General features: G+C 34.8%; 46 protein-coding genes (2 of these 46 cut by a window edge). 10 read left to right on the forward strand and 36 right to left on the reverse strand.

Annotation, left to right across the window (positions count from 1 at the left end):
- The 9 genes from ABDJ34_RS02790 to ABDJ34_RS02830 form a co-directional block, all read right to left on the reverse strand.
- On the reverse strand, positions 1-1,571 hold the 5' portion of the coding sequence (locus ABDJ34_RS02790) for an ABC transporter ATP-binding protein (protein WP_412701281.1). Its footprint begins 265 nt before the window's first position; only the first 1,571 of its 1,836 coding nucleotides appear in the window; it begins with the start codon at positions 1,569-1,571; its stop codon lies off the left edge, out of view.
- Positions 1,555-3,357: an ABC transporter ATP-binding protein gene (locus ABDJ34_RS02795; RefSeq protein WP_412701282.1), complete on the reverse strand. Its 1,803-nt coding sequence runs from the start codon at positions 3,355-3,357 to the stop codon at positions 1,555-1,557. The genes ABDJ34_RS02790 and ABDJ34_RS02795 overlap by 17 nt, the downstream gene beginning before the upstream one ends.
- 79 nt (positions 3,358-3,436) lie before the next feature.
- A complete protein-coding gene (locus tag ABDJ34_RS02800; RefSeq protein WP_412701283.1) occupies positions 3,437-4,102 on the reverse strand; it encodes a sensor histidine kinase in 666 nt (221 codons plus the stop codon).
- Positions 4,103-4,109: 7 nt separating this feature from the next.
- A complete protein-coding gene (locus ABDJ34_RS02805) occupies positions 4,110-4,805 on the reverse strand; it encodes a LytR/AlgR family response regulator transcription factor (RefSeq protein ID WP_412701284.1) in 696 nt (231 codons plus the stop codon).
- Positions 4,806-4,887: 82 nt separating this feature from the next.
- Positions 4,888-5,751, reverse strand: a complete 864-nt coding sequence (galU, locus tag ABDJ34_RS02810) for a UTP--glucose-1-phosphate uridylyltransferase GalU (protein WP_294685371.1) — start codon at positions 5,749-5,751, stop codon at positions 4,888-4,890.
- Positions 5,752-6,459: 708 nt separating this feature from the next.
- Positions 6,460-9,045 carry an ATP-dependent chaperone ClpB gene (gene clpB, locus ABDJ34_RS02815; protein WP_412701285.1) on the reverse strand — a complete coding sequence of 862 codons (2,586 nt, stop codon included), beginning with the start codon at positions 9,043-9,045 and terminating at the stop codon, positions 6,460-6,462.
- A gap of 18 nt (positions 9,046-9,063) precedes the next feature.
- Positions 9,064-10,008 carry a DnaJ domain-containing protein gene (locus tag ABDJ34_RS02820; protein ID WP_412701286.1) on the reverse strand — a complete coding sequence of 315 codons (945 nt, stop codon included), beginning with the start codon at positions 10,006-10,008 and terminating at the stop codon, positions 9,064-9,066.
- A gap of 148 nt (positions 10,009-10,156) precedes the next feature.
- The gene (locus tag ABDJ34_RS02825) at positions 10,157-10,819 is read right to left on the reverse strand and encodes a nitroreductase family protein (RefSeq protein WP_412701287.1); all 663 of its coding nucleotides are present in this window, start codon (positions 10,817-10,819) and stop codon (positions 10,157-10,159) included.
- Positions 10,820-10,973: 154 nt separating this feature from the next.
- The gene (locus ABDJ34_RS02830) at positions 10,974-11,513 is read right to left on the reverse strand and encodes a sigma-70 family RNA polymerase sigma factor (RefSeq protein ID WP_412701288.1); all 540 of its coding nucleotides are present in this window, start codon (positions 11,511-11,513) and stop codon (positions 10,974-10,976) included.
- Between the two features lie 238 nt (positions 11,514-11,751).
- Here ABDJ34_RS02830 and ABDJ34_RS02835 point away from each other — a divergent pair, with 238 nt between their 5' ends.
- A complete protein-coding gene (locus ABDJ34_RS02835) occupies positions 11,752-12,207 on the forward strand; it encodes a hypothetical protein (RefSeq protein WP_412701289.1) in 456 nt (151 codons plus the stop codon).
- Between the two features lie 110 nt (positions 12,208-12,317).
- On the opposite strand, the gene ABDJ34_RS02840 is transcribed toward ABDJ34_RS02835, so the two are convergent.
- Positions 12,318-14,081: a DUF5633 domain-containing protein gene (locus ABDJ34_RS02840; RefSeq protein ID WP_412701290.1), complete on the reverse strand. Its 1,764-nt coding sequence runs from the start codon at positions 14,079-14,081 to the stop codon at positions 12,318-12,320.
- A gap of 838 nt (positions 14,082-14,919) precedes the next feature.
- On the opposite strand from ABDJ34_RS02840, the gene ABDJ34_RS02845 reads away from it, so the two are divergent.
- The 3 genes from ABDJ34_RS02845 to ABDJ34_RS02855 all read left to right on the forward strand — a co-directional run bounded on the left by ABDJ34_RS02845 (position 14,920) and on the right by ABDJ34_RS02855 (position 16,972).
- Positions 14,920-15,471, forward strand: a complete 552-nt coding sequence (locus tag ABDJ34_RS02845; protein WP_412701291.1) for a hypothetical protein — start codon at positions 14,920-14,922, stop codon at positions 15,469-15,471.
- A 59-nt stretch (positions 15,472-15,530) separates the two neighbouring features.
- On the forward strand, positions 15,531-15,743 hold the full coding sequence (locus ABDJ34_RS02850; RefSeq protein WP_154254768.1) for a hypothetical protein: 213 nt from the start codon (positions 15,531-15,533) through the stop codon (positions 15,741-15,743).
- A gap of 80 nt (positions 15,744-15,823) precedes the next feature.
- Positions 15,824-16,972 (forward strand): MFS transporter, encoded by a 1,149-nt coding sequence (locus ABDJ34_RS02855; RefSeq protein WP_412701292.1) that lies wholly within the window; start codon positions 15,824-15,826, stop codon positions 16,970-16,972.
- A 66-nt stretch (positions 16,973-17,038) separates the two neighbouring features.
- On the opposite strand, the gene ABDJ34_RS02860 is transcribed toward ABDJ34_RS02855, so the two are convergent.
- The 22 genes from ABDJ34_RS02860 to ABDJ34_RS02965 all read right to left on the reverse strand — a co-directional run bounded on the left by ABDJ34_RS02860 (position 17,039) and on the right by ABDJ34_RS02965 (position 40,776).
- Positions 17,039-17,545, reverse strand: a complete 507-nt coding sequence (locus ABDJ34_RS02860; RefSeq protein ID WP_412701293.1) for a M50 family metallopeptidase — start codon at positions 17,543-17,545, stop codon at positions 17,039-17,041.
- A gap of 35 nt (positions 17,546-17,580) precedes the next feature.
- On the reverse strand, positions 17,581-18,051 hold the full coding sequence (locus ABDJ34_RS02865) for a site-2 protease family protein (protein WP_412701294.1): 471 nt from the start codon (positions 18,049-18,051) through the stop codon (positions 17,581-17,583).
- Between the two features lie 802 nt (positions 18,052-18,853).
- Positions 18,854-19,285 carry an ATP-binding protein gene (locus tag ABDJ34_RS02870; protein WP_455906259.1) on the reverse strand — a complete coding sequence of 144 codons (432 nt, stop codon included), beginning with the start codon at positions 19,283-19,285 and terminating at the stop codon, positions 18,854-18,856.
- A 35-nt stretch (positions 19,286-19,320) separates the two neighbouring features.
- On the reverse strand, positions 19,321-20,256 hold the full coding sequence (locus tag ABDJ34_RS02875; RefSeq protein ID WP_412701295.1) for a TIGR01212 family radical SAM protein: 936 nt from the start codon (positions 20,254-20,256) through the stop codon (positions 19,321-19,323).
- Positions 20,249-20,689 carry a peroxiredoxin gene (locus ABDJ34_RS02880; protein ID WP_412701296.1) on the reverse strand — a complete coding sequence of 147 codons (441 nt, stop codon included), beginning with the start codon at positions 20,687-20,689 and terminating at the stop codon, positions 20,249-20,251. The genes ABDJ34_RS02875 and ABDJ34_RS02880 overlap by 8 nt, the downstream gene beginning before the upstream one ends.
- A complete protein-coding gene (locus tag ABDJ34_RS02885; protein WP_412701297.1) occupies positions 20,682-21,518 on the reverse strand; it encodes a Cof-type HAD-IIB family hydrolase in 837 nt (278 codons plus the stop codon). Before ABDJ34_RS02885 ends, ABDJ34_RS02880 begins: the two co-directional genes overlap by 8 nt.
- The gene (locus ABDJ34_RS02890; RefSeq protein ID WP_002836077.1) at positions 21,508-21,831 is read right to left on the reverse strand and encodes a DUF1292 domain-containing protein; all 324 of its coding nucleotides are present in this window, start codon (positions 21,829-21,831) and stop codon (positions 21,508-21,510) included. Before ABDJ34_RS02890 ends, ABDJ34_RS02885 begins: the two co-directional genes overlap by 11 nt.
- Before the next feature lie 14 nt (positions 21,832-21,845).
- Positions 21,846-23,237, reverse strand: a complete 1,392-nt coding sequence (gene pepD, locus ABDJ34_RS02895; RefSeq protein WP_412701298.1) for a beta-Ala-His dipeptidase — start codon at positions 23,235-23,237, stop codon at positions 21,846-21,848.
- A 64-nt stretch (positions 23,238-23,301) separates the two neighbouring features.
- Entirely contained in the window at positions 23,302-24,420 is a 1,119-nt protein-coding gene (locus ABDJ34_RS02900; protein WP_412701299.1) for a HipA domain-containing protein, read from the reverse strand.
- Between the two features lie 53 nt (positions 24,421-24,473).
- Positions 24,474-25,569 (reverse strand): peptide chain release factor 2 gene (gene prfB / locus ABDJ34_RS02905; protein ID WP_412701300.1). Its coding sequence is split into 2 segments (ribosomal slippage): positions 24,474-25,496 and positions 25,498-25,569, totalling 1,095 coding nucleotides; the frame shifts between segments, so codons are not numbered across the junction.
- Positions 25,570-25,650: 81 nt separating this feature from the next.
- Positions 25,651-28,380: a preprotein translocase subunit SecA gene (gene secA / locus ABDJ34_RS02910; RefSeq protein ID WP_412701301.1), complete on the reverse strand. Its 2,730-nt coding sequence runs from the start codon at positions 28,378-28,380 to the stop codon at positions 25,651-25,653.
- Between the two features lie 221 nt (positions 28,381-28,601).
- The gene (gene yjeM, locus ABDJ34_RS02915) at positions 28,602-30,104 is read right to left on the reverse strand and encodes a glutamate/gamma-aminobutyrate family transporter YjeM (protein ID WP_412701302.1); all 1,503 of its coding nucleotides are present in this window, start codon (positions 30,102-30,104) and stop codon (positions 28,602-28,604) included.
- Positions 30,105-30,761: 657 nt separating this feature from the next.
- Positions 30,762-31,472, reverse strand: a complete 711-nt coding sequence (locus ABDJ34_RS02920) for a transaldolase (RefSeq protein WP_094207736.1) — start codon at positions 31,470-31,472, stop codon at positions 30,762-30,764.
- 27 nt (positions 31,473-31,499) lie between these two features.
- On the reverse strand, positions 31,500-32,858 hold the full coding sequence (locus ABDJ34_RS02925; RefSeq protein WP_094206392.1) for a PTS ascorbate transporter subunit IIC: 1,359 nt from the start codon (positions 32,856-32,858) through the stop codon (positions 31,500-31,502).
- A gap of 17 nt (positions 32,859-32,875) precedes the next feature.
- Positions 32,876-33,151, reverse strand: a complete 276-nt coding sequence (locus tag ABDJ34_RS02930) for a PTS sugar transporter subunit IIB (protein ID WP_278731637.1) — start codon at positions 33,149-33,151, stop codon at positions 32,876-32,878.
- Positions 33,144-33,614 carry a PTS sugar transporter subunit IIA gene (locus ABDJ34_RS02935; RefSeq protein ID WP_412701303.1) on the reverse strand — a complete coding sequence of 157 codons (471 nt, stop codon included), beginning with the start codon at positions 33,612-33,614 and terminating at the stop codon, positions 33,144-33,146. The genes ABDJ34_RS02930 and ABDJ34_RS02935 overlap by 8 nt, the downstream gene beginning before the upstream one ends.
- 180 nt (positions 33,615-33,794) lie before the next feature.
- Positions 33,795-33,974: a hypothetical protein gene (locus ABDJ34_RS02940; protein ID WP_412701304.1), complete on the reverse strand. Its 180-nt coding sequence runs from the start codon at positions 33,972-33,974 to the stop codon at positions 33,795-33,797.
- 303 nt (positions 33,975-34,277) lie between these two features.
- Positions 34,278-35,738 (reverse strand): flippase, encoded by a 1,461-nt coding sequence (locus tag ABDJ34_RS02945; RefSeq protein WP_412701305.1) that lies wholly within the window; start codon positions 35,736-35,738, stop codon positions 34,278-34,280.
- Positions 35,739-35,927: 189 nt separating this feature from the next.
- Positions 35,928-37,073, reverse strand: coding sequence for a double-cubane-cluster-containing anaerobic reductase (locus ABDJ34_RS02950; RefSeq protein ID WP_412701306.1), 1,146 nt, complete (start codon positions 37,071-37,073; stop codon positions 35,928-35,930).
- Positions 37,074-37,491: 418 nt separating this feature from the next.
- The gene (locus ABDJ34_RS02955; RefSeq protein ID WP_412701307.1) at positions 37,492-38,928 is read right to left on the reverse strand and encodes a UDP-N-acetylmuramoyl-L-alanyl-D-glutamate--2,6-diaminopimelate ligase; all 1,437 of its coding nucleotides are present in this window, start codon (positions 38,926-38,928) and stop codon (positions 37,492-37,494) included.
- A gap of 107 nt (positions 38,929-39,035) precedes the next feature.
- On the reverse strand, positions 39,036-39,890 hold the full coding sequence (locus ABDJ34_RS02960; protein ID WP_412701308.1) for a preprotein translocase subunit SecD family protein: 855 nt from the start codon (positions 39,888-39,890) through the stop codon (positions 39,036-39,038).
- 19 nt (positions 39,891-39,909) lie between these two features.
- Complete coding sequence (locus tag ABDJ34_RS02965; RefSeq protein ID WP_412701309.1) at positions 39,910-40,776, reverse strand: polyphosphate kinase 2 family protein; 867 nt, start codon at positions 40,774-40,776, stop codon at positions 39,910-39,912.
- A gap of 197 nt (positions 40,777-40,973) precedes the next feature.
- On the opposite strand from ABDJ34_RS02965, the gene ABDJ34_RS02970 reads away from it, so the two are divergent.
- Positions 40,974-41,960, forward strand: a complete 987-nt coding sequence (locus ABDJ34_RS02970) for an LLM class flavin-dependent oxidoreductase (RefSeq protein WP_412701310.1) — start codon at positions 40,974-40,976, stop codon at positions 41,958-41,960.
- 286 nt (positions 41,961-42,246) lie between these two features.
- Here ABDJ34_RS02970 and rbsK read toward each other — a convergent pair whose 3' ends face one another.
- Together rbsK and ABDJ34_RS02980 are read right to left on the reverse strand one after the other, a co-directional pair.
- Positions 42,247-43,125 carry a ribokinase gene (gene rbsK / locus ABDJ34_RS02975; protein WP_412701311.1) on the reverse strand — a complete coding sequence of 293 codons (879 nt, stop codon included), beginning with the start codon at positions 43,123-43,125 and terminating at the stop codon, positions 42,247-42,249.
- 160 nt (positions 43,126-43,285) lie between these two features.
- Entirely contained in the window at positions 43,286-47,566 is a 4,281-nt protein-coding gene (locus tag ABDJ34_RS02980; protein WP_412701312.1) for a leucine-rich repeat protein, read from the reverse strand.
- 304 nt (positions 47,567-47,870) lie between these two features.
- Between ABDJ34_RS02980 and ABDJ34_RS02985 the strand changes: the two genes are divergently transcribed.
- On the forward strand, positions 47,871-48,710 hold the full coding sequence (locus tag ABDJ34_RS02985) for a hypothetical protein (RefSeq protein ID WP_412701313.1): 840 nt from the start codon (positions 47,871-47,873) through the stop codon (positions 48,708-48,710).
- A 118-nt stretch (positions 48,711-48,828) separates the two neighbouring features.
- Here the strand turns inward: ABDJ34_RS02985 and ABDJ34_RS02990 are convergent, their stop codons facing one another.
- Complete coding sequence (locus ABDJ34_RS02990) at positions 48,829-53,739, reverse strand: G5 domain-containing protein (RefSeq protein WP_412701314.1); 4,911 nt, start codon at positions 53,737-53,739, stop codon at positions 48,829-48,831.
- A gap of 312 nt (positions 53,740-54,051) precedes the next feature.
- Between ABDJ34_RS02990 and ABDJ34_RS02995 the strand changes: the two genes are divergently transcribed.
- Both ABDJ34_RS02995 and ABDJ34_RS03000 read left to right on the forward strand, forming a co-directional pair.
- On the forward strand, positions 54,052-54,600 hold the full coding sequence (locus ABDJ34_RS02995) for a hypothetical protein (protein ID WP_412701315.1): 549 nt from the start codon (positions 54,052-54,054) through the stop codon (positions 54,598-54,600).
- A 36-nt stretch (positions 54,601-54,636) separates the two neighbouring features.
- On the forward strand, positions 54,637-55,932 hold the full coding sequence (locus ABDJ34_RS03000; protein ID WP_412701316.1) for a cell wall-binding repeat-containing protein: 1,296 nt from the start codon (positions 54,637-54,639) through the stop codon (positions 55,930-55,932).
- Positions 55,933-56,023: 91 nt separating this feature from the next.
- On the opposite strand, the gene ABDJ34_RS03005 is transcribed toward ABDJ34_RS03000, so the two are convergent.
- On the reverse strand, positions 56,024-56,851 hold the full coding sequence (locus ABDJ34_RS03005) for a hypothetical protein (protein WP_412701317.1): 828 nt from the start codon (positions 56,849-56,851) through the stop codon (positions 56,024-56,026).
- A 166-nt stretch (positions 56,852-57,017) separates the two neighbouring features.
- Between ABDJ34_RS03005 and ABDJ34_RS03010 the strand changes: the two genes are divergently transcribed.
- Positions 57,018-57,665, forward strand: coding sequence for an ATP-binding cassette domain-containing protein (locus ABDJ34_RS03010; RefSeq protein WP_412701318.1), 648 nt, complete (start codon positions 57,018-57,020; stop codon positions 57,663-57,665).
- Positions 57,649-57,671, forward strand: the start of a protein-coding gene (locus ABDJ34_RS03015) for a sugar ABC transporter permease (RefSeq protein WP_412701319.1). It continues 622 nt past the right edge of the window; the window shows 23 of its 645 coding nt (coding positions 1-23); its start codon is at positions 57,649-57,651; its stop codon lies off the right edge, out of view. The genes ABDJ34_RS03010 and ABDJ34_RS03015 overlap by 17 nt, the downstream gene beginning before the upstream one ends.

A 57,671-nucleotide genomic window follows, 5' to 3' on the forward strand; every position in this document is an offset into this window, starting at 1 on the left:
TGGTACAACGCTCTTGCAATGGCGATTTTTTGTTCTTGACCTTTGGAAACGCTGATTCCATTTTCGTCGATATCTTTGTACAGATAAGTTTGGATTCCCTTGTCCCATTTTCGAACATCATCGTACATACCAACATCTTTTAGCGATTGAACTACTTTTTCTTTGTCATAATCCATTCCTGAAGCGATATTTTGCGCCAATGGATATGCGAACAAATTAAAATCTTGGAATACAACTGAGAATATTTTCAAATACTCATCGTATCTGTATTTTTTGATGTTAATTCCATTCAACAAGATTTCCCCTTCAGTAGCATCGTAAAATCTAATCAACAACTTCACAAAAGTAGTCTTGCCACAACCGTTTTGCCCTACAATCGCCAATTTTTTCCCAAGGTCGAATTTCAAATTGATATTTTTCAATACCCAATTGTCCGTTCCAGGATATTTGAAGCTGACATTTTTGAATTCGACTTCGTATTTTTTGTCGGATCTTTTTTCCGTAGTCAAACTTCCATTGTAAAATTCCGATTGTTTGTGCAAATAATCCATCATAAGTTCTGCATACGGAGTGTTTGTCTTGTACATTGTAACTCCTTCCAAGAATTTCGACAAATTGCTCGTAAAATTTATTAAACTTCCCAAATATTGACTAAGCATTCCTATTGAAATAGCTCCCAGTAACGATTTGGATACTACGACAAGATAAATCAACAAAACTTGTAATTTCGAGAAAAATTCGCTGAGTATTTTGTAAGTGACGCCTTCTGTCGACATAATTCTATCGAAAAATCCACCAGGATTAAAAATCCCACATTCATTAACCATATTAGCTGCAATATTATATTGACGATACATTCTCGTATCCAGCATCCTGCTTTTATCTTTCATTCGCCAACAATAAAATGAGAACACTCGATTTCCAAATTTTCCTTGTTCAGCTATTTTGTTCCAAATTTCAAACTGTTTTGCGTTGAATTTCTGTGAAATCCATGATAAAAATACAACCACTACAATCAGTAAAATATTTATCCAGACGCTATTTAGAAACGAAAAACTTTCTGGTGCGTTCCATTTCGTAGCTAAAAATTGATACGACAACACCAAACTACCTATCATCGCCAATAAAGACTCCAATATCATATCGTATGCGTAAAGAACTCTTATAATTCCGAATTCACCGATGTTTATGTTTTGTTCTATATTCGATTTTTCTCCGATAATGTCTGTGTCTTGGGATTGTTTGTAATCTAATTCATTGAATTTTTTGGATAAAATATGAAAAAATATCTCGTATTTCTTGTCCTTGTATGTGTTTTGGATTTTATTCGTCAAAGCAAGAATTATTTGAATGAAAAACACTGACAACAACGCAATTACTGCCCATTTACCTACAAATTGTACAGGCATCTTGTTGACAATTCCATCTATCATTCTAGCAGATGCGTAAATGCTAATTAAAGGGAAAATAGCTGAGAATAAACAGTTAAGAGTGTAGTTGATGATAAGTTTTTTGTAATTTTTCCACAAAACACTCCAAGTATCTTTGAATAATTTAAGATTCTTTTGCATTGTAGTCCTCCCTGTAATATTTCGCTTGGGTGTCGAACAAATACTTGTACGTTCCGCCCTTTTCCATCAATTCCTCGTGAGTTCCACGCTCTTCAATCCCCTTATTTCCAATCAACAAAATGTAATCACAAAATCTCGTCGAAGCCATTCTATGAGAAATAAATACGGACGTGTGGTTTTTCGTTAGTTCATTGTATTTGTTGTACAAGTCCCTTTCTGCCAATGGGTCAAGCGCTGCTGTTGGCTCATCCAATATCAAAAACTTCGAATTCTTGTACAAAGCTCTCGCAAGAAGTAGTTTTTGAGTTTCCCCACCTGATAAAACTGGAGAATCTTGGTAGATGTATTTTTCAATCGTGTTGAATACACCATTTGGAAATCCCTTAACCTTATCGTAAAGTCCTGCTAATTTCAACACCTCTTCCACGCCTTCCACATCATCTGTGGATTTTGATTGAGTTACATTCATGTAAATTGTTTCCGGCAATATCGAATAATCTTGGAATACCGCAGAGAAAATCTCATAATATTTTCTTCTGTTGAGTTCTCTCAAATCAATCCCATTGACAAGCACACGACCTTCTGTTGGATCCAAAAATCCTATCAAAAGTTTGATCAAAGTAGTTTTACCAGAGCCGTTAAGTCCAACAACAGCGACCTTTTCTTGTGGGTTGACTTGGAAGTTCACATTCTTCAATACAAATTCATCACTACCAGGATATTTATATCCTACATTTTCGAATTTTATCGTAATATCCTCATCTGGATTTAATTCGATTCCTCCGTCTTTTTTGAACTTTTCTTCCAAATCCACAAACTCTCTTACAGTTGCAATATCCTTTGCTTCCATAAAAAGCACACTGAGAAAATTGAACAATCTTTGAATATCGTAGCCGAATTTTGTTTGTGCAGAAAAAGCCAACAAAAACATACTTGCATCGATCTTGCCATTTACTGCAAAATTTATCAGATAATAATATGTAATGGAATTTCTCAAAAGGTTGAACACGCAATCCAAGAAATCTGCCATCAACATTTTGTTGCCCATCTTGTTCAAGAAATCATCGTACATTACAAAAACGCTGTCGTAAATATCTTCCAGCCAATTTTCAAGCCCGAACATTCTGATATCTTTTGCGTGTTTGTGGCTACTAACTGAATTAATGTAGTTGAATTCCTTTTCAAACTTAGCCTGAGTTTTTCTGTTATCGTACTTCCATTGTTTAAGTTTTTTTGAATACAGAAAACTAATCAAACTGGCGATAATCGACACCAAAATTATGAAAATAGGAAGTCTTGCAAGTAAAATCAAATACACACTCGTGCTGATTAATAAATACAAAACGTCTTTCATCGTAATCCAGATATGTTCTGTAGCTTTATCATTTCCTTCTAAGTTTACGTTCGCTTTTTCGGATAAATCCAACACATTCTTGTCCAAAGTCATCTCGTAATCCATCGACAAGAATTTATCGATACATTGATTTAACATCAAAGTTCTCACGTAGATTTTTTTCGGCAAGATCCTCAAATCCAACGACTCTTTTGTCGCAGAACATATGAAAATCAAAACCGCAAACACAACAACAGTAAGCATAATTGTTGTGAAATCTTGTGAGTTTTCAACCATTTTGATAATTTGTGGAGTAAAGTACAACTCTAAAATATCAATTCCAGCAGTTGTGATAGCCATAATTATCAGCATGAAAATCAAACTTTTTTGGTTGTTCCACGCAAGATTGAACATAAATTTTATATTATCATTTGTAGAATAATTTTTCTTCATAATTACCTCCCAATAATATATTAACCGAAATACTATCGTATTTACGTTTTAGGGATAAGCATATCAAAAACAGGGATGACTATATCAAAATTTCCGTCGTAAAAGCATTGTCCTCTGAATTTCTGTTGATGTAACCGTCGTATTTGTCAACGATTTCGTCGATACTGATAAGTCCTAGACCTCTGTTTTCGCCCTTTGTCGACTTGAAAATTCTTCCAAACTTCTCCTGTTTTTCGCTACTTGTCTTGTTAGTAAATGAAATGTATAATTTATTTCCCTTCATATCCATATAAATCCTGATAAACCTGTCCTCTTCTGGCAAATTTCTCACCGATTCAATCGCATTGTCGAACAAATTCCCAATAATCGTCGCCAAATCGATATCTTTTATATCCAAAATATTCGAAATCTTGCAGTCGGCAATGCATTTTATATTTTCATTAGTCGCCATAGTTATCTTGGAATTCAAAATAGCATCCGCCATCCTATTTCCCGTCCTAATCACAGGCGCTATTGAATGCAAATTCTCATCCAAATTATCCAAGTAGTTCTTGATAGATTCCATATCATTTTCAGCCACAAAAGAGCGCAAAGTTTGCAAGTGATTTCTGTAATTGTGGCGAAATTTTCTGATATCGCGGTACATATTCTCCACTTCTTGATAATGAGTGTTCAACAGTTGTTGTTGATATTCAAAAATATCTTTTTTAGAAAATAAAATCCTAATTTTACTCAAAAATCTCATATCTCACCTAATAAAACTCAATAATTTTTCTGTTAAGCTCGTTGAACTTCGCATATGACAACAAAAATTTGCTATCATCTTCCAACAAAACATAATCCTTCTTTGTTTCTGCGATTTTTTCAATATTAATAATTTCCGAACGACTCACCTTGAAAAATCTATCATCCAGCATATCCAATAGTTGTGTCAACGTCATCCTAACTCTGTAACTTTTATTTTGTGCGAAAATATCCACGTAATTTTTGTCCGAAATGCAACTGAAGATATCCTTCGATAAAATCTTCGTATTAATCCCGTCGTTCTTTACTATAATGAACTTTTCCTTGTTGTTCATTTGATTAGTCGCCTTGTCCAAAAGTTCGAAAAGTTTCTCCTTTTTTATAGGCTTAATCAAAAAATTCAAAGCATTGACATCATATCCGTATCCGATATATTCTGGATAACCGCTGATGAAAATAATCTGAATATCGGAATTTTTCTCACGAATTCTCTTGGATAATTCAACGCCATTAATTTTTTTCATCTCAACATCCAACAATAAAATATCTATATAATCATTTTCATCGTAATTGAATATAAAATTCTCACCAGATGTAAAAAGTTCAGTCTTCAAATCGATTTTATTGATAATTGCCCATTCTTCACAGTATTTCTTATACAAATTTCTTATATTATCTTCGTCATCTACGATTGCAATATTCATAACACACCTCTGTCTTATTTTATCACAATAAATTGTTTTCCAATAAAAAAAACTACTGACACCTTGTGCCAATAGCTAATAATTATTTTTCTCGTAAAAATTCCAACAATTCGTCCTTTATTTTGTCATCATGAAGTGCAAAATCAACCGTAGCCTTCACAAACCCAAGCTTGTTACCGACATCATATCTCTTGCCGATAAAATCATACGCAATCATCTTGCGTTTTTCGGCTAACTTGTTCAAAGCATCAGTCAATTGAATTTCGTTATTCTTGCCAGGTTTTGTTTCGTGAAGAATTGGAAAAATATCTGGCGTTACAATGTATCTTCCAAGAATTGCCAAGTTAGTCGTAGCCTCTTCACGGCTTGGTTTTTCCACCAACGACTCAACCTCAGTAATTCTATCCGAAGTCTTCACACCATTCACAATCCCGTACTTATCGACATCATCCCACGAAACTTCTTGCACACCCAAAACCGGCGCCTCTTCTTTTTCGTAAATATCAGCCATTTGTTTGATACAAGGAAGTTCATCAGAAGTATTGTAAATAATATCATCACCCAACAAAATCGCAAAAGGCTCACCACCAACAAAACTTTCTGCGTATTTTATCGCATCTCCAAGACCATTTTTCTTCTTCTGCCTAATAGTGTAGATGTTCGCCATCTTCGAAAGCTCGTGAATTTCTCTTGATATCTCCGAAGACTTCTTATTCAATTCGTATTCCAATTCAAAATTCACATCAAAATAATCCTCGATAGATCCCTTATCCTTGCTTATAATAATCAAAATATCCGTAATTCCGGAATCCACAACCTCCTTTACAATATGATGCAAAGTTGGTTTGTCGTAGATTGGAAGCATCTCCTTCGGAACAGATTTCGATGCAGGAAGCATCCTCGTACCAAAACCAGCCGCAGGAATAACCGCTTTTCTTACCTTCATTGTCACTCCTCGTGTTATAATTTTACGCCTTAAATCATTTGTCTCTATTAATATTGTAACAAGAAATTGTGTTTTTTTCTATAAGGGGCGTGTGGTGCAAAGTGTGAGTGTTTTAAGTTGTGATTGTTTTAAGTGCCGACAAAAAAGTGCAAAACCGATTTGCACGAATATCTAGCTTACGAAAATAAAAAAATCCTCACGCTCGTGACCCTAAAATCTCAAGTGCACCTCCGGCTGGCACGAGTGAGATTTTCACGGGTCACTTCGCTTGGATTTTTAATTATTTTCTCCAGATGATATTCTTAGCAAAATCGGTAATCCACTTTTTACACAGCACCAAAGTTTTTTCATCTCCTTCTCCCCTGTTATAAAACTTGCCTATTTTTTGTAGCACGATAATAAAAGCTCGTAACTAAGCGAGTCATCTGGAGAAAATTGTATCAAATTCAATCGAAGAAATTCGTTAAAAAATCTCATTGTCTGAGTGCGTAGCACGAGTTTGAGATTTTAGAATTTCGAGATTAGAATTTGCCAATTTTCGTAAGTTAGACGATGCGTGTTACGACTTTTATTCCGTACCTTGGTGTAGCGACAAATTTACTCGCCCGTGTGTTCGTGTAAATCAGTTTTCCGCTTTCTTCTGAGCTGAAACTATCTATGCAATAAAAAAATAGGCAAGCTCTCTCTCACCTGCCTATTCTCCTAAATCTATTTCTTTTTAATTCCCAATTCACCATCTACATTTGTAATAACGACAGTGTCTTTGTCAGTTACAGTTCCTTTTATCAATTCACGTCCGAGTTTTGTCTCAACATTTGATTCGATAAATCTCTTAACAGGTCTTGCACCGTACAACACATCATATGCTTTGTCGATAATCAAATCTTCTGCAGATTCGTCAATTTCGATAGTGATTTGTCTGTCTTCCAATTGTTTTTGCAACAATGAAACTTGTTTTTCAATAATCTTGTAGATATCATCTTTTGTCAATGGTTTGAACATTACGATATCGTCAATTCTGTTCAAAAATTCTGGTTTGAATCTGGATTTCAATTCGTCCATTACAGAATTTCTGCTTTCATCAGAAATATTTCCATGATCGTCAATTCCTTCAATCAAATCCATCGAGCCAATATTACTTGTCATAATGATGATTGTGTTTTTGAAATCGACAGTTCTACCTTTGTTGTCAGTCAAACGTCCGTCATCCAAAACTTGCAACAAAATGTTGAACACATCTGGATGCGCTTTTTCGATTTCGTCGAACAAAATCACTGAGTATGGTTTTCTTCTGACAGCTTCAGTTAGTTGACCACCTTCATCGTATCCAACATATCCTGGAGGAGCTCCCACAAGTCTACTTACTGCGTGTTTTTCCATATATTCTGACATATCGATACGAATCAAATTCTTTTCGTCATCAAACATATTTTCAGTCAAAGCTTTTGCAAGTTCTGTCTTACCAACACCAGTTGGTCCAAGGAATATAAATGAACCGATTGGTCTGTTGAGCGATTTCAAACCGCTTCTAGCTCTGATGATTGCATCAGTCACAGCAGTTACAGCTTCATCTTGCCCCACAACTCTCTTGTGCAACAACTTGTCCATGTTCAAAATCTTGTCACGTTCTGTTTCCACCAATTTTGTCACAGGAATTGAAGTCCACTTGCTAACAACTTCTGCGATTTCATCTTCAGTTACGCTTTCTTTGATGATAGAATTGTCGTCTTCGTCCATTTTGTTGCTCAATTCTTCGAGTTTGTTTTCAAGTTCGACTAATTTTCCATATTTAAGCTCTGACAATTTTTCAAAATCGTATTTTCTTTGAGCTTCTTCCATTTCGTGTTTTACAGCTTCGATTTCAGATTTTGTGTCCTTGATTTCGTCGACCTTGGATTTTTGTTGAGTCCATTCCATATACATCGCATCAAACTCGTTTTTAGTATCTTGCAATTCTTTTTCCAAATTTTCAAGTCTGATTTTACTCATCTCATCGTCTTCTTTGTTCAAAGCAGCACGTTCGATTTCAAGTTGCAATATTTTTCTCTTAGTTTCGTCGATGCTTTCAGGCATAGAATCTATCTCAGTTCTAACCATCGCACTTGCTTCGTCCATCAAATCAATCGCCTTGTCTGGCAAAAATCTGTCAGTAATATATCTGTCCGACAAAGTTGCCGCAGCGATTACCGCGTTGTCAGTGATTTTAATTCCGTGATAAATCTCGTATTTGTCCTTGATACCACGTAATATCGAAATCGTGTCTTCTACTGAAGGCTCTTCAACCAAAACTTTTTGGAATCTTCTTTCCAATGCGCCATCTGTTTCGATGTATTTTCTGTATTCATCCAACGTTGTAGCGCCGATTGTTCTTATCTCACCACGTGCTAACATTGGCTTCAACAAGTTTGCTGCATCCATTGCACCTTCTGATTTGCCGGCTCCGACCAAAGTGTGAATTTCGTCGATAAACATAATGATTTTGCCGTCAGAATCTGCAACTTCTTTCAACACAGCCTTCAATCTTTCTTCGAATTCTCCTCTGAATTTCGCACCGGCAATCAAACTTCCCATGTCCAATGCAAAAATAGATTTGTTTCTCAAAGTTTCTGGAACATCGTCATTGACAATTCTAAGCGCCAAGCCTTCCACAATCGCAGTCTTACCTACACCTGGTTGACCAATCAACACTGGATTGTTCTTCGTTCTACGACTCAAAATCCTAACGCTGTGTCTGATTTCATCGTCACGACCGATAACTGGATCAAGTTTGCCTTCCTTCGCCAAATCAGTCAAGTTACGACCGTATTTTGTCAACACATCAGTTGTATCTTCTGGGTTATCAGTATTTATCTTTTGATTTCCCCTCAATTCTTTCAAATTAGATGTGAAGTTTTGCTTGTTGACATTATAATCTTTCAACAAAACAGCACTAATAGTGTTTTTTTCTCCTAAAATACTCATAAAAATGTGTTCCACTGACACGAAACTGTCTCCCATTGACTTAGCTTCGTCCTCTGCTTTCAACAAAATTCTTTGGAAAGCAGTGCTAGGGTACACACTCGATTGACTATCGTTTTTAGGAAGAGAATCTATTTTTTGATTAAAAGCGCTCACAACTTTTTTGTAATCTGAGCCCAATTTTTGAATAGTCTTTGCAACTATTGAATCTGAATCAGACAACAACGCATAGCTCAAATGAACATCCGTAACTTCCGGATTGCCCAATTTTATCGCAGTATTTTGCGCATCTTGAATTGCTTGAACAGATTTTTGTGTGAATTTGTTTAAATCCATAATCCTTACCTCCTAACATTATTCAGAAATATCGTATAATTGTTTATATAATTTTTCTTGTTCTTCGTTTAATTTTGTAGGATTTACAATGGAAATTTCAAGATACAAATCACCTTTGACACCTTTCATATCCACAAATCCCTTATCCTTAATTCTAATTCTTTGATTAGCTTTGATATTTTTCGGAATCTTAACCTTGATTCTTTCGCCACTAATCGTTTCAACATTGATAGATTTCCCAAAATAAGCTTCCCATGGTTTAAGTTCAACCTTCTTTATAATATTGTGATCTTCAAGCTTGTTGTACACATCAACCAGGTTAATCTTCACGTAAATGTCCCCGTCAACGCCGAACTTTTCGCCCTTGACCTTAATCTTTTTACCAGGCAAAATCCCTTTTGGAACTTTCAAATTCAAGTTGACACTTTTATCCCCAATCATAAGTCCCAATCTTTTTTCTACACCATTGTAGATATCTGATAGTGAAACGGAAATGTCCGTGTCGTATCTTTGCCTTGGTTGTGATTTTCTTCCAGCGCCTTTGAATCCACCGAAAATATCAGAAAATCCTCCGCCGCTACCTTGTCCACCCGAGAAAAACGCATTGAAAAAGTCCGAGAATCCTCCGCCACTGCCACCAGTTGTGTAAGTGTAAGAGCCAGAATTCTTGCCGAAACCACCGAACCCTCCAAATCCTCCAAAATCGTACGCATTCGGATCGAAGTTTTGTCCGCCTTGGAAATTATAATTGGATCCGAACATATCATATTTTTTACGCTTATCCTCGTTACCCAAAACCTCGTAAGCCTCGTTGATTTCTTTAAATTTTTCTTGGGATTTCTCATCGCCTTTATTTAAATCAGGGTGATATTTCTTGGCGAGTTTTCGGTATGCTTTTTTAATTTCTTGGGAGCTCGCCTTTTTATCCACCCCCAAAACTTTGTAATAATCTTTATATTCCATAAAAACCTCCCGTAATTTGTTTTTGACTTTCTTTGACCTTGATATTATTATACACCCTTACGAGCGCATAATCAATAGTATTTGCAATCTTTGCAATATCTTTGACTTTTGATTTCAATTTTTGACTTTTGATTCTAAAATTAAATCATTATATCCATATGGAATGATCCTTGCCACTTCCCACTTCGAAATGGTATTTCACAATTCCCAAATCCACCTTCGCTGACGGAGCAAACCTCGCCTTAGCCTTCACCTTATCATCAACCAAAGTCAACATAAATTTTTGTTGATTAATCGCAGTAGGAGCATTAAGTGCACAATCGACACCATCCTTGAACCATTGTGGAGAGTCTTCATTCACATTTGACACTTGTTTAGCTAACTTGCTTTTGTGATCGTAACCCCAATTTGCAGGAATACCAAAAGCAATCACAATAACCAAATTTTCATTAGGCTCAATGTATTTTTTAATATTCTTCTTATTATATGTAAGAGCAACCCAGCACGAACCCAAACCCAAATTCATAAGTTCCATCACAAGCTTCTCGCCGTAATATCCGCAAGTCTCGCTCAAATCATTGCCTACACCCTTCATAATCAGAAAATTATTCACATTCTCAAACTTTCCGTACTTTGCAAGCTTTGAATTAAAACCATCCTTGTCATCAAACACAGCCTTTATATTCAAACTCGACTCACGATTAACCTCATTAACCTTCTGTTCAATAATCTTCTTCACAGAATTATCAATCTCTTTATCTATGTATTTTCTAACAGAATGCCTCTTGTGCATCAACTCTAAAATATCCACCTTGTCCCCCTCATTAAAATATATACTTATTATAATATACCACAAATCACGAAAATTCACGCACCACAACGCATACAATTAAATATTTCCACGCAAGCAAAAATGGAATCGCATCGATTCCATCTATATTAACCCACCACTCCACACCCAAAGCTCAATACATCTTGCGCAAATTCTCCAAAGCCTTGCTTCTCGTATTGTAGAATGTCGACTGTTTCATATTCAATTCTCTGCAAATCTCCCTCGCGCTTTTCTCTCTAAGGAAATTCTCATAAATAATCTTCTGTTGCTTATAGGGAAGCTTACGCACCTTCTCATAAAGCTTTTTAATCTCCAATCTATCCTCAAAATCCTGTTCGATATTCTCATCAGATTCAATCAAATTCATCACCTCATCTCCATCCTCATTCGTAAAATTCAACGAAGAAATACTTCTTCTAGGATTCTTCTTCAAATAGAAAAACCTCAACCTCTGCTTCAAATAATAATTGAACGGAACCTTCTTCGAAGAATCATACTCCATAATCGCATACATAATCTCGGTCTTGCCATCATCCACAAGCTCCTCAAAAATATCTGCCCTATCATAATATTTTTTTATACTACTAATAATCAACGGCTCAAAAGACTTGTAAATTCTTTCATCGTCTAATATCTTATTATTCACAATATAATCTATCTCATCAAAATTCATGATTTCCATCTCCTTTTTCTCAATTGTACAATCGATGAGAAGATTTTATAAATCAAGAATCAACACCAAAACCACATCAAAATCAGTAGTAACAGCGTGAATTGTGTGAAATTTTTTCAAAAACCCATCGCCATTCCATGTATTTTTCTTCAATTCATTGTAAATTCAAATCGAAAACGCTTGAATAAGAACGTATGTTCTGCTATAATTAAATTATCATAAAATAAAAGGAGATCTAATGAAACAATTACAAGCAGTTATCCCGATATACGTAGACAATATCGGCAATGCAGTCCAACTTTATTTTAATGATTTCACCACTATCAATTACTGTTCATTGGATTGTTGCATCAAAAAAATTGCCCGCAACCAATTAATCGACATCACTGAAGCGAAAAAACTCATCAAAAAATCATTGAACATAACCAAAAATCCTCCTATTTGTTTTAAAAACGGAACGTACTGCATGATAAAAGTAAGAAAACCAATATCCAAAAACGATGGAAGCTACGGACTATTCAACATCGACTCCATCGAAGAAATAACAACAGGACACATACTACTCAAAAACTCCACAGAAATTACGACACTAGAATCCAAGAAAAGCATCGAAGACAAAATCCAAAAAGCGAAACTCGCCAGGCTTTTGATAGATGATTATACGACAAACTTGGACATACTAACAAGAAAATAAGCGTAAATGAAAAAACTGATATATTTTTTGTATCAGTTTCATTGCAATCAAAAATGGGACTTATAAAAGTCCCATTTTTTTAGATTAATCTATTTTTTATCTAAGATTAATTATTTACGTTTTTTGATAGAAACGTAAGCACCTGCTGCAGTTGATAATGCTGCTGCTGCTAATGTTAAGATTTCAGCTTCGCTACCAGCTTTTGGTAATTTAGCTTTTTCTTTCTTCTTGTTTGGAGAATCAGTGTTTTCTTTACCAGGTTTTTTGTTTTCTGGTTTTTTATCTTCGCCAGGTTTTTTGTCTTCACCAGGTTTTTTGTCTTCACCAGGTTTTTTGTCTTCACCAGGTTTTTTGTCTTCACCAGGTTTTTTATCTTCGCCAGGTTTTTGTTCTTCACCAGGTGTTGATGGTACATCTGGTGTTGATGGTACATCTGGTGTTGATGGTACATCTGGTGTTGATGGTACATCTGGTGTTCCTGGTACGTCTGGGTTAGATGGTACGTCAGGAGTTCCTGGTACGTCTGGGTTTTTATCTTCTTCTAATGGAGATAATACATAGTAGTATTTTCCATCTGCACCTTGTCTAATAGAATATGAATTATTTATAGGATCATTTTCTAATGCTTTCTTAGCTGCTGCTTCAGCTTCTTCGTATGTGTCATATCCTTTTTGTGTTTCAGGTTTTTCTTCTGGCTTTTCTTCTGGTTTTTCTTCTTCATTTGGAGATAATACGTAGTAGTATCTACCATTAGCACCTTGGCTTATAGTGTATGATTTGTTAATTGGATCATTTTCTAAAGCTTTTTTAGCTGCTTCTTCAGCTTCTTCATATGTTGCATAACCATCTTGTTCAGCTGGTTTTTCTTCTGGTTTTTCTTCGTCTTCTTTATCTACAATCTTCAATACATAATAATATCTTCCATTTGCACCTTGTACTACTTCGTATGCATTGTTTATTTCATCATTTTCTAAAGCTTTCTTAGCTGCTGCTTCAGCTTCTTTATATGTTGCATATCCGTCTTTTTCTTCTTTTTCTTTTTGTAATTTTAACCATTCATCAATTGTGATTCCTGGGTTTTTTTCTTCTGGTTTTTTGTCTTTTTCTTCTTGTAATTTTAGCCATTCATCAATTGTTAATCTTCTTGTTTTTGCAGCTTCTTTTTCATTCCAATCATCAATTGATGTTAGGTTTTCTTTTGCCCATTCAAGACCAGCATTTTTAGCTTGTTCTACATCATATACAGTTGTTGCATCATTAACATCTTTAATATATTTATTTTCGCCTTTAATTCCAGCTTTGTTAAGTTCTGCTATTGCATTTGCTTTAGCATCTGCTAAAGGTTTTTTAGCAGCTTCTTCTTCTGCCTTTTTATCTGCTTCTTCTTTATTGTACTCATCTAAAGTTTTAAGACTTTTATTTGCTCTTAGATTTTCTTTTACTTGTTCGATATCATATAGACTTTTAGCATTGTTTATAGCTTCGTCATATAATCCTAATTGATAACCTTCTTTTTTAAGCTCAGCCTTAGCTGCTAATTTTGCTTTTCCTAAGTCTGTTTTAGCTAATTCTTCATCTTCTTTTGCTTTTTCAGCTAAAATTTCATTTGTTTTTTGCTCAATATCATATACAGTGTTAGGATATGCTAGTACCTCTCCTTGTTTTTCAAATGGTACACCTGCATCATCTAATTGTTTTTTAGCCTTAGCTTGAGCTTCACTGATTTTTTGTTCATCTGTTTTTCCAGCTGCATCATTTGTTCCTTCTGTTGGAGCTGGTGTTGGTGCTGGTTCAGCTGCGTAAGTGTTAACTCCGCCACCAACTACAATTGCACCTGCAAGTGCAGCCATTAATAATTTTTTATTAATTTTCATACTATCATGACAATGGAAACTTCCCTAATAGGGTGGAATTTGTCTCCTCCTTTTAAATTTTTTTGCATTCAATGCTATTTAAATCAAATTCGTTTCCAAGCAATTATATTGCCATTCCTTAGTTATCTTTACCCAAAAAGGTATTTCAACAATCGAATTTCACCAATTTAATAAATGGTGTTCTTGCTTCGTCCACTGTCCAAAATTTCCCAAGGGCAATGTCCACAAGCGTTAGGTTCGGTAAATTCAACGCCTACCTTTTATTTTAGCTACTATTTCTAGTAGTTATAATCATATTTTAGTGTGTTTATATGAAAACATTTTTCAACCAATATAATATAACAGTGTTAAGTTTAATTGTTTGAATTTTAGAATTAAACCTTTGTCACTCAATACATTGAATAATTGTTAATAATTATCCAATCCTTTCCTTTTAATAAAGTCTTCTTTATCACATTACTATATTGACTTAAGCTCATTATACTATATTATTTCAAATAATACAATAAAATTTGCAAATTCTTTGCTGATATATATTTTGCAGAATAGTTATGCAAATTGTTATTCAGTATTTTTTATTTCAAAACCAACATGTAGTGTATTTGCTTTATTCCTAATCACTTATTGTGTTGTGATTAAATATTATTGCAATTATTTATTTTTTTATTATTTTATGATGTTTTGAATTTGAATTTTCGTGTTCAAATGTTCAACTTTTCTTTGGTTTATGAGCTAATTCTACGAATTTTTCTTTTCAATTTAATTATATCATGTAACAATGGTTACAGAAACCTACACTTCGAATTTGTATAATATAATCAAAAAATGGAGGGATAATATGTCAAGATTTTTAGGAAAAATTCATTATATAATGTTCGATAAGATAAATTACGTTGATGAGATTACACGCAAGATGAGTGAGTTGTTGGATGAAGATGTTGATTTGAAAAATATTGAACGTGGAGCGTTGGAGGATTTGATTGACACGGATAATATTCACGGATGGTTGCAGGTGAGAGTTGGAATCGTCGAGGATAATTTGGCGAGGGTTTTGAGTGAGTTGAAAAAAGAAGATAAGCTTGAAGATGCTCTTAAAATCGCCTATGATTTTGGTTCGAAGGAGGATTTCTCGGGTGATGCTTCTGATGCGTTTCAATTTATGTCCGATAAGTTCTTGGACGGGATGCCTTGTGATATGGCGAATTTGCCGGTGGAATCAGATGACGGAGAGTTTCGTTGGATTAAGAGAATTGATGTGCACGAACAGTATTACATCTATGGAGAATCTTCTGAAGTTTACGATGAATTCCGTCGTGCGTGGATGAATGGTTTGTTGAGCCGTTGTGATTTGAAATACGTTGTGGAAGATGGAATTAATATTATAAGGTAGATTTGTGTGTTTTGGGGTATAATTATATGTAAGATAACAACAATTGTAGGAGGTAGGTTATGTATATTAGAGAAGAAGTACTTAAAAACGCAAATAATAAGGAAAAAGTGTCAGAGATTTTGGAAAATTATTTCAAAACAGATGCAAATTACGAAAACGAACACGAACGTGATGAACTTCGCCGCCGTGGCTTTGAAGAATTGAAGTTAATCGGAGAAATCCAAGTTTATCAATTGTTGATGAACTCAGATAACGATAGAAGTAAATTATAATAATCAATCCCTTGTCGTGTGGCAAGGGATTTTTGTGTGTGATAAAGTATATTTTATTGAAAAAGAGTTATAATATATGTATGAAAACTTCAAGAAAAATATACGCAATGAATTTATTTTCCAATTTAATATTTTATGCGCCTGTTGCGTTGTTGGTTAGGACGAATAGAGGAATTAGCTTGTCTCAGTTTTTTGTGTTACAAGCGATACTATCTGTTACTTGCATGATTTGTGAATTTCCTTTGGGTGTGTTGACTGATAAAATTGGGCTAAAAAAGTCAATAGTTCTCGCCCAGTTTACGATGCTAACTGCAAGGATAATTTTACTGATATCCAATAATTTTATGCTTTTTGCGGTGGAAGCCTTGCTTGAAGGAATTGCTTTTGCACTGAATTCCGGAACAATAAGCGCCTACATATACAAGCTTTTCGGCGACGATAATTACAGTAATAATATTTCTAAGTTCTATAATTGGGGAACAATAGCTTTTATCGTATCAACCGTAATGTTTCCTTTTATTAATTCAAGATGGAACATTAACGCTTTGATTTGGGTAACCATAATTGCAAATGTAATTGCAACTGTGATTTCCATTTTCATCCCACATACCGACAACTCAAGTGATAATGAGGAACAATTTAATTTGTCAAAAACATTGAAGCTATTGGTACACGATAAAACTTTTAGAGTAATCGTGTTAATCGTGTCGTTGTTTAATTTGTCATTTTTGTTGATCAACTTCTTCTATGTAAAAGTCATAATTGACAATGGATATTCGGAAAATATAGCGTCGCCACTCATCCTAGCTTACTCAGGACTTCAACTCTCACAAACATTTATCATAAAATATCTAGGAGAACAAAAAGCATGGAACAAAGTTCGATTATTTTCAGTTATTGCATCATTGTTCTTTGCTGGATTATGTGTGATATCTGGAAAACCTGTAGTGTTGTTAATGATTATACTTCCAACAATCTTGTCCGTCTTGGGGATATTTATTGAAAAAATTCAAAACAATTATATAGACACAATAGGCTTCAAAAATCACAGAGCAACCATGCTATCAGCATTCAGCTTCTTCGCTGATGTCTTCGAAGTCGTATTCTTGTTAGCAAACTCGTATATTTCATCGTTCAATTACAAATATATCTTCGTGTTTATAGCCGCATCACTATTGTTGAGTGCAATTATGCTTAGAAATGATAATACCGTAACATCTGTATCGTGATTTGTGAGTTTAGTAAGTATGATATAAATTATAATAATCCCTTGTCAGAATGCAAGGGATTTTTGGTTAGTTGTTGTTCGATTTTCGTGAGTTTTTCATCGCTTTTATAATATTAAGAAGTTTCAATCCGTCAGTTTGATTTACTTTCATATTTTCATATTCTTTTGGTAATAAGCCAATAAAAGCCTTCCAGAAATTAATATAAAATGTGATAAATACGATGTTACGGTAAAAACTACTCACATCAGTTGAATGATTGATATCATAGATAAATGGAATCATACTTACAAATAAAATAATGTTAACAAATGGTCCCGCCAAAAACACGATCAAATTTCTCTTGTAATACCAATCTTCATAATCATCATCAAAGTAACATACTCCTTCAGCTAGTGATAAACATATTCTAATTCTTTTTGATTTGAATATCTCTTTGCCTCTTCCTGTTTCGATTCTCCATTTTTTTGATTTATATGCTAAGCGATATGCAACAGCATGTCCCATCTCATGTAAGAGTTGAGAAATTTGATAAACAAAATAAGATATTACGACTATCATTAGTGTATTAAACATTTTAACCTCGATTATGTAAATTATACAATTATAAATTAGTTCTTAATTATTTCAATTATTCTTCTACCGTCGCTAGGAACATCTCTTTTATAATAAATTGGCAACAAAGTCCAGAAAAGTTGTGCCATATTGAATCGCAACAAAAACTTTATTGATTCTTGAAAAAGATGTGAATATCCAGCTATCATTTTCCCTTCACTTATTAATAATGGAATTGTAACAATCAGTACTATTAAATTAAATAATGGTCCACCTAATGGGATCATTATTTTTTGTAATTTGCTCTTGCTATTATAATATTCACCATCTAACTGTGGGAGTATTTTACCAACAACAATTATGGGTCTTATAATAAGTCTTTTAGTTTCAAATAAAACCTTACCAAGTCCCATATCTATTTTCCAATCTTTACATTTAAAGAAAATAATACACATTAAAATATGTCCCATTTCATGACAAAAAGTAAGTACAATTATTATCAAGTATTTGATGATAACTTCCAGCAATATTGTATCCTCCTGAATATTTATGATTACGATTTCATTCTACCTCCCCACACTATTTTTTGTCAAGCATTTTGTGAAAGCTTGCACACTTTGCACCCAACAAAGCGTGATGCAACTTTTCCCCCTTGTGTAGCAATTCCAACAATATCCTTGTAGATATACAAAATCAGATTACTGCATTTGCTAAGAATATCGTCTGGAGGAAATAACCAAAAATCCAAGCGAAGTGACCCGTCCAAAATCTCACTCGTGAAAGCCAAAGGCGCACTTGAGATTTTAGGGGCACAAGCGTGAGGATTTTCTTATTTTCGTAAGCAGATATTCGTGCAAAACAGTTTTCTGATTTCTCTGAGCTGAAATAGTCTAGGTTTTGCCCTAAGTGAGATTCCTCGTGGTGCGACTTTTATTCCGTATGTTTGCGTAGCGACAAATTCACTTTTCCTTGTCAGTGAAACAAATCAGATTACTGCATTTGCTAAGAATCAATCGTAGCACTCTAATAAAAGATCGTAACTAAGCGAGTCATCTGGAGTGAATTGTGTCAAATTCAATCGAAGAAATTCGTTAAAAAATCTCATTGTTTGAGTGCGTAGCACGAGTTTGAGATTTTAGAATTTCAAGGTTAGAATTTGTCAATTTACGTAAGCCAGACGATGCGTGTTACGACTTTTATTCATTATCTTTGTGTTGCGATAAATTTTCTCGTCAATGTGTTCGTGCAAAACGGTTTTCTGATTTCTTCTATTCTTCCACAATTCTCCTCATAAAAATAGACCCTTATAAAGGGTCTATCGTGAAGGTATTATTCGTGCAATTCCACTGTTTCTTCGTGGTATTTTGCTGGTAAGCTTGATTTTTCTTTGTTCATTCCTATGAAGAAGTTAACGTTAGCTTCTTTTGATAAAACTTCCAAGTTTTCTAGGAATTCTTCTAATTGTTGTTCTGTCATTTCAACGATTGAGTAAATTCCGTCTACGTAAATTGTTTCGATGTCGAAATCTTGTGACATTATTCCTGCCAAAAATCCATACAAACTTTCTGGACTTGAGATGTGGAATGTCGATGCATCTATAAGTCTTACTGAGTGATCAAGCGAGAATATGTGCTTGTCATCAGAGTCTATAAATATTATGTTACCGTTTTTGTTTTGTTTTTCGTCGTTGGCCTTATCGATCAACCATTTTGTTTTTCCGCTACCTTTAGGACCTACTACAAATTTAACCATTATTATCATCCTTTCTTAAACCATTTTAAAAAGTTTAATTTACTTTATATTATTATACCCATTCTTTTACTAAAATTATCACCTTGGAAAATATTTTCTCGCTCCATTTTTTCAATTATCATATCTTGTATTTTCCAATGACTTGTATTCCAGTTGCAAAACACAGAATTCTCTTCGGGCATTCTGCCGACTAATCGTTGAATTAGGATATCCTTATCCAAATATTTCAAGAATTCGCAAACTTCATTCACGTAATCGTCCAGTGATTTGAGTTTCACTTTTCCTTCTTCGTACCACTTCGCAAGTATTGTGTGTTTGGGAATGTATAGTGAATGGATTTTGCATTCGTCGACTTTTAATACCGACAAAAGCTTCGCAGTTTCTCTGACATCGTCCATGTCATCCCATGGAAGTGCAAGTATTACGTGTGTGCAAATTCTAAATCCGTATTCTTTTATCATCAAACAAGCACGAATGAAATCCGCGACTGTGTGTTGTCTGTTGATTATCTTCAAAGTTTTGTTGTTGGATGTTTGAAGTCCAAGCTCTATGATGATGTCGACGTTTTTTTCGTCTTGAAGTTGTTTCAATATTTCCAAATGCTCACGTGCTATGCAATCCGGTCTTGTGGATACGCTGACTGCAACGACATTTTCTACAACTGCTTCGTTGACGTATTGTCTGAACAATTCAAGCGGCATATATGTGTTGGAGTAATTTTGAAAATACGATATGAATTTGTGGGCGTTGTATTTGTTTTCGATGGTTTGTTTGTCTTTTTCCAATTGCTCACGAATTGAAAGGTGTTTTTCTTTGTTTTCGAAGCTTCCACCTTCTTCGTGACAATAAATGCAACCACCATGCCCCAACCTTCCATCTCTGTTGGGACAAGTCAAATCCAGTTTTATGGGAAGTTTGTAGACTTTTTCTCCGTAATGTTCTTTTAGATATTTGCTGTAAATGTTATATCTATCAGTCATTTAGGTTGTCTCGTACGAAATCCAACACTTCTTGTGGATTTTCGTCTGGTTTTACTTTTCTGAATTCTTTGACCAAGTCCATATCCTTGTCAAATACAAACGTGCTTCTTTCTGTTTTGGTAACTTCTTTGCCGAACATTTTGCCCTTGTAAACGCAACCAAAATTGTTCAAGAATATTCTTTCTGGGTCGGATATCAATTCTTGTTTTAGTCCTTGTTTTTTTCTGAAATTTTCGTGTGTCTTTTCTGTGTCCTTGCTAATTCCTACAACTTCTGTGTTAAGCTTTTGAAATTCGTCGTAAATTTCGGAAAACCCATCCGCTTCTATTGTGCATCCACTTGTGTTATCTTTTGGATAGATGTATACTACCAAGTTTTTGCCCTTGTATTTGTCATAATATTCTTCATTCAAAAATTCTTTTAAATTATTCATAATCCCTCAACTCAAATAGTTCTTCTAAAAATTTTGCCAGTCCGTCTTCTTCGTTTGTGTATTGTGTTATGATGTCTGCGTTTTGTTTCAAAATATCGTCGGAGTTTTTCATCGCAACTCCAAGCCCACTGTTCACAACCATTTCCAAATCGTTGTGCGCATCGCCAATAGCAACCACTTCATCACTTGTTATTCCAAAATGTTCAAGCACATGAATTGCCCTTTTGTATTTGTCCGTGTTAACGTTTTGCACTTCAAGCATTCTGATGTTTTTGGAAAAATACTTCGTGTGAATGTGATATGTCACGTTGGGATTGGTCTTGATATGATCAACAATATCGTAAATACGGTCTTTTCTTGCTATCATAATCATGCTTACACAATCATCTATCGGCAAATTCCTCTCAGACACTGTCATTATCTCACCAATATCTCCCACGCTATCAACGAAATATTTCTTGTCATCTTCATCTTGAATGAGTAATGAGCATTTATTTTCCACAAAAAAATACGGTCTTATCCCATACTCCTCTGATAGAGTGCTAAGCTCATCCACCACATTGGATTCCAACTTCAAATCCTCATCCGTTGCAATATTGGAGCTACTGTGAATAATAGCTCCATTATTTGCAAGGATTATTTTGTCAAAATCTAATTTTTCGGTTAATTGCTTAGCTCTGGATAGACCTCTTCCTGTCGCAATAATAATCTTTATGCCATTGTCATAAAGTTTTTGTAAAATTTGATTACTGAAATCAGTAATTTTTTTATCATCTGTCAGAAGAGTTCCGTCCAGATCAATCATAACAGCCTTAAAATTATTCTTCATCTTCTCCTTCAAAATCCACGAAAAGAGATTCAAATGTTTCTTTTGCTTTTTCGTATTCAGCATCGTCTTCGATAACATCTAAGTTAGCTTCTTCTTCGTTGATTTCTTCGTATTTGTAAATCATAATTTCGTTGTCATCTTCAGATACAAGTGCGATGTAATCACTGTCGTAGCCTTCAACTTCGAATACTCCAAGGATTCCACATTCGATTTCGCCGCCATCTTCTAAAGTTAGTACGATTGTATCTAACTCTTCTTCATCATACATTTCTTCGTTTAATTCTTCGTTTTCTAAATTTCTTTCGTCACTCATTTTTATCCTCCATTTTATAATGATTCTACTAATTTCTTCAAGAATTCGTACACCCTAGCTGTAGATTCCAAATCCAAAGTTTCTTTTGGTGTGTGAACTCCCGTCATATCTGGGCCGATGGAAATCATGTCCATGTCCGGATATTTCTTTGAAAATACTGCACATTCAAGACCTGCGTGAATAACATTCACTTGCATATCTTTTCCTGTGACTTCCTTATAAACTTTCAAACATTTGTCTCTTAGTTCGCTATCTTCACGGTATTCCCAAGGTTCGTAGAATCCTTCAGATTCAACTATTCCATTGTTTGATTTTGTTGTATTTGTAATCAAATCTTCAACTTCTTTTATCTTATCCAAAACTGAGGATCTGATTGATACCATAAACACGAATTTGTCTTCTTCTGTTTTTGCGATTGATTGGTTAAGAGAAGTTTCCACCAAATCGGCGTTTCCTTTTACCATGTCCACAACTCCGTTTGGAATTGTTGTTAGGAAATTCAAGATGTGTTCAGTAGATTGTTCGTCCATTGGAGTTTTTTCATCTACTTGTTCAAACTTAAATTCCATCTTTTTTTCGACTTGTTTGAAACCATCAACGTTTAGTTCTTCGTCTTTGATTTCATCTTCACTTGCAATTATAAGTTCACAATTTCTTGGGATTGCGTTGTGTTTTGTACCACCATTTAATGATACAATTCTCAAATTGTGACGTGTCGATAATTCTTTTAGGATTTTAACTGTAGATTCGATGGCGTTAAGGTGATTTTTGTTGATATCTTGACCACTGTGACCACCTCTGAAACCATTGATTGCTATCCTGTAGAAATATTTTCCAAAATCTTCGCGTTTGATTGCAAACTCAGAATTCAAAGTATTGCCACCAGCACAACCACAAGTCATGATTCCTTCTTCTTCGCTGTCAACGTTGATAAGGTATTTGCCTTTTAAGAAATCTTCGCTTACGGCATTCGCACCGATAAGTCCAACTTCTTCGTTTGTCGTAATCATCAATTCCAAATCAGGATGTGACAAGTTTTCATCTTGCAAAATAGCAAATCCCATTGCGATTGCTATTCCATTGTCAGCTCCAAGTGTTGTTTTGTTGGCAGTTAACTTGCCATCTTTTTCGATAAATTCTATCGGATCTTTTGTAAAATCGTGATCGCTGTCATCTTCTTTTTCGCAAACCATGTCCATGTGACCTTGCAAAATAACTCCTGGATGACCTTTTTTATCTTCTGTTGCAGGCTTTCTGATTACGATGTTTAATTCATCGTCAACATCGTATTCTAGACCCAATTCTTTCGCTTTATTTACTAAGTATTCGTTAATTCTTTTTTGGTCAAATGAACAACGAGGAACATTCGACAATTCTCTGAAATTTTCTAATACTATATTTTTCATTTAATTACACCTCAAGACTTATATACCCAATATGCAATCAAAAACCACAAATTTTATGCATTAATTATATAGATTTTGCTACTCTGTCTGCGATGATTTTTTTCCTATCAGGTGCAAATTCTTCGAGATAATCACTTTCTGAAAGTACGTCCACGATTATTTCGTAAATTTTATTCGCATCGATTTTTTTGTCGATTTTTTCTTTGATTAATTCAAACTGTTTTTTTCTGTCAGTGTAGAACGGCTTCACATCAGGATTGCAAGAATTTATCGCAGTATCAAGTGTGTTGTAGAATAAGCTTGTTCCCGAATCATAAATCGGAGCCATTCCTCTAACTTCAAGCGTTTCAACATCTCTTATAAATCCAAAATTATTAAAATGTCTGTCTTCGTTGAAAATTATATAATCAAGAAATAGCATTTCATCGATTCTGTTTTTCGCATCAGATATCCCAAGTTTTTGTAATTCTTCTACCACGAAATCATACATTGAAATATGATTAGGTTTTTGAACATTTTGAACAGCCGCATTAACTGGGACAAGCTCCGTGTTTTCATCGATGAAATTCTCACAAACAGAACAAGTCTTGTCACCAATATTTTCAATTTCATATTTAATATGATTGATTCCAAGAACTTTTGAGATTTCATAGGCTATTTTTTCGTTGAAAGCTTCTTGATAGAATGGTTTCGAAGAGCCTTTAACGAGAATTCTCTTACCTTCATTTAGCATCCATGCTTTTTTAAGCCAACCATCTGATGTGTTGTTCGGAGTTTTTAGTGAAAAAGAACTGTCGGATTTACCAAACATAAAAAGTCCCATATATTGTGAGAAATCATTTTGGAAAAAGTTGATGTCTTTACATTCTACGCTGTCGTTTTTTTCTTTTATCCAATATTGATCTGAAAGAGATAGCCCGAAATACGCCAAGCTAAGTTCGTAAAGAGATTTTCCTTGAAGGTTTTCTAGAAGAATGTCCTTGTCCTGTCTGGTGTCCGGAATTCTTCTGCCTTTTAGAAAATGTTCGAAGCTACTTTTTTCGATTATATTTTTCTTGTTATTGTATTTAACTTGCACCGGTCTGTATTTTGGATTGTATATTTCTATGATTTTTATGATTTTGTTGTGAATCATTTCAAAAGAAAACACCGGCGTGTTTTTATTGTAGATTACATATTCCATTCTATCCCCTCCTTTTCTATATTGTACTATATTTGTGTTATTTTATTGTAAATTTAATTGTGGCTCAAATATGCATTTATGAATTTATCCAAATCACCGTCAAGCACATCTTGCACTTGTGAACTTTCAAAGTTTGTTCTGTGATCTTTTACCAATGTGTACGGTTGGAAGACGTAGGATCTGATTTGGGAGCCCCACGCTATTTGGTTGTATTTTCCTTGGATGTCTTCGATTTTTTCACGCTTTTCTTCTTCTTTTATCATGATAAGCTTGGCGATAAGCATATCCATGGCGTATTTTCTGTTGGCGATTTGCGATCTTTCTGTTTGACATTGGACTGTGACACCTGTTGGAATGTGTGTGATTCTAACTGCAGAGTCTGTCATGTTGACATGTTGTCCACCGGCACCAGATGCTCTGTAAGTGTCCACTTTCAAATCTTTGTCGTCTATTTGGATGTTGTGACTATCTTTGATTTCAGGGAAGACATCCACTGATGCGAATGATGTGTGGCGACGTTTTTGTTGGTCAAACGGAGAAATTCTGACAAGTCTGTGGACTCCTTTTTCGCTTTTCAAAAAACCATAGGCGTTAATTCCTTGTACGATTAACGATACGGATTTGATGCCGCCTTCTGTATCTTGATTGTAGTCGGTGATTTTATAGGAATAATTCTTGTCAGCAATCCACCTCGTGTACATTCTCAGTAACATTTCAGCCCAATCTTGTGCTTCAGTCCCACCTGCACCTGCGTGAATGGACATAATCGCATTATTTTTGTCGTATTCTCCCACCAAGAGCGTTTTGATTTTGAATTCGTCGACTTTTTCTTCCAAACTTTTGAGTGTTTTTGAGATTTCTTTTTCGTATTCTTCTGTGTTGTCTTCCTTGCTGATTTCGAGCATCATTCTTACTTCTTCGATTTTTTCTTCGATATCGTCGTAGTTTTCGACATCGTCTTTTACGGAATTTAATTCGTCGAAGATTTCTTGTGCTTTGTCGCTGTCATCCCAAAAGCCCTGTTTCAATGTTTCTTGTTGCAATTCATCTAATTTTTTTCTTAAATTGTCTAAGTCAAAGAGACTCCTTTATTTCTTTTAGATTTTGAGATAAACTTTCTATTTTTTCGTTAATTAAAAATACGTCCATTTTTATCCTCCAATTGCATATATTTTTTGAACAAAAAAGGAGGATTTCTCCTCCTTGATGTGTTTGTATTTGTTTTTATTTTTATCTATTTTTACCACAGCAGTTTTTGTATTTCTTACCACTTCCACATGGACATGGATCGTTTCTACCGATTTTCTTACCTTTAACTACTGGTTTGTTGATTTCTTCTTCACCACTTGATGCAGAAGTTTCGTGAGCTACTTGTTTTCTTTCGATTTCTTCAACTGGTTGAACGTTGAACATTCCTCTAACTGTGTCTTCTTTGATAGAGTGGTTCATATCTTCAAACATTTCGAAACCTTCGTTGTTGTAAGCTCTTACTGGGTCTTGTTGACCGAATGCTCTTAGGCCGATACCTTGACGCAATTGATCCATCGCATCAATGTGATCCATCCATTTTCTATCTACAACCATAAGAAGAATTACACGTTCGATTTCTCTGAATTTTTCTTTGCCGATGGCTTCTTCTTTTTCGCCGTAAACTTCCAATGCTTTTTGTGTTACATAATCTGTGAAAGTTTTCTTGTTGTAGCTGTTAAGTCTTGTAAGATCCAATGTTCCTTCTGGAATGAATGTGTTCAAGTAAGTCATCAATGCTTCCATTTCCCAATTTTCTGATTTTGCATCTTGGCAATATGTGTCGATTGCGTTTGCAATGATGTCCTTAATCATAGCTACGATAGATTCGTGCATGTCTTCACCGTCAAGTACTTTATCTCTTTCAGTATAAATTACTTTACGTTGTGCATTCATAACGTCGTCGTATTTCAATACGTTCTTTCTGATACCGAAGTTGTTAGATTCAACCTTTGTTTGCGCTCTTTCGATTGCTTTAGTGATTGTTCTGAATTCCATTGGTTCGTCTTCTGGGAATTTGCCAGATTCAGCGTATTTTTGGATGGTTTCTCCACCGAACAATCTCATTAAGTTGTCTCCTAATGATACGAAGAATCTTGATTTACCAGGGTCTCCTTGACGACCAGAACGACCACGCAATTGGTTATCGATACGACGTGATTCGTGACGTTCAGTACCGATAATGTATAATCCACCAACTTCAAGAACTTTCTTCTTATCTTCGTCAGTCATTTTTTTGTATTTTTTGTATAATTCGTTGTAAACATTTCTTGCTGCAACTAATTCTTCGTCTGTACTTGGCAAGAATGAATCCAAACTTTCGATTACGTATTCGCCATAACCTTGTTTTTTCATGTCGTGTTTTGCTAAGAAATCTGGGTTACCGCCTAAAAGAATGTCGGTACCACGGCCGGCCATGTTTGTTGCGATAGTAACTTTGTCAAACATACCCGCTTGTGCTACGATTTCTGCTTCACGTTCGTGTTGCTTAGCGTTCAATACGTCGTGTTTGATTCCGTTCTTCTTCAACAAGTTGGACAATCTTTCTGAAACTTCGATGGAAATAGTACCAACTAGAATTGGTTGACCAGTCTTGTGAATTTCTTTTATTTCTTCAACGATTGCGTTGAATTTAGCGTTTTCGTTGATGTAAACTCTGTCTTGTTCGTCAACTCTGGCTACTGGTTTGTTAGTAGGAATTTCAACAACGTCCATCTTGTAGATTTCGTTGAATTCCGCTTCTTCAGTCTTGGCAGTACCAGTCATACCACTTAATTTGTTGTACATTCTGAAGTAGTTTTGGAATGTAACTGTTGCCAAAGTTTTGGATTCGCTCTTAACTTCAACACCTTCTTTTGCTTCGATAGCTTGGTGAAGACCATCAGAATATCTTCTACCTTCCATTATACGACCAGTAAATTCATCAACGATAAGGATTTCGTCGTCTTTTACTACGTAATCAATGTCACGTTTCATTGTATTGTTAGCCTTCAAAGCTTGGTTGATATGGTGAGCCAATTCCATGTTGTTAGGATCAGACAAGTTTTCTACGCCGAAATATTCTTCGGCTTTTTTAGTACCAATTTCTGTAAGACTGGCAGTTTTTCTCTTTTCGTCAACCAAGAAATCAACAGTTTCATCCTTGAATTCACGATCGAAAATATCTGGCTTGTCTTCTTCTGGATCCATAATACGTCCAGTCAAACCATTAGCAAACATATTTGCTCTCATGTACATATCTGTAGATTCGTCGCCTTGACCAGAAATAATAAGTGGAGTTCTAGCTTCATCTATTAAGATGGAGTCAACTTCGTCCACGATTGCAAAGTTAAGGCCTCTTTGAACCTTGTCTTTTTTGTAAATAACCATGTTGTCACGCAAATAATCGAAGCCGTATTGGTTATTAGTACCGTAAGTAATATCACAAGCGTAGTTTTCACGTCTTTCATCATTGTCCAAACCATAAACGATAACGCCTACAGTTAATCCCAAAAATTCGTGAACCTTTCCCATCCATTCCTTATCTCTCTTTGCAAGATAATCATTGACAGTAACTACGTGAACGCCCTTTCCACTAAGTGCATTCAAATATGCAGGTAAAGTTGCAACCAAAGTCTTACCTTCACCAGTTTTCATTTCTGCAATTCTACCTTGGTGCAAAACAACACCACCGATTAATTGCACACGATATTGTTTCATACCCAAAACTCTGTAGCTGGCTTCTCTAACTACAGCAAAAGCTTCTGGTAAAATATCGTCCAAAGTTTCGCCGTTTTTTAATCTTTCCTTGAATTCAACAGTTTTATGCTTTAATTCATCATCTGATAATTGTTGCATAGACTTATCATATGATTCAATTTTTTTAATAATTGGTTCTATCTTCTTTAGCTCTTTTTTATTAGCTGAGCCAAAAATAGATTCAAATACTCCCATATAAATCTCCTTACTTTAATATCTATAAATACTACCTTTTATTTTAACATTAAAACATATCATTTACAACAAAAACATCAACATTTAAAGGAAATCACTTATAAAATTTCCCAATAAATTACAGAGCATATAATTTCAGGTGAAAAATCCGAAAAATTTATTTATAAAATCATATTCAATATAAAAGAGAGCCGAAGCTCTCTTTTGTTACACCGATAGTTTTAATTTAATTTTCCGTATTTCTTTTCCATTCTATTGTACAAATACAATGCCAATAGTGTGAATAGTAATGGTCCTGCTACAGACATTATTGTAGTCAACCAGTCCCCACTACTAATAGCTGGTTCAATAATTGTAAATAGGTTCGCAAATCCTACAACTAAACATACTAAGAACACAGCCGCCTTGACAACTCCCATAGATTTAAATTTTTCAAATGGTTTTTCTATTTCTTGATTTTTCTTAAATGCTAAGAAAGAATAAGAAATGAAGAAGTAAGGCAAAGTCATTGAAACGTTAGTCATTGACACCAATACTTCGAAGAATTGTTTTGCGCTTTTTCCTCCGAATGAAACAATGGCGATAATTACAATAACACACGCTGCTTGATACTTCATAGCATTCACATACATACCGTTTTTTTCAACAGTCCAAGATTTTGGCCATAACTCTTTTGGAGTCCCACCTATTAATTGCTTAAGTGGAGAATAAATCAAAGTAAAAAACGCTCCTGTCAATGCTAAAAACATCGAAATACCCATATATCTTGAAATCCACAAACCAAAAGTTCTAGCTGCAGCTTCACTCAAACCAAAAGCAAGTCCCAATTGATAACCCATGTGATTCATCCCAATATATGAAACATTACCTAAAGTAATAGTTTCTTTTGAGAAACTTTTGAAAGCAAAATCCCAATTAGTAAAAGATCCAAACATCAAAATCCCCAATGCATATCCAACAGTTATTATTATAGCTGCGATGCTTACACCTTTAGGGAAATTTTTTTCAGGATTTTCTGTTTGATCTACAAGACCACCTATAACTTCTATTCCACCATATGCAAAGATTGCGTATACAACAAATGATAAAACAGCAATTTCTCCACCTGCGTATTTTGGATTTGGAGATTGGAAAAATGCTTCAAAATTAATTGGTTGTAAAACTTTTCCTTTGTTTAAAATAAGTATAATTAATCCTCCAACAAACAAGAAAATGTTAATAAGAGCTACAGCACTTCCGCCAACAGAAGTAATCTTTTTAATTTTTTCCAAACCTTTGTTAGATACATAAGTAACCATTATAATCCAGCAGATTGCCAAAATACCCAAAGTTTTTACTGAGTCTAACCCGAACAAAGACCATTGTTGAGTCTTGTCAACCCCGAAAATAGCATTCGATAAAACAATCCAAATACCTGAACCTACATTTACTTGCCAGATTATGTAGGATGCAAACCACATAAAAGTGATTACAAAAGCGTACTTCTTGCCAGAACTTTTTTCCATCCAAGAATAAATACCACCTTTTGCATCTTTAAATGCAGAACCATACTCTGCTATCATGAATGCAAATGGTAGGAAAAATGCTATACCCGATAAAATATACCAAGGAATAGCGGAGTATCCCATTAAATAATATGATCTACTAATGTTAGTGAAACCAAAAACCGACGTAAAAATCATCAATATAAGCGCTTTCAAACTAAGTTTTTGTTTGTCTGTCATATATTCCTCCTAATATTAATTCAACTCTCAAAATCGCAATCGGTGTAAAATGCTTTGAGAATGATTGTTTTTTAGAAAAAATTTGAATTATAATACAATTGAAACGCAAGTATTTATCGCTTCAACGCGATGTGGTATAGGCGATACACGCCTTTTCCCTCATTTTATTGCACTACTCTCTAACTTCTTCTCTCTTATATTATATTCATTAATATTCTGATTTGTCAACCAGTTTTTTTGCTTGTTTTAACTGTTGATTTAGGGATTTATCTGCCTTTTTTCTTGATGTATATTTATACGTAATTAGCTACATGAAACTTACGATTAATTTACTTTTAATTGATATTTCTTTAGTTCATATTAGAATATTAATAAAATAAATTTATCTTAATATTGTTAATTTAAAATTTTTAATATTTTTTAATTCCTCAATTTTTTATTCTAATAATTTTAAAACTTCGGAGTACAATTAAAAAACATTCTTAGTATTCTAGATATTCGTGCAAAATGCTTGATCTGTGTTGTGTCTGAATAAGATTATTAAATTTTCACCAAGATATTCGTGCGCGATTGTTGCCGTAGCCTAGATATTCGTGCATGATGATTTTTCAATCACAGGACTAAAAAAAGAGCCCACATTTGTGAGCCCTTGTGTTATTAAAGTATTGAAAATCCTAATTCTTTTGAGTCTTTGCAGAATGTCTTCACTGTATCTAGTGAGTATTCGTTCAAGTCTTTTCCCATCAATGAAAGTTTCTTGATGATTGCAGGAGTACATGTGATGATGTCTACTCCCAATTCATTTGCTTGGTAAATGTTGAACACTTCCCTTGGAGATGCCCACAACAATTCGCAACCTTTTTTAGTTTTGCAAATTTCCAAGGCTTCTTTCATGATTGGCATTGGATCAACTCCTGTGTCTGCAATTCTTCCAGCAAATACTGAAACAATGCTTGGAACATTTTCAGTCAAGTTGTCTACAACTTCTCTTACTTGATCCACTGTGAAGATTGCTGTAACGTTAAGTTTGATTCCTTTTGAACTAAGTTTTTTCAATAATGGAGCAGTTGATGTTCCATTACTTGTAGTTACCGGAATTTTGACGTAAACATTATCTCCCAATGAAGATATTTTGTCTGCTTCTTTTTCCATTGTTTCCAAATCATCTGCGAATACTTCAAATGATACTGGATATTCTGTGATTTCTTCTAGAACTTTCTTAGCAAATTCAACGTAATCAGTGATTCCAGCTTTTTTCATCAATGATGGGTTAGTTGTGAATCCCGTTACTTTTTTTGATGCCAATGATTCTAACATGTCTTCTAATACTGCACCGTCTGAGTAAATTTTTGTGTTAATTTTATCCATTTCAACCTCTTTCTTGTGTAGTTCAAATTATTGTTCGTTGTTAATTGCTGTGTCTTTCTTAGTGATAATTGAAGGAGCTATTAAAACTACTGCCAAAACAGCGATAATAATATAAACTCCGACATTACCCATAGCGTTACCGATTTTTCCTAATAATATTCCCAAAACTCCGAAGTCAAAATCTCCGAATGTTGTATTATTGAATCCTAATTGTCCTAAAACTGGTAGTAAGAATGCTGGAAGGAATGCCAAGAATAATCCGTTGATGAATGAACCTATCATAGCTCCTCTTCTACCACCAGTTGCATTACCGTAAATACCAGCAGTTGCACCACAGAAGAAGTGAGGAACAAGTCCTGGAATAATTAATACTCCACCGATAGCTCCCAATATAAACATACCGATTAATCCGCCTACAAAACTACATGCAAATCCCAAAATAACTGCTGTTGGTGCGTATGGGAAGAATACTGCACAGTCAACTGCAGGAACAGAGTTTGGAATTAATTTTGTAGCAATACCTTCGAATGCAGGAATTAAATCTGCCAAAATCATTCTAACACCGGCATATACGATTGCTACACCAACTGCGAAGTTTAACGCAGAGATGATTGCAAACAAATATGGGTTTTGTCCGTTAGACATTTTGCCAACGAAATCTGGACCAGCTTTGATGCTTGCGATTAGATAGAACACAATCATTGTTAACGCTGTTGAAATTGTAGTATTTCTCAAGAAACCCCATTTTTCAGGAATTTCGATATCTTCAGTTGATTTGGAATCTTTTCCAACTAATGAACCGATAAACGCCGACAAATAATATCCCAATGAACCAAAGTGACCAAGTGCGATTTCGTCTCCGTCAGTAGCTTTCAAAGTGTATTTTTGTCCGATTGCTGGAGAGATTGAACTCCAAGCTCCCAATATAAATCCACCAGCCAATACCAAAGCGACACCCTTAAATCCGATTGCACCTAAAGTTGCTGACAATAGACAAGCCATGAAGAAGCTGTGGTGGCCAGTTAAGAAAATATATTTGTATCTTGTAAATCTTGCTATTAATAAGTTAAAAATAAGTCCTACTAACAAAATTGACATTGTTTCTACGCCCAAAACTTTTTGTGCAACAGATGTGATGGCTTCGTTATTAGGAACAACACCTGTGATGTTGAATCCGTGTTGAATCATTTGACTCAATGGATCCAAGTTAGTCGTGATGACATTTGCACCTGCAGCTAACATTAAATATCCTAAGATTGGACCTAATGTACCAGTCATAACCTTGTGAGCTGGTTTTTTAAGTGCGATAAGACCTACCATCGCGATAAGACCCATCAAAAACGCAGGTTCAGATAAAATATCCTTTAATACGTTTAAAAATCCCATAAATTCCTCCTAAATTTTTATTTGAATTCTTCTAATACAGGAACCAAATCTTCTTCGATTTTCTTTCTGTTAGTGTAGCTTTTTACAATGGCTACTTTTTGATCATCTGAAAAAATTGATTTGAATTCCTTAACAGTTACGAAAAGATCAGCGCCTTTTCCTACAGCTGCGTTAGAATCACAAGATTCAACGTTCGCTTCAATTCCCATTTCCTTGCAAATAGTTTCCACCTTCATTTTCAAAAGAAGACTACTTCCAATTCCATTACCACATACAGTAACAATATTAATCATCATTTCCCTCCTCTAATTTTTTGTTAATAATATCCAACATTTCGTCCTCAGTTTTTGCGTTTATAAGCTCATCTGTAATTTCATCTGAATCCAAAAGCACTGCCAATTGTTGAAGTGCTACAATGTGTGATGAAGAATCCACCGCTGCCAAACAGAACAAAATTCTTACCCAGTTGTCCTCATCCTCTTCTTCGTTTCTAAAATTCACAGGCTCATTTAATTTTGTCAAACTAATCGCCATTTTGTCTACATTGCCGTTTGGTCGTGCGTGAGGAACCGCAATGTTCGGAGCAAGCACAATGTATGGACCAGCATCCTCAACGCTTTTTATCATGTCAGCAACATATTGTTCGTTAATGTAACCATTGTCCAACAAACTTTTTGCTGCAATTCTTATTGCATCCTTCCAATCATTTGCACAATCTTCAATTCGTATCAATTCTTTTTTTATTAAATCGCCCAAACTATCACCTCTTTACAAAAAAATATTGGTTAACAAAAGTATTGTTAACCTTATTTTACCATATATTCACATTAGATTATATATGCGTTTCAAAAAAATTTGCCAATTTAAAGGAATAAATTACTGGTCATAGTTATCACTGGCAAAACGTCGTCGACAAACACAAAATCTTATGCCCAATTATTTTATTATACCATCATTGTGAAATTTTTCTAGTATTAATTTGAAGCTTTGACGTGCGAAATGAGTGATTTGAAAAATATCAACGAAATTTTCAGAATGCACTAAAGCAGAAAAACAGTTTGCACGAATATCTAGACCACGAACGAAGAAAACCACAAAAACTCGTAAATCGCTCATCTGTCTACAAAAATTGATAAATTCTAATCTCGAAATCCTAAAATTTGAAGCACGCTTCGCTTACGCGGTCAAATTTTGGACGGATTTCTTCGATTGAATTTAAAACAATTTTTTCCGAATGATTCGCTCCTTTACGATGTTTTTGTCTTTTATAAATCTTAATTCTTAGCAAAACTGGTAATCTGCTTTTATTTCACTACATCACGATATTCGCTTATTTATCTACAAATTTAAAAAATTCTAAAACTATCTTTTACCCCTCACCACACAATAAAAAAGAGCATCGCATGATGCTCTCATTATTTATTTTACTAATTTTTTAAGTGGTGTTTTCTTCAATGTTTCGATAAATACTTCATTTTTACCGAAGAACAATATTAAAGTGTAGCCTATGACGCTGATGAAGAATACTGCCAATAAGTTAAGCGTGTAATTCGTGATAAATTTTGTGACTACAAACTTTGTCAAAAGTATCCACAAAGCTCCTGCTACTGCGTATTTCATTGTATAGAATAATTTGTCCATTTCAAAGTAAACTCTTGCTTCTTTAAATTCAAATAGACACACAAGAACTACTACTAATTCTGAAATCGCCGTTGTCACTGCTGCACCATTTTGTTGCCAAAGTGGTATGAAAACTAGATTTAACCCTACATTTACAAACGCCGATATAGTCGTCGCTTTTAAGTTCAACGCTTCTTTTCCCAATGGAACGTTCATGCAAGTTGTGATTACACCACCAGTTATTGCGAAAAATACTGACACTGCTAGAATTTGCAACGAAAGTGTCGCCGCAATGAATTTTTCTCCAGAGAGAATGTAGACGATGTTTTTGGATAAAACTCCAAGTCCTGTGCACATTGGTATCATTAATAATAGCAAGAAACTTGAGATTTCTGTCAACAAATGTCTGAATTCTGTTTTATCATCTAATGTCGCTGCCTTGGAAAGCCTTGGAATTGTAACCATGTAAATCGCGCCTAGCATTTGCTTTACAACGGAATACACCTTCACGCTTACTGCATATAGTCCTGTGTAAAAATCTCCCGAAATCCAGCCAAGCATTGTCATGTCTGCACTTACATACACCAAAACTGCGATGCTATTTGAAAAGAATAGCATGATGGGTTTAAAGTGTCTTTTCAGATTTAGTTTGAGTGTTGGTTTCAAACTTACATATCTTCTTACATGTAACATATTTGAAATACACACCAAACCATTTACGAAAACCGTAAGTCCAGCGTATTTTAAGTAATCTTCTTGGGTTTTTACTACGAAAAATAATAAAATTACACCAATAGTTTGAATTATGATACTTCTGATTGTAATGTACAAATAATCCTCGTGGATTGCGTTGACCCATTCAACTCCAAGTGTCGCGAAGATTATGGTCAAACTTTGAATGAAAACAAGCGTTGCATAGTCGTGCATTTTCACAGAAACTACACAGAATATAGCTAAACAAATGTAAGAAATCAACGTAGACAACAAGTTGATAGAGAAAACTTCCCTCGAAAATTGATTGAGTTTTGTTCTATTTTCTCTGTATTTGGAACCTTCTCTGACTGCGTAATTGGTAATTCCAAGCGATGCAATCAGCATGAATATTTTAATAATTGAATCCCCGTAGCTTACCTTTCCCATGTTTGCTACTTGCAAAATTCTCGTAGCGTAAGGAAAAGTTATCAACGGGTAGACAACGCTCAGCCCAACTTTGATTAAATTAAGCATCGCGTTTAATTTAAGTGATTTTTGCTTTGCCAAGTTCTTCCTCTCCTATGTGCAAAATTAATACTTACTATATTGTATCACACCTAGCTAGTTAGATTATTACAACATTTCAAAATTTCCAACAAAAAAATAACCGCCAGTTCTGAATAATGGCGATTATTTTCCAGGTAAAACCTGTATGGACTTTGCTGAATCTATTATACCACAATTTTTTAAAAAATGTTATAACATTTCAACAAATGCACCAATTCTTGTATTTAATTGTCCGATATCTGATTTTGAGTAATCTGTTTCCACTGCAATATAAGGAACATTTTTCTTATCGTTGCAGAATCTCTTAATTGCCAAACCTTCAACTTGGTAAGGAGTACAAGCTTGTAAGTGCATGTCTATAACACCATCAACCTTATATTCGTCGATTAATTTATCCAATAATTTAAGTCTGTTTTCGTTTGGACTCACACATGCACAACCGATGTTCATGTATTTTCTAGCAATCGCATCAATCATATCTGGATTATCTTCGTCGACATTTTCATCGATAGCCTTTGCGCCGCCGCAGTTTTCGTAGCTAACCACAACTGCACCGTTGTTTTCAACTGCTTCGATAACTTTTTCAGTCGCACCACCGATAGGACAACCAGTGATCAAAATTCTTGGTTTGCCACTGATGTGCTTGTGTTCAGACATAACCTTGGCTTTTAATTCTTCAAGCATTTGTGGAATTTGTTCCTTGTCAAAATCAAATTGCACGCCATTTAAAACATGCCACAATTCTCCACCTGTAATTGGCAAATCATCAGCCTTCATTATAGAATAGAAGTCCTTTACAGCAGATCTCTCAGCGTTTTTCACTTCAATAGCATGCTTTAATTTTTCATCAGTGATTTCAACTCCGAATAAATCTTCGATAGTTTTAATCATTTTTCTGATTTCTTCTTTCCATAAAATAAGACCTTGTTCAGTGTTCTTGTTTGGAAGCTCCATAACGTGAACAGGTTTAAATTCTCCCAAATATTCGTACATCTTCTTCTTGCCATCGCAAGTTGTTTCTCCGACAACTAAATCAGAAAAATAGAAGAACGGACACTTGTCAGTCAACGCAAAACCATATGAAGATTTGATAAGTGGGCATAAGTTTTTAGGCAAATCCCTCTCAGCATCTTGAATAGTTTCGTCACTTGTAGCACACAAACTAACACAAGTAGCACCCGCTGCAACAGCTAACTCTTGTGGAAAAAACGTACAAAAAATTCCAATAACAGGAATATCCTTATCTTTTATTTCTTTTACCTTCAAAAAAGCATTTTGACGACTTTCTGCAAAATCGTTAAAAACTTCTGGTAATTCCTTCTTTAAATCAACCATCTAATCACCTCGTAACAAATAATATCATTTAATCAATAATATATCAAAATGATAATCGTTATTTATAGATTTTTTCTATAAATGACCTCCCTCGCTTCGCTCTCATAATGATTTGAGGAATAAAGAAGGTATTGTCTTAGATAGCTTCAGAATACACAAAGCAGAAAACCAGTTTGCACGAATATCTAGACTACGGTACAGAAAACACAAAAACTCGTAAATCGCTCATCTGTCTACAAAAATTGCACTAAATTCAAGCGAAGTGAACCGTTAAAAAATTGTGCTGTTTGAGTGCGTAGCACGAGTTCACAATTTTAGGTTCACAAGCGATGAATTTATCAATTTTTGTAGTCTAGATATTCGTTCGTATCGGTGTCTATTTTTGCTTTTATTGAAGATATGTTCGTATCTTTACTGCTTATTTATTCTTCAATTCATCCAACACTTCGTTGACTGTTTCTTTTTCAGAATAAGGTGTCTTTTCATTTCCTTTGAGCTTGATGAAGTTTTCTTGTCCTTTTCCCAAAAGTAGAACAAAATCTCCTTTATTTGCCATTTCTATCGCATGTTTGATGGCAGATTTCCTGTCTTTGATTCTGACATACTCACCGTTTTCTTCCTCAATTCCACTGACAATATCATCTGCAATGTTTTCGTATGTGTCGAATTTTGGATCGTCAGTCGTAACCACCGAGAACACGTTGTTTTCAGCGGAAATCTTTCCGACCTCGTGTCTGATTTCACGAGTTCTATCGCCACTCATTCCATAAACTGCGATTTTTCGTTTGTCGTTTGGCACAGATTTGTAGATATTTTCAAAAGCTTTTGGAGTGTGTGCAAAATCAATGACAATATTTATCCCCAAATCATTTTTAACAAATTCAAACCTCGCTTCAACGCCTGTAAAACTTTCTAACGCTTTGGCAATGTCTTCAAGTTCATATCCCAATAAATTCACCGCAACAATCGCAGCCACCGCATTGTACACATCAAACATAGCAAATCTGTTGAGTACGAATTTCACGTTTTTGAGTTCAAAATGCATCTTTCCATCAATCAATTCTACATTTTCAGCCTTAAAATCGGATTCATTTTCAAGAGAGAATGTATATGCTTCTTCAAACCTTCCCTTTGCTTTTCTTCCGTATTCATCATCTACGTTCACGATTTTTTTCTTAGCATTTTCGAACAAAATCATCTTCGCATCGAAATAATTCTCCATATTTTTGTGAAAATCCATATGCTCTATCGATAAATTATTAAACACAGCTACATCAAAGTCAATCCCGTCTAGTCTATGCAAATACAATCCATGACTTGAACATTCCACAACAGCGTTGTCGATTTTTTTGTCCACCGAAAGCTTCAAAATCTTGTCAATTTCGCAAATTTCTGGAGTCGTGTTTGGCGTTTCGTATTTTTCTTTCGCGATAAAAGTTCCGTTCGTGCCGATATTTGTGCATTGTGAGTTTAAGTTTTCCAAAATATGACTAATCATAGAAGCTGTCGTAGTCTTGCCATTTGTCCCAGTAACTCCGATAACACGAAGTTTCTTCGATGGAAAGTCTGTTATCACATTTGAAATTTGAGCAAGTGCAATCCTTGAATCTTCTACTTTGATGTAGTTTATGTTGTTAATTTGTGTGACATCTTCTGTAACCACAATCGTGTTTGCGCCGTTTTCAATCGCCTTGTCGATAAATTTGTGTCCATCAAATTCCATCCCTGAAATCGCCACAAACACTCCACCTTTTTCGATTTTTCTGGAGTCATTTGTGACATTTGTGATATCCAAGTCGTTGTTTTTCGTGTAATCTATATAATCAGTTTTATCTATAATATCAGTTAAGTTCATATTTTTCCCCTTTGGCTTTCATTTATATATTATTATATAACATCGGGCTACATATTAAAAAACAAAAAAACTGACCACTTAGTCTAGTGATCAGTCTATAAATTTTATTATTTCATAAAAGCTATCGCAGCTGCTACTGCTACGATTCCAACTATAAGTCCAAACACAAGTCCTGAAACTATACTTACAATCGCTGATTTCACACCTACTGCAAGCATTCTTTCATCAGAAATTCTGTCGTAGAAAACTGATGAGTAAAGGATAACTCCTATTATCATTCCGACGATCGATGGAAGGAACGTTGTTGGAAGTGCCATCAACAAAATGTTAATCAACGCTTCACAAGCTACATACACTCCAAGTCTTGCATCTCTTTCTACAGGATTTGGAACTGGTGACATATCTTTTTTAGTGAAATGGAACATAAGTCTACATACTGCATAATAGAAAAACATCGATATAACAGCCAAAATAATATTATATGTTATTGGATTCAATCCAGTTTTTGTTACTTGTTCCAATTGTTGTGCTTGTTCTGGGTGAAGCTTGAATTGTACTATTGATGCCACAAACGTGAACACTCCGTACAACAAGAATAATATTACAAATGCACCCTTTTTATTGAATTTTTCAATAAGTCCATGTAACATAGAGAAAATATTTTGGCAGAAACCAGCATACCCAGAACTCTCTCTTTGAGTGTAATCTTCAATGTATTCTTCTTCATCATCTTGATTTTCGAAGAAAAAGCTGTCGTCTGTTTTTTCGTAGTGATCTTGTTTCGTATTAGAATAATTTTCTTCTTGTGAAGCTTGGAAATAGTTGCTATCCCTGTCGGAATAGCTATCCTTATCTTCACTAAAACCGCCCTTCACATTTTCCTTTTCGTTAAAATAATTCCCGTCATTAGTGTATTCGCTGTCGTCGTTTTCAAAGTTTTTGTAATCTCTATCGTCTGACATATTCTCCTCCTATTTATTATTAGTCTTCTTTTTCATCCTTCTCGTCTTGTTCCAACAATACCTTCTTCCATTTGTCTAGTTGCGATTCTTCTTCTTTTGAAAGCTCTGGAACGTGTGGGTCCAATTGCTCGAACAAATCCAACATAACCTCACTCACAACAAACCTCGTGTACCATTTGTTGTCTGCAGGAATCACATACCATGGGGCATAATCTGTCGAAGTGTTCTCCAACATATCCTCATAAGCCCTGTGATATTCATCCCAGTTTTCCCTTTCCAAAATATCACTTGCTGCGAACTTCCAGTGCTTTTCTTCCAAATTAATTCTGTCCAAAAGCCTTTCTTTTTGTTCTTCCTTAGACACATGCAAGAAAAACTTCACAACTTTTATACCATTGTTATCCAAATATTTTTCAAACGCATTGATGTCTTCAAATCTTTTGTTCCAAAAATCGTCGTCGTTTTTTTGATTAACCAAATTGTGAACTCTCGTCACCAACACATCTTCATAGTGCGATCTGTTGAAAATCCCAACTTCTCCATAAGCTGGAGTAGCCTTCGTAATTCTCCACAAATAATCGTGATCCAATTCTTCAGTGGAAGGTTGCTTGAAGCTTGTAACCTTGCAGCCCGCAGGATTAAGTGCAGTGAACACTTTTTTTACTAAACTATCCTTGCCTGCAGCATCCATAGCTTGAAGCACAACCAAAATTCCTCTTTTATTTTCGGCGTATAATTTTTCCTGATATTCAAACATTTTTTCCAAATTTTCAGGCAAAATTTCTTCCTTCACTTCTTTTTTAGAATATGAATCGTCTTTTTTAGTGCTAAATTTTTCCAAATCAACTTTTTTATTAGGTTTTACCCTGTATTTTTTAATATCCATAACTTACTTCCTTTTTTATCAACGTTATAATATATTTATCCAAATCAGGTAAACTTAAAACAATTTTTTGTTGAATTAATTATACCATTTGTTCAAATTTATTTCAATAGTTTACTATCACATTAGTATTCTGTGAAAATCATTTGACATTCCATGTTTTATATAATAAATTCATATTAATAGAAAGGGGATAAAATATGAAAATATCAATACTAAATTTAATACCAAGATTTATAGATGAAACTGCCAAACAATCCATCGAACGTGGATTGGAACTTGCAAAATGGGCTGACGGACAAAACTTCGAAAGATATTGGGTCGCAGAGCATCACAATTCAAAGTCAATTTCATGCTCAGCAACGGATTTGATTATCGGATATATTTTGGAAAACACACAAAAAATAAAAGTTGGAGCAGGTGGCGTAATGCTTCCAAATCATACACCATTTCAAGTTGCAGAAAGATATGGAACGCTCGAAACATTGTATCCCGAAAGAGTTGATTTGGGAATTGGAAGAGCGCCTGGAACAGACATCGAAACAGCGAAATTAATTTATCGCGACACATACAAGGAAGATAACTTCAAAGAAGCCATCAGAACACTTCTAAGCTACTTTGAAGATGAAGCGGAAAACTTCAAAGTGCGTCCATATCCTGGAGTTGGCACACACGTTCCTGTGTATATTTTGGGAAGCTCCATGACATCAGCGCACATCGCAGCACAATTGGGACTACCTTATTCATTCGCAGGACATTTTTCGCCAAACACAGTTGAAGTTGCACTCAAAATCTACCGCGAAGAATTCACACCATCGAAGTATTTGGACAAACCATATGTAATGCTTGGAGTATCTGCAAATGCAGCTTATGAGAAAGACTCCGCAGAACACATCAAACAACAAGCCATCTCCATATTCTTGCAAATCCAAAACAGAAACAACAGAGATGCATTCTTAAAAGCAGACCCTAACAACAGTCCAGAACTCACATCAATCGAAAAATTCATGATAAGAACAGCAAGAGGTCTTCGAATAGAAGGAGACGTGAATTCTGTCAAAGACCAATTCATGGAAATAAAACAAAAATACAACCCAGACGAAATCATCGCCGCTTCCTACATTCCAGATTTCAAATTATTAAAAGAAAACTACGAAATCATACAAGATTTGGCGTTGAATGATTAGAAGTTTCTTAAAAAACCATCCAGGAAATTCTGGATGGTTTTGTGATTTTCGTAAAAATTATAATCATACAAAAAGCAAACCATCATGCACGAATATCTAGACTACAAAAATTGTTGTTTTCTAAATCTCCAAATCCTAAAATCGCAAGCACACTTCGTTTACGCGGTGCGATTTTGGACGGATTTGTTCGATTTTAAAACAAATCAATTTTTTCCGTATGATATTCTTAGCATGAACGGTTTTCTTTTTATTACATCAAAAACTTTCAGGAAAAATCCTGAAAGCTTTACATAATCTCATCGATTGTTGGGATGGATTCTCCCGATCCTTTTCTGGTTACTGTCTTTGATGATGCTTTTGTGGCAAACTCCATCGCTTCTTTGATGGATTTTTGTTGATCTAACATGACAGCCATCGCTCCAATGTAGCAATCTCCTGCAGATGTTGTGTCCACAACTTTTGCTTTGATGGGCTCTTGTTTTATGTGTTCTTTTTTCGAGAAATACTCAGAGCCATTTTCTCCCAAGGTTATTATCACAGAACCTACATTTTTACCCAGCAATTCATCTGCTGCTTCTTTTAAGTTTTCTTTGGTTGAATATCTCAAAATTTCATTTTCATTAGGCACGAACAAGTCCACCTTATGCAATATATCTTCCACTTCAAACTCACTTGGGGCAGGGTTTAATATCACGAAAACTCCCTTTTCTTTCGCTTTTTTAATAGCATATTCATTGACTTCTTGCGGAATTTCCATTTGCAAAATCAAAATATCACACTCATCCAAAAGTTCGATGTTATCGTCGATATCTTGGATTGTAATCGCATAATTTGCCCCATGATCCAAAACTATTTCGTTTTGACCAGTCTTATCCACATTTATTAGCGCAGTTCCAGTGTCCACATCTTTTTTGATGATGTTTGATGTGTCCACGCCATATTCCTTCATATTTTCGAAAATAAAATCAGCGTCCATATCATTTCCCACACACGCAAGAAACTTCACATCGCCACCGAGTTTTTGACAAGCAATCGCTTGGTTTGCCCCCTTGCCACCGACAGATCTGCTCTTTGATATCGATGATATTGTCTCGCCAGGTTTTGGGAAATTTTCCAAATTATATGTAGTGTCTACATTCACGCTTCCTATAACTAAAATTGCCATAAATCTCTCCTCAAATCTTCGAATTTCATGATAATTATTTGAAATTATCAGTTGATAATATATCTAATATTATACAATACAATTCGATTTTTGTAATTTGCAAACAAAAAAACAATGTGACTGAATCTAAAATCCAATCACATTGCTTTGTTAATGAATACTATTTGTATTCTTCAATACTTTTTTCTCCACCTAAAATGATGCCGTTTTTGATTTCATTGTCTCTCAAGTATTGTTTTACTGATACTGATGCTTCATCTTTATCTATCAATACTATTGGTGCTTGTTCGGCGTTTGATAGATATGGTGCGAGTAGCGCATCTGCAAATGTATCTTTATTTGCAAATATTATTGCGTCAGGATTACTGTTGACTGCTTTTGCTACTTCTAGTGCTGTGTCTACTCTTGTTCTTCCTGCTAGTCTTTCTACTGTAATTTTACGTTCTTGTAATTTTACTTTGATTGCTTCTGATACTTGAGTTTTCCCACCAATTATTGTTACTTTTTCAATGCCCCAATCTTTTATTACTTTTTCAGTTGTTTTGTTTAATTGGCCATTTTCTGTTAACAATACTGGGATGTTTAGTTTTGCTGCTAGGCTTCCTGCTGTTAATGCATCAATTGAGTTGTATCCGTTTACTAGGATTACATCTGTTTTGTTTGAGGAGTTACGTCTGATTTCTTCTCCTAATTTTACTGCTGTTTCGAATCTGTCAGCTCCTGCTACTCTTTGTTGTTTGATTCCTAGTTGTTGTAATTGTTTTGCAACATCGTCACTGATAGATTCTTCGCCACCTGCGATTATTATCTTAGATGGGTTGAGTCTTTTAATTTCTTGAAGAACTTCATCCATTATTGAATCTTTTTCTACAAATAATGTTGGTGCGTTGATTGCTATTCCTTTAGGAGATGCTGCAAGTGAATCCACCATTTTGTTGCTTGATGTTAAGATTACTACATCTGCATGTTTGAATAGTGTTTTGCTTACTTCTACTGCTGTTAGTTGACGATTTCTTCCTGCTATTCTTGTTGATGGTATTTTTTCGAATATTTCTTTTAGTGTGTCTGTGTCTTTGATGTCTTTGGATTGTGGTGTTTCTGGTTCAACAGGAGTTGTTGGATCTGTTGGAATAGTTGGTTCTGTTGGTTCTGTAGGTTCAGTTGGATCAGTTGGTGTTACTTCTTTCTTTTCAACAACTACAGGAACTTCCACAATTCTCTTGGATCCATTTTCAAATGTTACTTCAACTTTTGCTGTATATTTACCAGGTTTATTTGTATCGATTTTTGGTTTCGTTACATCTTTTACAGTTGCTTTTTCTGGTAAGTTTTTGATGTTATCAGATAGGTCGATTTTTTCGCCTTGTTTTACAACTTCTTTTTCTATGTCTTCTGCTTTGATTTCAGGAATTTCTTCAATAGTTCCTGGTTTTACTTCGCCTTTGAAAATAACTTTTTGATTTACTAATGATTTTTCATTGTTAAATTTCACATGCTCATAATTTTCAGTGTACAACTTAACGACAACATGTTTTTTGTCAGTTGTTACAGCGTCTCTGAAAGCAGTATTTGAAAGTTTCTTCAAACTCTTTGGTAAGTTAGTTTCTAAAAGAAGTGAATGTCTAAATGCAGAATCTCCGATTTCTTCAATTCCTTCACCTAGAGTTAATTTCTTTAATCTCTTCCATTTAATATTGTGGGCGAAAGCTTGTCTTCCAATCTTTTTAACATTTCCAGGAATTGTCAATTCTTCTAATTGATGACCTGTAAAAGCTCTTCCTTTGATTTCTTCAACTGTTTTTGCAATAGTAAGTTCTTTTAATGGTGCTCCTTGGAAAGCTGATCCTTCGATAACTTTTATTCCTTCAGGAATTACAAGTTTTTTAAGTTTGATATTTCTTGCAAAAGTACCATTCGCTACCTTTGTCATATTTGGAGAAAGTCTAAGTTCAGTTATTTGATTTAGTGAGAACGCTCCACCTTCAACATCTTTTACAGAATCAGGTAATATTACTTTTTCAAGTCTATTTCCATTAAATGCTGATCCTCCAATATATTCAAGAGTGCTTGGAAATTCCACATTTCTAAAGTTGTTTAATCTGAATGCATCTTCTTCAATTCTCTTAAGATTTTGTGGTAATTTTACGGATACCATACCATTTGCAGAACTTACAGTATCTGTACCGAAAATAACTCCAGGATCTTTTTCTAAACTAAATGCTGATTTGCCGATCACTTCAATATCTTTGCCATCAGGATTTTTATCTGGAAGAACCAAATCCTTGTTGAATTTGAACTTAGCCTTGCCACTTTCGCTAAATCCTGTAATAGCATTGCCTTCGTATGTGAAGTCTTCACTTGTATACAGATAATCTTTCTTGATGACTAAGTTAGCCAAAGCTTCTTCCAAGCTTTTATTTGCAGCTGTTATTTCATCTGATGTTTTATCCAAATCAGCTAGAACTTCCTTAGCCTTGTCAAGTTCCTTCTTCATAGCATCGTAGGATTCTTTTTCGAAAGCTTCTGGAATTAATGCTTCTGCTCTTTTGATAGAATCTCTAAGTTTTGATCTGTCTGGTGCTGATTGTCTCAATTTCGCTTCAGCTTTTACCAAATCATCAAAAGCTTTGTCCACTTGTTCTTGAGTTGATTTTTCGTCTTTGAAAATTCTTTTAGCTTCTTGTAATACCTTGTCAAATTCATCTAAGGCATCTTTCTTGTAATCTTCTCTTTCAATTGATTTAACACTTTGTAATTCTTGGAAAAGTTCACTTCTGTTTACATCTGTAATCAAAACTATCTTATGATGATCGCTTTCTGGTACGATATAAGTTGATGCTTGTAAATGTTCAGGGTTTCTAGTTTCAAGTCTTACAACCTTGCTATTTTCATAACCTATATTGTTTTGGAATACAAAATGTCTAATTTTAAAAATAGAGTAAGGAAGTTTTACAAGTTGAAGTTTATTGTTTGCAAAACTAAAATTATCTATTTGAATACTGTCCACATCATCGGAGATTTCAAGCTTACTAATTTGATTGTTCATGAAAGATTCGCTACCAGTTTTCCACACAGTGCTTGGAATGGAAACTTCAGTAAGCTTATTGTCCTTGAATGCACGTGATTCGACAGATTTCAAACCTTCTTCAAACGTAACCTTAGTAATTCCTGAGTTTTGGAAAGCAGAATCTTTTATGATAAATTCTACATCTGTTTTAGGGAAAGTTACAGAATTTATTTTAAGATTTTCAAAAGAATTTTCCTTAATTCCTTCAACCGGTTTTAATACTCCATCAATAGTAACTTCCTTTGGAATAACCAAATCAGGATTCTTTGCTAACTTCGCCTTACCTTTTTCAGAAAAACCAGTAATCCCAAATCTGTGGGATTCTTCTTCCATTCTTCCCTTGTATTTGAATTGTCCATAAGTGAAGTCTTCTTGGGTCCATTTTTCAGTAGTGGGTTGTTCTGGTTGTTCAGATTCGCCCTTGAAGCTTATCTTGCCAACAACCTTGATTTTTCCAAGAACTGCGTCAAGTCCATCTGTTCCATAGTTAATTTCTTCTACATCTAAAGCAGATTTTAAATCTTCTTCATTATATGTGAATGAATTTTCGATAGTAACTTCAGATGTTGAATTAGTGTCTACGGAATCTAATTTCCAATCTATTGGAAGTTCGTAAACCTTGCCTAATCCTACTGAGATACTTTTTACGTCATTTTCAGCTACTAAAAGATTCAACAGAACTTTTTCTTTCAAAGTATTTGCCAATTCTTCCTTTGAAATTCCTTTTTTAACTTCTATAGTTCCGAAGTTAAGAGTGACAGGTTCTTCAGTTCTAAAAGCATTTGCTTTGATTAAAATAGGTCTTTCAAGTGGGATATCCACATTAGTTTGTTCTGAACCAAAAGTACCTCTAAGGATAGTTAACTTAGTCTTGCCAGGTGCTATGTTAAGTTTTACATTTTGTGAACCTAATCTAGAACCAGTTCCGAAAGTAAATCTATCTAATAATTCTAAATTAGATCCTAAAGTAAGCTCTCCTTCAAGTGCTTTGTCCATCATAAAAATACTATGACCGATAGTTTTTAATGAATCTGGGAAATTAATTGTCTTAAGCTTTGTATTTCCCATAAAAGCTTGTTCAGCTATCTTTTCTAAACCTTCAGGAAGCACAATCTCAGTAATATTTTTATTTCCTGATATTGCCCATTTCCCTATACTTTTTACTTTTACTCCATTAATTGTACTTGGTACTTTAACTACAGAATCTGTACCCTTGTACTTTTTAATAGTACCGCTACTTTCGTCAAAATCGAAATCACTTTCTGCTTTGACTTCTTGTCTTTGTGGAACATCACTTGCGTATATGTTTACAGGTGCAAATCCTATAACCATAGCGAAAATGAGTATCCACGAAACGATCCTTTTTCTATTCATATTATCCTCCTCATTTTTCTTGTAACAATCGTTACTATCTATGTTAAATCAATAAGTTTACTGCTCTATTATACCCCTATTCGTTTTATTATAAACTTTTTATACGATTAATTTGTTGAAAAATCAACATTTTATTAATTTAAAACTACAAACGTAAAAGTTTGATAAATATATTTTGCAATTATTTATTACGTTGTAATGATTTATCCCACACGAAATAATAATTATTAAATAATCAAATTTGTGAATTAATATTTTTCAAATGGGTATATTATTAAATAAGAAATATTAATAGGAGGAGACTATGGACGATAAGAAACAAGATTTTAAACAAAATCTGAAAAGTTATGTGTCTGACGAAAAGATTGTTCATGATGATAGTTATTTTGAAGCAAAAACTGAAAACGACGCAGAAAATAATGCTGATGTTAAGAAGGTTTTGGATGAAGAACAATCAAAAGAAGACATGTTTGAGAAGATTAACCAAAAATACACTCAAAAAGAGCGCAAGGAAGATAACGAAGAATACGAAAACTACAAGCAAAACGATTCACCTGATTGGTATTTGAAATGCGTAAAATTTATCAGTGGATATGCAGACAAAATCTATGATTTTTACGCATCAACAAAACATGGAATCATTTATTCATTTTTGACATCAGGTTTAATCGCTGCTTTGACTAGCGCAGTGTGGGTTAGCGTTACAACACAAGGATCACTTGGAGAATTGTCGAAAGTTTTTCACAGACCTACTATTTCTATAATGACTTTGATTTTAGTACCATTAATCAACTATGTTATGACAAGATTCATATACATGTTTACGAAAAAATACATGAGACCAACTCCACCTCCTTGTACAAGAGATGTTAAGGGCGGGGTATTTTCAATAATTAACGCATTGTTCATGTTCATACTTACACCTTTTGGATTTATAGGAAGCATCATTGGTTGCTTCACAGGAATGATAGCTTACTCTGCGACTTTCTTGGATTTGTATTTGGAAAAGGACAGTTTCAAGGTTGGTTTGAAATCATTCATCGCACAAATCGTAATCAAAGTTATCGTGTTTGTATTGGAAATGTTGTTGGTAGCTTTGGTTGGAATTTTAATTTATAATTCATTTTCAAATATGATTGGATAAAATTTACCCGACCTTTTTGAGGTCGGGTTTTTGTATGTTTATTTCCATTCAAAAAAGCCTAGCTCACATTAAATGAGTTAGGCTTTGTTTGATTTTTGTAAATATAATCTATTTTAGATTATTGGTCTTTACGTTTTTTCTTTAATCCAATGAATCCTGCTGCAGCTAATAATCCTGACATTGCAAGAGTCATTATTTCGCTTTCACTACCAGATTTTGGCAATCTCTTAGGAGTTTTGTTATTTGTAGTTGTTGATTTTCCATCTACTTGTCCAGTAGCTCCTGGAGTTTTGCCATTATTTTCTGGTGTCTTACCATTGTTTTCTGGTGTTTTACCATTGTTTTCTGGAGTTTTTCCATTTTCTTCTGGTGTTTTACCTGGATCTTTGCCTGGATCTTTTGGATCTTCTCCTGGTTTGTCTGGATCTTTTGGATTTTTATCTCCTGGTTTGTCTGGATTTTCTGGATCTTTATCTCCTGGTTTACCCGGTGTTTCTGGATCTTTATCCCCTGGTTTGTCCGGATTTTCTGGATCTTTATCCCCCGGTTTGCCTGGTTTTTCTTCGCCTGGTTTTCCTGGTTTTTCTGGATCCTTATCTCCCGGCTTACCTGGTTTTTCTTCTCCTGGTTTACCCGGTTTTTTATCTCCTGGTTTTCCTGGTTGTTCTGGGTCTTTTGGATCTTCTCCTGGTTGTTCTGGATCTTTTGGATCTTCATCTGGTTTGCCTGGTTTTTCTGGATCCTTATCTCCTGGTTTATCCGGTTTTTCTGGATCTTTATCTCCCGGCTTACCTGGTTTTTCTGGATCCTTATCTCCTGGTTTACCTGGTTTTTCTGGATCTGGGTTTACTGGTGGTATTTCACAGACATTTTTAGTTCCGATTTCTATAATCTTATCTTGTTTTTCAGTGATTGTTTTAGTATCCCTGGAAACTTCCTTACTGTTTTCAATCTTAACAGTAGTTTCAGTTTTACCAACAATACCTTCTTGGATTACCTTAGTCTTTCCAGCTTCAAGATTTGGATTTTCTCTGATGATGATATCGTAAGCCTTTTCGCTTTCGTAAGTGAATTCGCCATCAGTCTTAGAACCATATTCTACAACCTTGTTCTTTGGCTCAGTTCTTTCTTCTTTGACTTCAAGTTTGCCTGTTTCTTTATTGAAAGTAGTTGTATATTTTACAGATCCATTAGAACCTTCTTCGATGACTTTTGTTTCGCCTTCTTTAAGTTCTGGGTTGTGTCTGTATTCAGTATCGTGACCTAATTCAACTTCCTTCACAACAGGTTTAACGCCAATTCTAACTACCCTATCTTCTTTTTCAGTGATAGTCTTAGTAGTTTCTGTTGGATCACCCACTGGCTTAGAATCCTTAACCTTTTGAGTAATTGTAACTTCTTCCTTACCTGGTTTTCCTTCATTTTCGATTTTTTGGAATCCAGCTTCAAGAGTTTCGTCATAGATTACCTTAGTTTCGTAAGGGATTTCTCTTTCGATTGTTTTTGTAACTTCGCCTTCAGTAGGTTTTCTACCAATTTTTACAATTCTTTCTTCAGGTTCTGTTATTGTTTTAAATTCGCCTTCTTTAACTTCAGTAACCTTGCCATCTTTTATAACAAGAGTGTTTGTTCTTTCTTGTAAGCCTGGCTTACCTTCTTGAACAACTTTTTCTTCGCCTGGTTCTAGAGAATCGTCATACTCATATCTAGTTTCGAAAGGTAATTCTTTCTTTTCTACAATCTTGTGGTCACCGTCATTTGTACCTTCACCAACTAAGATTACTGCATTTTTAGCTTTTTTAGTTACTGTTGGTTCAGAAGTATTTGTTACCTTAGAGTTTTCTATGGTTAGAGTTCTTTCTTGCTCTCCCTTTTCACCCCTTAGTTCATTTCCTTCATCATCAGTAGCGTACTTCCATTCACCTTTCTTAAGTGATGGGTCTTTTCTAACTTCTACTTCAAATGGAATTTCTTCCTTAATTTTTTCAGTTCCATTTGTTTTACCACCGATTTTAACAACTCTGTTTTGACCTTTTTCTTCTGTTTCAGAAGTTACAACTTTCTTTTGGTCCTTGTCATAAGTTGTTGTGATAGTAACCTTGCCATTTTTACCTGGTTTTATTTCTTCAGTCTTACCAGATTCAAGGTTTTCATCAAAAACATATTCAGTATTGAATGGTTTTTCAACTACTTTTGTAACTGGTTTTGTACCAATTTCAATAATTTCATTTTGCGCTGCAACTTCGTCAGTCTTGCTTGTAGTAGGATCTCCATCTGCTTGGCCATTTTTAATGTTTTGTGAGTAGTTTAGAGTATAAGATCCGTCCTTACCTTCTTGTACCCTCTTTGTTTGACCTGCTTCAAGGTCAGGATTGTATCTGTATTCTACCTTAAATGGTGTTTCAACCTTTTCAGTGTGAGTAATAGTACCTGTGTAGTCCTTTTGACCCACTTTAATAACAGCGTTAACTGGGTCCTTTGTTTCTACCTTTGGTTCTCCAACAATTTTAGAGTCCTTAATAGTCCAAGTAGTTGTTTTTTCTCCTGGAACACCTTCTGTTACTACCTTGTAATTACCCTTGGCATCTGGATAATTTTTATAGAAGTCTGGGTCATATTGGATATCATATTCGAATGGAATCTGTTCTGTGTGAATCTTAGTTCCATTTGTACCATAAGCTACAAATTGAACTTCAGTTTGTTTTGTTCCTGCTTCAACGATATTGCCCTCTTCGTCTTCTTCATAATAGTGGGCTGTTACTGGCACGTTTAATAGGGCTCCGTCTACAGTCTTTCCTTCTTCTGCATTTGGTACTGTAGCAGTTACTGTACCTGTCTTTTCATCGATGGATACGTTCCAAACATTACCCTTATCATCTGTATATGTTGGTGAATCAATGGTGTATTTACCCGGTCTTCTGTTATATCTATCTTCTTCATTTAAAATTACATCTGATGTTAGAGTATCTCCTTCTTTACCTGCCTTGGCATTGTAGCGAGGAGTCATATTTGCCTTTTCTTCTATAACAAAGTAGGCATTTACTTCTTCGGTAATATCTTCCCCTGGTTTTTGTTTATCTACATAGTGTGCTATTACTGGTACTGTAAGTTTTTCACCACCGTCAAAGTCATCTGGGTTTACGGGCTTGGCAGTTACCTCTCCTGTAGTTTCGTCAAGGGTTACAGTCCAATCATTTCCCTTATCGTCTTTAATAAGCTTGTTTCCAGCTTCGTCAGTTTCTAGTGTATCTGGAAGAGTAAATCTACTTGGTGGAATCCTCTTTCCATCTTCAGTCCAGGTAGCAGGTGATGTTTGCTTGTTGATTGGGTAGTTTACTTGGGCATCATATTCTGGTTTTATATAAGTTGATTCTTGGACAACAAAGTGGAACCAGTGAGTATCTTTTGATCCATTTGTATAAGTGTATTCAACAGGAATTGCTACAAAGTCACCAGCCTTAGCTGACTTTGGAGCAGTGATTGTGAAGTTTGAGATGTCCTTAGGATTTACATCTACCTTCCATTGATCTTCTGGTGCCTTGCCTTTATTTTCACGATTTATAAAGTCCATGATTAGCCTTCCAGAAGCTTCTCCTCTGTCTTGAGCCCCATTCATATCATCTGCTGACTTATCAGTATCGCTTGGGTTTTCTGGTTGTACAATACCTACCTTAAATGGCTTGCCCGGTTTTACTGCTGATGAGGTCACCTTAGATGTGTCATCGCCATTACCGTCAACGAATCTTTGGTCATAGTATCTTGTATCATCAAGGTTTAGTTTAAATCCACCTATTAGGTTGTAGTGGTCGTAGCGGTCGATGCCTTGTTTGTCGATTTTGACATTAGTTCCCTTATGGTTGATGTCGGCAGTACCAGCCCCTGAGCCTGTGTATGTTCCTGTTTCACCAAATTCATCTGGTGTTTCTGCTATGGTCTTAAATTCTTCAGCTGTTCTTGGACGGGCAAAGAATTTGACATCTAGGTTTTGAAGGGCCTTAAAGTCAGGTGTATTGAAGATTGAGTCTTCATTGATTACAGTCTTGCCATTTTCATCTTTTTTTAGAGCTCCATCAGGTAACTTAACGTGTATATTTCCATTATCACCTATATAAGCACTTGCTCCTGGGACAATTTTTCCTGTAATAGGGTTGTAAACTTGACCTACTAGTCTTTCTTTTGCATTTTCATCGATATTATCCACCTTAATGCCTGTATCGATATCTTGACCTTGTACAAAGACTTTTTTATCATATTGGCCGTTTAATTTCAATAGCTCTAGCTTATCATTTTCATTTGGCCATGGATTTACCTTGTAACCTAAGATGAAGCTACCTCCAAAAAACTTAACTCTAGGATTATCTGCTGTATAATTATCTTTAAATCCAAGAGAAGTGAAGTCATTATCCTTGTTATTAAGGTGTTTTAAGGTTTCTTCACTTGCATCATAGTTCAAGTTTCTTTGCTTTCCAGCACCATCAATTATAGCGTTTTCGCCTGGCTTGTAGGTTACATCAGGAGATTCAGGTGTTAACTTTTCACCCTGACCCATCATTGGCTTGTTTCCTTTATCAAGAGGTATAAGTCCAGAGTCTGTAACATAAATCTTAGTATATGTTCTTTGGCCGGTTTTCTTGTCGATGACAATCTCATAACCATATTCAGTCTTGCTTGGTGATGTGTTTGATGGATTTTTGAGTTCAAATTTAAAACCGTCTTTTTCTACCTTTTCATCAGTTTTACCGAGCTCTTGATTTGTATCTCCCGGTTGAAGGTCTGTTGTCTTGTAGCGTTCAGATCCATTGTAGTCCTTTATTTTCTTTTCATCCTCAGAGTAGTTTGGATCAGTTGATTGTTTAGTTTCGTTTCCTTCAGCTCTTACTGCTGCTTGTGGCTTTTGTTGAGAAAGTCCAAGCTCTGTATTTGTTGCGACACTTTCGGCGTTACTTAGTGTATATGTTTTTACTTGCGGTGCCGATACTATTACTGCACTGGCTAATGCTGCCATGAGTAATTTTTTGTTTATTTTCAAATCAATTTCCTCCTTAAATTGTTGTAATTTTATTGTGATGTATTTTGTCTTTGAAATATACTAGTAGTTTATAGAATTTGGTTTATTCCACTTAAATTATACTTTAAAATGAATACAAACGTCAAACAAAATCCCTTTTTTTCAAAAATTTTTCGTGGTTCGTTTTTGTTTTATTCATTTTGTATTCAAAATGTTGTAGTATGTTATTCTTTTGTTTTAAAAATGTATTTAGTGATTAATCTTATGAAATCGGATTATTGAATGCTTTGTTGTACTGGGTTATAATAAGTGTATAAATTAAGAGGAGTTTTTATGGAAAAATTTTATGGTGAAGTGTTTTCACGTTTACGAAAACATATCAATACGATAGAGAAGAAACAGGGTGCGTGGATGTTCACGCTGATTATTTCAGGAGTAATTAGTTTACTTTCATTTATGTTGTGGATGAGGATTAGTCCTCCTAATTCGTCGCAGGATTTTCTGAGTTTATCCCTTCCATTGTCGTATTTTTCGAAGACTGTCATGTCGCCTTTTTCGTGTGTGTTGAGTTTTTGGATTGCAACAAGTTTTCTGAAAAAAGAAATGGTGGCAAAGATTTCGAACGCAGAATTTTTGGCGAAGGCTAGTGTGTACACTTTGGTTACTATTGTGCTAGCTTCTGTGTTTAACACTAGAATTCCAGTTGTTAACGTGATTGTAAATGTCATATCGGGTTTTGTGTACAGCGTTGTGATGTATGACAAATTTAAGCCTTCTTTTTTGAACAAGGCTACTGTAACGGCTGCTATTGTGAAGATTGTGATGAGTGCGATTGGTTTTCTGATGGGTACAACTTTGTTGTTCTTCATCGTTTTGAATTAGTCGTGTGTTAGTTGGAAAATTAATAAGGAGTGTTTTATGAAAAAATTGGTGGCTTTGATGCTTGTGTGTATGTTAAGTTTTCCTGTGGTGAGTGTTGCAGATAATGATAAAATCACATCCAAGGATGCAACTGAAAAGGTGGAAACGAGTGCAAAAGATGGCGCACAAACATCTGATAAGGATAAGAAATCTGAGAAAAAACAAGAACAGATTACAACAAATGAAGAAGGCGTGTTCAAGAATGTAATTCACCAAAGGTTTCAAGGTGAAAACAGGGCGAAGACTGCAGTGAATGTGCAACGTCATTACTTTGCAAATACGAACAAGGTTATTCTTGTAAATGACAATGCATATCCCGATGCAATCAGTGCAACAAATGTGTCTATGGGAAAATACCCACTTTTGTACACTGGCAAGAATTCATTGTCCATCGAAACAAAATCTGCACTGGATAAAATGTTCTTGGATGAAATTTATCTGATGGGCGGTGCGAATACTATCAGCAAAAATGTTGAAAATAAGTTGAGAAAGAACTTCCCACACGCAAAAATCACGAGAATTATGGGAAATAACCGCTACGACACATCAGCAGAGTCTGCGAGAACACGTGCAAATACTACGAATTTGATATTTGCCGCAGGGACAAATTATGCAGATGCATTGTATGCTACAAGCCTTGCTGCACACCAAAAAGCACCGATACTACTTGTAAGTAACGAAGGATTATCACAATCTACGAGAAAATTTATACAATCAATCGGAAATATCGACAGCGTTACAATAGTCGGTGGAGAAATATCTGTAAATCAATCTGTGAAAAACCAAATCGAAGCTTTAACTAAAAAACGTGTCACAAGACTTTCTGGATCTGACCGTTACGCATCAAGTGTTGAAGTTGCAAAAAGAGTGAATGCAAATCCAGCGGAAGTTATCACTACAAGCGGTGAAGTGTTCGCAGATGCATTAGTATCCTCCACAGTCGCTCAAAAAATCAAAGCGCCGATACTACTTGTCAAAAAAGATGTCCTACCACTTTCAGTCAGAGAGTATTTAAAAATCACTACATCAATCTACAAATTGACTACAATCGGTGGATACAACACAGTTACCAAGAACAATTACTCAACACAAGTAATATTGATATCGGGACTAGACATCGACAAACCACTCATAGACAAACAAGGAAAAGGGCTTATCAAAGCATTCACAAAAGATTACAAGAAATACTACGTCCTTCCTAACAACAAATACTACAACTCAATCAAAAAATACGACAAATTATTCGTTTACTTGAGAGATGCATTGGCAGAAGATTACAGACCATTGGAATAATGCAAAAATTAATTAAGCTATAAAGAGGACAATGTCCTCTTTTTTTGATACAAAAAAATAGGCGAATTGTCTCGCCTATTTACTAGGTTATTTAAAAGAATAAATAATTCAAAATATACACCGTAATGACCGACAGCAAAAATCCAAGCTCCATAATTCTCGTTTTCGTTTTCTTGTAAAAATCAGACGAAATCACAAATGACGGCCCAATCGCAGTGTACATAATTATAGATTTAATCAACTGCTGATTGTTCGTCACAGCACTCACAACGACGTATGTAAACACTGGAATTATCAGCAAATTCACAACGGCTAGCATAAGGGATGTCAAATCAAACAAACTTTTCATATCAATACTTGAAATTGCAAGTGCAAATGCGATTATAATCACAACTGAACTTTTCGATTGAATAATTTTTAGAGGAGTTAGTATGTATGAGAACTTGTAAATCGCACAAATACAAAAAGCTACGGAAAAGCCCATCGCCATCAAAAAGTCTGTCACATTGAAAATTCTCTTGTAAAGCATGTATACAAGATAAATCACACAAGAAATTATAATCAGATTGTTCATAATATTCTTGTCCATAACATTTTGCAAAAAAGGCCTCATCACGATAATATTTGAAAAAATAAACGCGGGTTCCAACGAATCCTTGTCCTTCGTGTTGATTTGGAAAATCATCGTCATAATCTTAGACAATATCCACAAATACACAAAAAATACACCAAGTTTGATGTTGAAATTCTTGTACGTAAGTTCACTCAAACTAATCGCAATATTCGCCGGAATAATTACAACGTAGATTAACTTCGAAAAAAATGCGACAATTTGCTTTTCATTTGAAATCGTTCTGGCAAACAAAAATATAATTGCAAACACCACCAGAACACTTGTCCAGTAATAAAAATAATTCATACTATCCTCCAACTTTATTATACCATAGCATAATAGTAAATATGAGAAAAAGCAGACGTGGCATTTATTGAAATAATTTATAAATAGGTGATTAGCGTGTGTGACTTTTTTACAAATATATATTATTATATATATAACTAGTATTTGATTACGCTAAGGAGATCACATGTTTATACGAAAAATAAATCACAAATACAAAAATTTCGAGTTAGACATCGAAAGTCTAAAAATAGAAAACAATAAAATTATTGGACTAATTGGAGAAAACGGTGCTGGTAAGACAACTCTGATGGATATATTATCCAAAATGATAAAAGCAAACACAAGTTTTGATGTTCAGGATTATAACGAAAATGATATTTTATACATACCTTCTCAAGTATCTCCGTATTATTTTTTAACAGTTAGTGAATTTTGTAAAATTGTAAATGAATACTCCCCTTCCAATAAAACGTCTGAAGATTTAATAGTTGAACTTGGACTGGAAGATAAGAAAGATACTTTGATTTCAGATTTATCTGAAGGAATGAAGAAAAAGTTAACTCTGATTAACATTTTAACGGGTGATTATTCCCTTATAATTATGGACGAACCATTCAATAGCATTGATCTTAAATATTCTTATGAAATCAAAAAATTAATCCTTCAATTGAAGGAAAATTCTACAATTTTGATTTCATCACATATTTTAGACAGCCTTATTGATATATGTGATGAGTTTGTACTTTTGAAAAATGGTAGTGTAAAAAAAGTATTCACTAACTCAAAAGATAAAAAGCAACTGGAGGACGAGATTTTTGAGAGAAATATTTAAATTGGA

This window comes from Finegoldia dalianensis (assembly GCF_046255015.1).
In the GTDB taxonomy this organism is placed as follows: domain Bacteria; phylum Bacillota; class Clostridia; order Tissierellales; family Peptoniphilaceae; genus Finegoldia; species Finegoldia magna.

What these genes read in the sequence shown, in the direction of transcription:
- ABDJ34_RS02795 (WP_412701282.1), bottom strand. Translation starts at nt 3,357, where the DNA reads ATGAAGAAAAATTATTCTACAAATGATAATATAAAATTTATGTTCAAT.
- ABDJ34_RS02800 (WP_412701283.1), bottom strand. Translation starts at nt 4,102, where the DNA reads ATGAGATTTTTGAGTAAAATTAGGATTTTATTTTCTAAAAAAGATATT.
- ABDJ34_RS02805 (WP_412701284.1), bottom strand. Translation starts at nt 4,805, where the DNA reads ATGAATATTGCAATCGTAGATGACGAAGATAATATAAGAAATTTGTAT.
- galU (WP_294685371.1), bottom strand. Translation starts at nt 5,751, where the DNA reads ATGAAGGTAAGAAAAGCGGTTATTCCTGCGGCTGGTTTTGGTACGAGG.
- clpB (WP_412701285.1), bottom strand. Translation starts at nt 9,045, where the DNA reads ATGGATTTAAACAAATTCACACAAAAATCTGTTCAAGCAATTCAAGAT.
- ABDJ34_RS02820 (WP_412701286.1), bottom strand. Translation starts at nt 10,008, where the DNA reads ATGGAATATAAAGATTATTACAAAGTTTTGGGGGTGGATAAAAAGGCG.
- ABDJ34_RS02830 (WP_412701288.1), bottom strand. Translation starts at nt 11,513, where the DNA reads ATGAATTTTGATGAGATAGATTATATTGTGAATAATAAGATATTAGAC.
- ABDJ34_RS02835 (WP_412701289.1), top strand. Translation starts at nt 11,752, where the DNA reads ATGAAACAATTACAAGCAGTTATCCCGATATACGTAGACAATATCGGC.
- ABDJ34_RS02840 (WP_412701290.1), bottom strand. Translation starts at nt 14,081, where the DNA reads ATGAAAATTAATAAAAAATTATTAATGGCTGCACTTGCAGGTGCAATT.
- ABDJ34_RS02845 (WP_412701291.1), top strand. Translation starts at nt 14,920, where the DNA reads ATGTCAAGATTTTTAGGAAAAATTCATTATATAATGTTCGATAAGATA.
- ABDJ34_RS02850 (WP_154254768.1), top strand. Translation starts at nt 15,531, where the DNA reads ATGTATATTAGAGAAGAAGTACTTAAAAACGCAAATAATAAGGAAAAA.
- ABDJ34_RS02855 (WP_412701292.1), top strand. Translation starts at nt 15,824, where the DNA reads ATGAAAACTTCAAGAAAAATATACGCAATGAATTTATTTTCCAATTTA.
- ABDJ34_RS02860 (WP_412701293.1), bottom strand. Translation starts at nt 17,545, where the DNA reads ATGTTTAATACACTAATGATAGTCGTAATATCTTATTTTGTTTATCAA.
- ABDJ34_RS02870 (WP_455906259.1), bottom strand. Translation starts at nt 19,285, where the DNA reads ATGATAATAATGGTTAAATTTGTAGTAGGTCCTAAAGGTAGCGGAAAA.
- ABDJ34_RS02875 (WP_412701295.1), bottom strand. Translation starts at nt 20,256, where the DNA reads ATGACTGATAGATATAACATTTACAGCAAATATCTAAAAGAACATTAC.
- ABDJ34_RS02880 (WP_412701296.1), bottom strand. Translation starts at nt 20,689, where the DNA reads ATGAATAATTTAAAAGAATTTTTGAATGAAGAATATTATGACAAATAC.
- ABDJ34_RS02885 (WP_412701297.1), bottom strand. Translation starts at nt 21,518, where the DNA reads ATGAAGAATAATTTTAAGGCTGTTATGATTGATCTGGACGGAACTCTT.
- ABDJ34_RS02890 (WP_002836077.1), bottom strand. Translation starts at nt 21,831, where the DNA reads ATGAGTGACGAAAGAAATTTAGAAAACGAAGAATTAAACGAAGAAATG.
- pepD (WP_412701298.1), bottom strand. Translation starts at nt 23,237, where the DNA reads ATGAAAAATATAGTATTAGAAAATTTCAGAGAATTGTCGAATGTTCCT.
- ABDJ34_RS02900 (WP_412701299.1), bottom strand. Translation starts at nt 24,420, where the DNA reads ATGGAATATGTAATCTACAATAAAAACACGCCGGTGTTTTCTTTTGAA.
- secA (WP_412701301.1), bottom strand. Translation starts at nt 28,380, where the DNA reads ATGGGAGTATTTGAATCTATTTTTGGCTCAGCTAATAAAAAAGAGCTA.
- yjeM (WP_412701302.1), bottom strand. Translation starts at nt 30,104, where the DNA reads ATGACAGACAAACAAAAACTTAGTTTGAAAGCGCTTATATTGATGATT.
- ABDJ34_RS02920 (WP_094207736.1), bottom strand. Translation starts at nt 31,472, where the DNA reads ATGGATAAAATTAACACAAAAATTTACTCAGACGGTGCAGTATTAGAA.
- ABDJ34_RS02925 (WP_094206392.1), bottom strand. Translation starts at nt 32,858, where the DNA reads ATGGGATTTTTAAACGTATTAAAGGATATTTTATCTGAACCTGCGTTT.
- ABDJ34_RS02930 (WP_278731637.1), bottom strand. Translation starts at nt 33,151, where the DNA reads ATGATTAATATTGTTACTGTATGTGGTAATGGAATTGGAAGTAGTCTT.
- ABDJ34_RS02940 (WP_412701304.1), bottom strand. Translation starts at nt 33,974, where the DNA reads ATGAGCGATTTACGAGTTTTTGTGGTTTTCTTCGTTCGTGGTCTAGAT.
- ABDJ34_RS02950 (WP_412701306.1), bottom strand. Translation starts at nt 37,073, where the DNA reads ATGGTTGATTTAAAGAAGGAATTACCAGAAGTTTTTAACGATTTTGCA.
- ABDJ34_RS02955 (WP_412701307.1), bottom strand. Translation starts at nt 38,928, where the DNA reads ATGAACTTAACTGATATTATAGATAAAACTGATTATATAGATTACACG.
- ABDJ34_RS02960 (WP_412701308.1), bottom strand. Translation starts at nt 39,890, where the DNA reads ATGTCAGACGATAGAGATTACAAAAACTTTGAAAACGACGACAGCGAA.
- ABDJ34_RS02965 (WP_412701309.1), bottom strand. Translation starts at nt 40,776, where the DNA reads ATGGATATTAAAAAATACAGGGTAAAACCTAATAAAAAAGTTGATTTG.
- ABDJ34_RS02970 (WP_412701310.1), top strand. Translation starts at nt 40,974, where the DNA reads ATGAAAATATCAATACTAAATTTAATACCAAGATTTATAGATGAAACT.
- rbsK (WP_412701311.1), bottom strand. Translation starts at nt 43,125, where the DNA reads ATGGCAATTTTAGTTATAGGAAGCGTGAATGTAGACACTACATATAAT.
- ABDJ34_RS02980 (WP_412701312.1), bottom strand. Translation starts at nt 47,566, where the DNA reads ATGAATAGAAAAAGGATCGTTTCGTGGATACTCATTTTCGCTATGGTT.
- ABDJ34_RS02985 (WP_412701313.1), top strand. Translation starts at nt 47,871, where the DNA reads ATGGACGATAAGAAACAAGATTTTAAACAAAATCTGAAAAGTTATGTG.
- ABDJ34_RS02995 (WP_412701315.1), top strand. Translation starts at nt 54,052, where the DNA reads ATGGAAAAATTTTATGGTGAAGTGTTTTCACGTTTACGAAAACATATC.
- ABDJ34_RS03000 (WP_412701316.1), top strand. Translation starts at nt 54,637, where the DNA reads ATGAAAAAATTGGTGGCTTTGATGCTTGTGTGTATGTTAAGTTTTCCT.
- ABDJ34_RS03005 (WP_412701317.1), bottom strand. Translation starts at nt 56,851, where the DNA reads ATGAATTATTTTTATTACTGGACAAGTGTTCTGGTGGTGTTTGCAATT.
- ABDJ34_RS03010 (WP_412701318.1), top strand. Translation starts at nt 57,018, where the DNA reads ATGTTTATACGAAAAATAAATCACAAATACAAAAATTTCGAGTTAGAC.